The following is a 57,671-nucleotide window of genomic DNA, read 5'->3' on the forward strand; positions in this document are numbered from 1 at the left end:
CTTCAAATTGTTTCCGACTGATGTCACTTGGATAGCTTTTCCTCACCTGTCTTCCCCCCTCATCCCCTCTATTTTATCACTGGACCGGATGGTTGGCTAGATACTAAACAGGTTCTTACACTGGATGATGGAACTGAAATTGTACGTTCAGAAATTCTGCCAGATAACCCATGAGCTAGGCAGATTTCATCGGAGAGCTTTCGTAACTTTGTGAGCGTAGTCGGCCCTTGACGGAGCATATAGCCGCTCTCATAGCACACCGCATTGACCACAAAGTGTGAGTGGATATGCTCCCTATCCACGTGGATTGCCACCAGAATCTAGCTGTCGGGCCCAGCCTTTTCCGCAAACTCTTTCGCCAATTCATGAGCCTGTTCCCCGTTAATAGGCTCCTCCGGCGAGAATGATTGCGTGTAGAGGTAGAACCACACAGGACTGTCCTTGTGATAAGTGGCGCGGGTCGCCCTGAACTCCCGCGCCCACTGCTTTCCCTTCCAGAATAACATTGACCCTGCCGGCCACTGCACGGAGGTAGTTGTTGGGTGACATCATGGCTCGCTCAGCCTGTTCTGCGATGTGATGAAATTGTTCTTCCGTGAACCGAACCGTGAAGGCCTTGTCCTTTTTCTTGCTCATGTGATCCCTCCAATCAGCGGTCTTTCATCAAAGTGGGTGCGGGCTACTGCCCGCTGAATGGGCCGCCCGACAATGTCGGACGGGCGCTCTGCTTGCCCTCCCCAAAGGGGAGATCTTTTGTAGGACACCGTAAGCTGGGCGGTTGCCTTTAACTTGCTGGCTTAGGTAGAGAAAAAGATACCTGACGGTTGCCTGCGCCTGTCTGCGCAAAAGCGGCCTTGTGCGGCCCAACACAGGGCTTGGGGCTGCGCTTCCCACTCCACCTGGCCCCTAAAAGCGCCACACGGGGCCGACACAGGCGAAACAGCGGGCGGTCGCCGCTTGACTTTGACTGCGTCTGAACCTAAGGGTGCAAGGGTGCAGAGAATCTCGAAAGAATTTTGCAGACTCACACACTACATAGAGCTCGCTACACACCGCTAACACAAGATAGAAGAGTGCCGTCAAAAGTTTTTGCACCCTTGCACCCTTCAACATGACAGTCTCCAATCCCATCTCTCCCCCTTCTTTACTGAATCAACTCCGAGGTTTTCTTTGGCAATTTTCCGTGTCCGCTTGGAGATACCAGCCAGCTTTGCCATCTGAAACATCTCGCTGGCAGGAGCCGAAACCCCTCTGCTCAGCTTGTCCCTTATCAGTCTTTCGGCCATGCTGACCTTGGAACCTGTCGGTCCGCCGTTCAACAAATCTTCGGCGGTAATCTTTTCGTAGCTTTCCACCCAGCGCGGACTGCCGTCCTCAATGCTGAACGCCACCGACTTTCCCTCCAGAGCAAGAGAGGATTTGTCGTGGACGATAACACGAACGCATGGCTCTTTTTTCATTCTGCCCGCCAGCAGGGCCGCACGGAAATCTATGGAGCCCAGGCCGCGGTAGGCGCTGTTTGCTCCAACAGCTTTGTTGAGGTGGCCAATCAGGACAACAGCGCAGCCTGTTTGGCCGGCCATGATGGTGAGCCGCTTGAGGATATCGCGGACCTCATTGGCGCGGTTCATGTCAATGTCGCGGCCAAGATAGCCTTGGAGGGGGTCAAGGATCATCAGCTTGGCGTCAGTGGCCTTGACCGCTTTCTCGATGCGCTCGTCCAGCAGGGAGAGGATACGCCCGGCTTCGTCGATGCAGATGATGCGGTTGAGATCAGCACCAGCGGTCATGAGACGTGGCTTGATGGTGTCGCCTAGGCCATCTTCGGCGGTCTGGTAAAGGATGTTGATGGGTTCACCTCGCTCCATTCCGAGGAGCGCCTGTCCACGGCTGCACATGGCGGTGAGCCAGAGCGCAAGGGTGGTCTTGCCTTGGATGATGGTCAGCTTACCCTGCGGGATGTAGGAATACCACAGCCATCGCACTTCTTGGAGTTCGATTTCGGACATTCGGATCAGGCGTAGTTCGGGCTGATTTTGGGCCATTAAAGCCCTACTTTCTATTGGCTGCTCCGCAAAAGGTGGGAGCATACCTTGCTTTGATGCTGCCCCGGCCAAAGTATATGAACAGGAATGGTTGGTTGAATGCATTAGGGAGGCAATGGAGGAATTATCTCCGAGGGAACGGAATTTGATTCAGTATCATCTTGGGGTGAATGTCCCGGATGGAGTAGGTATGACCTTTCAGGAGCTGGCGGCGTTGCTGAATTTTAATGGGCATAGCGCGGCAGAGAAAGCGTACCTCAGAGCAGTCCAGTCATTGAGACAAGCGCTCTATGCTGGTAGGCATGGAGCGTATATGCGGGCAAAGAAGTCAATTGCAAGTGCCAAGCACAAAATATAGGGAAATAATTGATATCCTTGCTGGAATGTGGTATAATTTAGCGAATCTACTGCAAAGTCTACATTTGCAGAGCATTCTGATGGGAGGACAAAACGTCTTTGAAAAAGAAGAAATGGCTTATTGTGTTAGCAGTAATGGCTATCGTATTGGTGTTAGTGATTGGCATCCCCTTGATCATCAACAAGCTATACAAAATGGGTCCCGGATTCGTCACTGTATGGGATGGGGCGGATATGCTTTCCTACTACGGAACTCTTTTGGGCGATTGCGGAGCGGTTATTGGTGTATTGGTCTATCCATTCTGCTCAAAAGAATTACCGGGAAGACGTTCGTGCCAGAGTATTACCATTTATTGCGGTCATTCCTCTGGAAAGAAGTGGACGAATTAATTTGGTGGAATCATTTAATAATGCAAGTTCTGGCAAGTATAACGAGAAAAGCAATACGAGTTTTTATGAAGAACGCAGACTTGACAAGTTGTATTTTGTGATAGAATCAACTGGGATTAAAGTTAAGGATAAGCTAAAAAAATGGCAACAGTTTCTGGTATTTTTTAGTAAGGGCGAAAATAATCAAGAATGGCAAAGCATTGACCTAGTTGGAAAACAAGAACGTGTGAGGAAAGGGGAAACACCATGCCCACCCTTGAATGGATCGGAAAAGAAAAAGTAATCAACCACCACCAGGAGGTTCCTTTCCGAGTGCTGGAGCGCCAATACAGCTTTGACGAAAACGGCCAGACTGCCGCCGACAACGGCAGCGGGAACATGATTATCCGGGGCGACAACCTGGAGGCGCTCAAGGCCCTGCTGCCTCGCTATGAGGGCCGGGTGAAGTGCATTTACATCGACCCGCCCTACAATACGGGCAACGAGGGATGGGTGTACAACGACAACGTGAACGACCCCAGGATCCGGAAGTGGCTGGGCGAGGTAGTGGGCAAAGAGGGCGAGGACCTGACCCGGCACGACAAGTGGCTGTGTATGATGTATCCCCGGCTCAAGCTGCTGCAAAAGCTGCTGGCGGAGGATGGGGTTATTTTTATTAGTGTTGATGATAACGCTCAAACACTTTTGCGAATGATTTGTGATGAGATTTTTGGAGTTAGAAATTTTTTAGCGCAAATAGTATGGCAGAAACGCACATCTCCTGATGCCAGAAGAAAAGTGAGTGCAGGACATGAGTATGTCTGTGCATACTTTAAGAATGTGGATTGTGCTGATAGTTCGATTAATCTTTTGAACTTTAGCGAATCAGATAAGTCAAAATATAAGAATCCTGATAACGACCCTAGAGGCCCGTGGGTGTCTACCGACTGCACCGCACAGGCGGGGCATGGAACCAAAGAGCAATTCTATACCATGATAACTCCCAGTGGTCGTGTAATAGAACTTCCAGATAATTTGTGTTGGAGATTCACAAAGCCGCGTATGGATGAAGAAATTGCGGCAGGCCGCATTTGGTTTGGTTCTGATGGAAAGGGTGTTCCCAGAAAGAAAACATATCTTTCGGAAAGAGAAGGCCGCAATTTGTGGACGTGGTGGCCTAATAGCGAGGTGGGACATACTCAAGAGGCTACAAAAGAGATTACTACTATTTTCGAGAAGACTGCAACTTTTGATTACCCAAAACCCGTGCGTTTAATTCAGCGCATCATCCAAATTGCCACAAAAAAAGACTCCATCATCCTCGACAGCTTCGCTGGTTCCGGCACCACCGCCCACGCCGTTCTGAACATGAACAAGGCCGACGGTGGACACCGCAAATTCATTTTGGTGGAGATGATGGACTACGCCGAAACCATCACCGCCGAGCGGGTTCGGCGGGTCATCAAGGGCTACGGCCAGGGCAAAAACGCGGTAGAGGGCACCGGCGGCAGTTTCAGCTTTTATGATCTGGGCGAGCCGCTGCTGATTGGTGAAAATCTGAATGAATCGGTAGGCGCGGAAAAGATACGGGAGTATGTCTGGTTCACCGAGACCAAGCTGCCCTACAAGCCTGCTGCTAACGAGGAGCCGTATTACCTGGGTATGAACAAGAACGCCGCCTACTATTTCTATTATGAGCCCCAGCGTATCACGGTGCTGGATCACCAGTTCCTGTCCGGCATTCATCAACGTGGAGAAACCACCGTCATCTATGCCGACCGCTGCGCCATCAGCTCGGAAAAGCTGGCAGAGCTGGGCATTGTGTTCAAGAAGATACCCCGGGATATTTCCCGGCTGTAAGGAGGGTTTGCTGTGGAGATGAAGTCCTACCAGCGGCAGGCGATCGACGACCTGTCCCGCTATATGGAGCTGCTGAACCAGACCCAGGACTATGCGGCGGCGTTTTCTCAGTTTTGGCAGGAGAAAAGCGCGCCCGCCCTGGGGCATTACCAGGATATTCTGCCCGGCGTGCCCAACCTCTGTTTTAAGGTGCCCACCGGCGGCGGGAAGACCTTCCTGGCCTGCAACGCCATCCGCCCGGTTTTTGACGCGCTGCCCATGACGAAGATGAAGGCCGTGGTCTGGCTGGTCCCCTCGGACGCCATCCTCAGCCAGACCCTTAAGAACCTACAGGACGCCGGCCACCCCTACCGGCAGGCCATTGACGTGGCCTTTGGCGGGCGGGTGACGGTCTACTCCAAGCAGGAGCTTTTGAGCGGCCAGAATTTCAACATCACCGCCGTTACCGAACAGCTTTCCATTATGGTGCTGTCCTATGATTCTTTCCGGGGCCGCAGCAACGAGGCCTTGAAAGCCTACCGGGAGAACAGCAGCCTGGCGCCCATGGCAAAGGCTCTGGGCAAGCCCCAGCAGCCCATCGAAAAGGCGGACGACACTGCTCTTTTCCAGGTGATCAACCAGCTTTCGCCTCTGGTGATCGTGGACGAGAGCCACCACGCCCGCTCAGAGCTAAGCCTGGATATGCTCAAGGACTTCAACCCCTGCTTCGTGCTGGAACTGACCGTCACGCCCAAAAAGAACAGCAATATTCTGTCCTATGTGGACGCGGCGCAGTTGAAGGCTGCCAACATGGTCAAGCTGCCGGTGATTGTCTACAACCGAGACAGCCAGCAGGAGGTTATCACGGACGCCATCGACCTGCGGCGAAACCTGGAACGGCTGGCGGAGGCGGAGCGGAGCAATTCTGGCAAATATATCCGCCCTATCGTGCTGTTCCAGGCCCAGCCCAAGGGGAAAGAGAATAGTACCACCTTTGAGAAACTACGGGACAAGCTGGTGGACGCGGGGATTCCCCAAGAGGAGATTGCTATCCGTACTGCGGACATCAACGAGCTGAAAAATGTTGATTTGCTGTGGGAGAGCTGCCCCATTCGCTATATCATTACCATCAATGCGCTGAAAGAGGGCTGGGACTGCCCCTTTGCCTACATTCTCGCCTCCATCGCCAACAAGACCAGCCCGGTGGACGTGGAGCAGATTTTGGGGCGCGTGTTGCGCCTGCCACATACCTGCCAGCACAGCCAGCCGTCCTTAAATATGTCCTATGTGCTCACGTCCTCCAGTGACTTTGACCAGACGGTGAAACAAATTGTCCGGGGGCTGAACCATGCCGGTTTTACAGATAGGGATTACCGCATGGCAGAGCCACCCAAGCCTGCCGCACCGCCGCCCGTTCAGGAGGAACTTCCCCAGCCCCCATTGCCGGAGAGCTGCCCTCCTGCCGAGGATGATTTTTTAGCCTTTGACGGCAATCAGATAGCGGCAGAGCTGGCTCATCGGACGAATTACGTGCCGGATTCCCCGGCCCCGACACACGCCATGCTGGAAGAAGCGGAAAAAGTCGGCGAGACGTATAATCGGGCTATAGAAGAGAACGCCGGAGATTCGTTTACCCATCATTTCGCGTGGGAGGTGCAGGAAAAAGTGAACACTTTCCCGGTCAAGCCAGAATTTGCGGAGGATATCAAAAAGCTGCGGATTCCCCAGTTTTTCCAGGTGGTTCCCCAATCGCTGTTCCATGAGGGAACGCTGGAACTGCTGGAAAAGGAGCAGCTTGCCAGCGGCTTCACGCTGAAAGGGAAAGCCTATGATATCGACTTCGGCTCGGCAGATGACGAATTGGTGCAGGTAGATGTGCGCACAAAAGAGGGCAGCATTCCCAAGGTTTTCAAGATGTCGGACGCCGACCAACGCTATTTTAAGGAATATTTCAACTCGAAACCCGAGGAGAGCCGGGTCAAACTGTGCAAGGACATCATGTTCCGTCAGCTGAACAAGCTGGATATGGTGGACGCCGGGGAACTGCGGGAGTATTTGGAGCGGATCGTTAACAATATGGATAAGCCACAGTTGGCCGCCATGGAAAAGTCCCCATTAGGGTATGCGGCGAAAATTCGGAATAAGATTGATACCCTTTTAACTCAGCATTATAAGGACACATTCCACCAATGGATCGAAACGGAGAAAGTTATTTGCAGTCCATCCTACCAGCTGCCCTCGGTTATCCATCCTGCCAACAGCACCAGCTTTCTCGGCGGCTCCCTGTACCAGGCTGAAGAGGATATGAACGAGTTGGAGCAGGATTTGGTTATGGAACTGACCGCGCTGCCAAATGTCCGCTGGTGGCACAGGAACATCTCCCGGCAGGGGTTCTGCATCAATGGCTTTATTCACCATTATCCGGATATTATGGTTATGACTGAGAGTGGGAAAGTGATTCTTGTAGAGACAAAGGGTGGGCATCTGAAAAATGATGACAGCCGGGATAAGCTTGAGTTGGGGAAGGCTTGGCAGCATGCGGCTGGGAGTATGTACCGGTACTACATGGTTTTCCGAGATGAGGAGGGACTGCTGCCTGGGGCGGTTAATATGAAACAGTTTGTAAAGTTAGTGAAGGAATTATAGGCGGGGCAGTACTATCGTACTGCGTTGTATAAAATTGCACGGCGTAGAATAATAGGAACCGATTTTCCCCATTGGTCTACCACTGAGCAAAAATGTTGCAGGCAAACCACAAAGTGTTATCCCTGCTGTAAGAAAAATGGAAGGAGGTCCAAAATGGATGATTTAAATTTGCCACAAGCAGATAATGACGAAAAGCGGAAGGCCGCATGACATGCAGAAATTATCACCGCTATAACAGGAAATTCGTTTGAAAAAGTACAAGCCACAGATGAAGTCGGATATTACTATCAGTGCTGTGCTCCAGTTTATCTTTATAAATACTACACGCCAACTTCCATCCATATTGAGACTATTAAAGGCAACAGTATGTGGTACTCAGCACCATGCAATTTTAAATGATTGATGTGTTTGGTTGTGATATTTATGTCGATGAGGACTCCGCATTTGAAAGCATATTGCATATGATTCCCAGTAACAGGCAGGTACGCAAAGGGAGTCAGATGCGGCGTGAGCTCAAGGGAAATTTGCATCAAGGACTTCGCAAAATTCGGTCTAATTTTGCATCACTGAAAGAGAGAATTGGTGTCTCCTGTTTGTGCGAATCGGAGAATTCCCTATTGATGTGGGCCCATTATGCGGACAATCATCGTGGAATATGTGTAGAGTATAATTTGTTAGAAACGAATCAACAACTAAATTTTACTCCTGTATCCGTTATTTATTCGAATACAAAAGCTCACTTTAATTCACTGAATCCAGAAACTAGCGAACAAGATGCATATGAACTTTTCATTCAAAGTGTTACTTCAAAATCGCCCGAATGGAGCTATGAAAAGGAGTGGAGGATCATACAAGATACACTGCAAGGGCCGGCGGTTCAGCGCACAGATGATTATTGGGTCAGCTTATGGTTTACTACACTTACCGAAATTTCCCATAAATGGAGGTGAAATATGATGCCCGATAAGATTCTGACAACCGAGGAGATTTGCCAGACGATTCTTCCTCTGCTCAAAAAATACCGGGCTGAAAAAGCTGCCCACGGTCAGGAGCTTGCAGGCCGAATATGCCGCGCTGCTGACGGAGAAAAAAGCGGCCTATACCGATTACCGCAAGGCGCGGGAAGATATGAAGGAGCTGCTGACCGTCCGGGCCAACGTGCAGAAGCTCATGGGCTATGAGGCCCAAGGGCAGGAAAAGGAAGCGGACCGCCGGGAGGAGGAACACTGATTTTTCCACCGTTCCAGAGGGCCGCAGGCCCGACAAAAAGCGCGCAGCCAGCCCCGCCAAGGGCTGTTCAAAGGGGCTTGGGGGCGCTGCCACCAACAAGCAGATTGGACCTCCGCCGTGGGCAGAAGGTCCAATTTCGCATCGTGGGCCCCACGATGCCCTGCTTGCCCGGTTCTCCGTCCACGTTTTCCTTTGTTTCCCCGTCTCCTATTCCAACGGGACGTTTTAGGCGTATTTTTCGTCAAAAATATCCACTCTCGCTCGAAACACTCCAATATTTCTACCGAAGCCATAAAATATGCCGATGCTATCCTTGTGCAACCTGAGGAGACAGACTATAATAATAGAAATCTACTAATTCTCAAAGATTGCCTTGACGGAATTTTGACTTTCTCCCCATATAATGAAAAAGACTGGAGGTGTTCCCATGGCATACAGAATTTTGATTGTGGATGATGAACCTATCCTGACCGAATTGCTTTCCGCCCATTTGCAGGATCACGGGTACACGGTTTCCGTAGCCAACAGCAGCGATGAAGCTTTGGCAAAGCTGAATACAAAGCCAAATCTCATTCTGCTGGACATCAATATGCCGGGGATGGATGGGCTGGAGCTGTGCAAGGTCATTCGGAATCATATCGTCTGCCCCATCCTGTTCCTGACGGCGCGGATCACAGAGCAGGATAAGGTCAACGGCCTGCGGGCTGGAGGGGACGACTATATCACCAAGCCTTTCGGCTTGCAGGAATTGCTTGCCCGCATAGAGGCCCATCTGCGCCGGGACCAGCGAAATAACCGCCCGCCGGAGGTCGTGACCTCCCAGGGACTGATTGTCAATCTCTCTGGCAGAAAGGTATTTTGGAATGAGCAGGAGCTTTCCTTTTCCAAGAGGGAATTTGACATCATCGAATTTTTGTCCTCTAACCCCAACCAGGTCTTTGACAAGGAGCGCATCTATGAGGCGGTATGGGGCTATGACGCGGAGGGCGACAGCAACGTGATTAAAGAGCATATCCGCAAAATTCGAGCAAAGCTCATGCAGGCCAGCGGAAGTGAGTACATCGAAACAGTTTGGGGGATGGGCTACCGATGGAAAAAATAAAAAGGCAGTCCTTGAAACGCTCTTTTATGAAAGCTGTGGCGGTGGCAATGCTGATCGTGTTCCTGTGCAGTAGCCTTGCGATTTTCGGCTGTTATCGTTTCCAAAAACATATTCTTCCCGATTCCAATGAGGTCTGGCTGACGCAGCAGACAACCGCCCCGGATGGAACGGTCACAGAGGCAAAGATGAGATATGTCCTTGATGGCTCGCCAGAGCCATTCGGTCAGCTGGTAACGGACAGCCAGGAACACAACGAGAGCCAGGGGCAGACGAGCTACATGATAGAGCGTATTGAATCCAGCTACTCCATGCTTTCCTCAAAAGCGAGAACCGCCTACCGTACTTCACAGATTTGTATGGTGCTGTTGCCGTTCCTGTTTGCTGTGATTGGAATTACTTTGTGCGCGTGGTGGTTTTATCACAAGGTACTGGAGCCGCCGATCACTATCCTGACGGACGCCACCGCCCATATTCAAGACCGGGATTTGAACTTTCAGATCACCTTTGGCGGGCAGGATGAATTGGGCCAGCTCTGTACCGCCTTTGAGAAAATGCGGCAGACCTTATATGAGAATAACCGTCAGATGTGGAGTATGCTGGAGGAACGCCGGGCGTTGCAGGCATCTGTGGCCCACGACCTGCGTAACCCCATCGCCATTATGACCGGCTATGTGGAATATTTGCAGGAGAACAGCCAGGGCGGAACCTTAACGGAGGAAAAACTGGAAAAGGCGCTTTCCAATCTCGGTATTACCGCGGAGCGCATGGGCCGCTATACTGATACTATGCGCGACCTGGGCGCGATTGAAGAAACAGAAGTTCACCGCAGAGAGGTGGAGCTTCCTGATTTTTTACAGCATATGGCGGATTCCTTATCCATCCTGTTTCAGAATACCCAGGTGCGTTTTTCCTGTGACCTCCATGTGCCGAAGGGCAGGGCCGTCCTTGACGGAGAGCTGCTGTACCGTGTTCTGGAAAATCTGATCTCCAATGCCCTCCGTTTTGCGGAGCGGGAAATTGGGCTGGCTTTTTGTCTGGAGCATGGAATCCTGTCGGCCACCGTGACCGACGACGGGCCGGGTTTTTCGGACAAGCTGCTGAAAAAGAAAACTGCCCTGTTCTACTCCGAAGATACCTCCGGCCAGCACTTGGGCCTGGGGCTGGCGGTAAGCCGGGTGCTGTGCCAGAAGCATGGGGGAACCATAGAGCTGGCAAACCAACCGCCCCATGGGGCCTGTGTGAAAGCCTCCATTGCGGTCCAATAATCCCTATTACGGCGGCGCAGGTAAGGAATTGACTTTTGGGGAAAACAGATATAAGGCAATACCGCACAATTCTAAGTACCGTATTGCGCGGTGTTGCCATATAATTAAAGCAACAGCAAATTCTGCTTATTGTAGGGGGGCAAAATGAAAGAGACATTGGAGTTCAATCATAAAAAGCAATGTGGTTTATGGCTGATCCTTATTGGAATTGTACTTATCATAGCTGTTATTTTTGGCGGGAAATTCCTTGTGAACCCGTTTGTGTTTCTAATAGGCTATTATGCTTGTTTTTTTAGCGTTAACGCGAACAAAAAAGTCAGGGAAAGGCTCTCCCAGGGGGCTATTTCCCAAAAGCAGATAAAGATGATCTATTTTTCAATTGCTGCTTTGTTCCTGTTGATGTTTTGCATTGCTGGCCCATTTATCCCCGGGTGGCATTGGAGGCAAATATGGTTGGGTGTACTGATGGCGACCTCAATACATTTCTTCTTGTGGTTCTTTATACATGGTTGGAGCATGGTTGTGCTGGGGATTGTATGTATCATTATCGCAGCAATAGGCTATGTATTCCCCGCTATATCGCTTTCCCTTATTTGCATTGCTGATGCAGCAGCTAAATTGATATGCGGGATATATTTGCTTTTCTTCTCAAGACCATCAAAATTTACTCCCAGCGCAACGAAGTAACATTGGGGCTGGGGCTGGGGCTTGCGGTGAGCCGGGTACTGTGCCAGAAGCATGGAGGAACCATAGAGCTTTCAAACCAACCGCCCCATGGGGCTTGTGCAAAAGCCTCTATCAAGATCGAACAATCTCCGTTACTGTAATGCAGATGCGGCTATAATACAAATTCCAGTTTGACATATTGGAAAATCAAAATATGATACCTTTGCCTTAATCCTTAATAAGGTGTACTGAGATTATTTATTTTATGGAGGAAACGTAGATGGAACGAAAAAATAAAATTTTGAAAATAGTTTCAGTTGTTCTATTGTTATGCAGTTTTGCTATACCAATGTATAATATTTTTCCTAATGGGCTGATAATCAATCGGGATTCATGGTTTTTTACTGAAACTTTTAAAATACTTTTTCAAGAGGGTGCAGGAGCATTTAATTATCTTGGTGTTGTATTTCATCTGGCTGTATGGATTCCCGCTATCATACTGTGTATCGGCTCTTTTGCACAGATGGACAAGATTGTTCGCTTTTCGGCAGGTACCGGTATTGTCCTTCTTTTGATAGGCCTTCTGCTTGCTGTTGTTTTGACGAATGAAATAAAATTGATACATCCGATTGTTGGGTACATTTGTATTGGATACTGGATTGACTTAATTTTGCTTGTAGTTTGCGCCGCTGTTTCTTCAAAAAAGCACTGAAAATATTTAGAAATTATCGTTTATCAGGCAGTGGGCTATTCGGCTCACTGCCTATTCTGTCATTTTGACGATTGTAGATTCTAATTTTACGGGGGATTTCACTTGAAAACCATCCCCCGGATGCCGCCTAAAAAAGTTGGGCGGCATTTCGCTTTTCTTGACCGAATTTTGACCTTTGCCCGCTATGCTTAGTCCATCAAAGCAAAGGAGGCCATGTATGCGAAAACGATTGATTACTGTTCCCCTGATCTGCGGCGCTCTTTTATCCCTCGCCGCCTGCGGGAACTACTCCGTTCCAGACAGTTCGCCCCTGCCGTCACAGGCTGTTGCCGCAAACCCGTTTGAGGCGGCAGAGGAGGATGCCGGATTGCTGGCAGTGCTCACCCACGAAGCTGCTTCGGCGGATTTTTCCGAGAGCGGGGAGCGTCTGCCATTCGTCTATGACGGCGGCGAGTTTCGGCTGGAGTACCAGTTTTCTCTCACCGGCAAAATGGATAGCGTTGGATTTCTCCTGTTTCTGGACGGCCAGCCCCAGCCCTACAAGGTGAACGATACCACAGCGGAGTATGAGTATTGCCACAGCTTCCCCGCAGAGGAGGATCAGAGATTTTCCTTCCTCTTTGAGCCTGTGACCGGCAGCACCGGCGATACGCTGGCCCTGACTGTGGTGAGCATCACCAACCCGGATTTTCAGCCGGATATGGAATCTACCTCCAGCTATGGCTGGTATCATAAGACGCTGGATTCCCGTGTTGAATTGCAGTTCAACGCGGACGCGCCCGCCGCCCCTTCAGACCTTCCGCCTGTCCGGGAAATCTTTTCACAAAGCGAAGCGCGGGAGGAAAAGGTCACAGCGCAGTATGTGGAAAACGAGCTTCCCAAATATGGCTGGGGTGGTGTGAGCATGGACACGCTGGACAGTGGAATCTATTATACGTTCTCCTGTGACGGCGACATCCCCTATGACAACCTGCGGGTCTCCGCTCCCGCTCCCCTGCGGTTTACCATGTGCGGCACAGCCGGAACAAGTTACAGCATCGCTTTCTTCCTGGATCATCAGCCGGTGAAACTTGACGAGAGCACCGCCCGCTCCGTTACCTTGAGCAAGGGGGGAGTCATAGAGCTTGAGGCCGTGATCGACCCAGCCAAGCTGGGGCAGTTTCACACCTTCTACTGTGTGGCCGTCCCCCAGGGCAGAGCCTCTGGCCCGTTCTTTAAGACCAATTCTATTTTATTGTATAAGGAGAGCTGAACATGAAAAAGACATTCTGCATCACATTGGCGCTGCTTTTCACACTGGCATTGTCCGCCTGCGGCAAGACGCATTCCCCGGCTCCCGCGGCTTCGGGAAACGGCCCCTCCGGCACTCCCGTGGTTTCTGTTCCGCCCCCTGGCGGACAGCCGGGACAGTCCCCTTCCTCCTGCGCCTTCGACCCCGCCCTGTTTGGCGGCAAGCTCCAGGGCTGCGCCTATGCCGGGAACGGAACGCTTTTCGTGCTGGCGGACAAGCTGTACCTCTACGACACCGAGACTTCCTCGGTGCTGGCCACCGCAGAAGCGCCCCTGCGCGACTTTGAAGCCCAGGCCATTGACGGGGGCTACGTCCTGTCCGGCATGGGCGACAGCGGCATGATGGCGTACATCTATGACAGCTCACTTTCTCTGAACAAGGAGATCGCGGTGAATGAGCTTTTGCAGGGGGATGTTGTTGTCAGCGAAACCGGAGGCGTAGCGGCCTCCACAGACGGAAAGAAGCTGGCGTTCGCCGCCATGGGCGGGCTGTATCTGTATGACCTGGAAAGCGGGAGCCTGACTACCCTCCTGGACATGGCCGAAAACGCCGGAACAGCCAGCATTAGTGTTTCGATGCTGAATGGTGCTGCCTTTGCCCAGGATAACAGCCAGATCGTGTTCTTTGGCAGCGGCAACGCGGTTCCCGCGGCAGATGGCGAGGATGGATTTTCCATCCACGGGAGCATCGCCGTGGATGGCAGTGGTTTGAAGCTCACAAAACTGTCCGACTATGAAATGGAAGAAATGCAGAGCAGCGTCAGCCGGTTGTTTTTCCCGCAAACCTTTACCCAGGCCGGTGGAACGCTGCTTTGGGTGGACCGGGCAACGGGCAGCGCCAATAGGCTTTCCCTCTCTGCCAGCGGTGAGGGCAAAGACGGCGTGTACGGCTCGGAGCAGGGAAACTATGTCGCTACCGCCGTTCTGGACAGCGCTCTGACCGTTCGTGTCTATGACGTGGCCTCCGGCGAATTGGTTGGCACCGAAGTGATTGAGAATTCCGACTCCACATATTTTGCCCGCATCCCCAGGATTTACCTTTTGGACAGGGCCAAGACCGCCGTGGTGCTTCTCGGAGGCAGTATCGATGAACTTGATACGCTGGTATATACATTTGAGTTTGGAGAATAACATGGAAATCACATTTGAAAGCGTATCGAAGCAATACAAAAGCAAGTATGCGCTGAAAAACTTTACCGCTGTCTTGAGCGAGGGCGTGTACGGCCTGCTGGGCGAAAACGGGGCCGGAAAGACCACGCTCATCAATACCTTTGTGGGCATCCTGCGCGGCGACAGCGGCACGATCCGGGTGGACGGCCAGGATGTGAGGACGCTGGGCAAAGCGTTCCTGTCCCAAATCGGCTATATGCCGCAGTATCCTATCTTCTACCGGGATTTTACCGTCAAGGATTTTCTGTTCTATATGTGTGCGCTGAAAGACATTCCCGCCCACGAAGGGCAGGACCGGGTTTCGGAGCTGCTTGCCACGGTAAACCTGACGGACGCACAGGACAAGAAAATCGGCGCGCTCTCCGGCGGTATGCGCCAGCGCGTCGGTATCGTACAGGCCATGCTGTCCGACCCTAAAATTCTGATTCTGGACGAGCCTACCGCCGGTCTTGACCCCAGCGAACGGATACGGTTTCGGAACCTGATCTCCCGGTTTGCCCAGGGCCGGACGATCCTGCTGGCAACCCACATTGTTTCAGATGTTGAGTGCATCGCGCGGGAGATCCTGCTGCTGAAACAGGGGACGCTTCTCATGCAGGGAACACCCGCCGCGCTGGAGCAGAACATTGAGGGCAAGGTATGGAATGTAACCGCCGGGGCCGAGGATGCCGTGCTGCTGACCGATATGTACTGCGTCAGCAACATGAAGCAGGAGGGCGGACAGTTTGCCCTTCGCATTGTTGAGGATGGATGTCCAATTAAGAGCGCACAACCTGTTCAGCCCAACCTGGAGGATGTGTTCTTGTACTATTGCAGGGGGGAGCGCCATGATACGTCTGATACGGTATGAGTTTATCAAGCAGTTCTGTAAACGTTCCATTTTGGCGCTCTTTGTGGTGTTCAGCCTTGCCAACCTGTTCAAAATCTATGGCGAATACAAATCCTATTCCTATCTGACGGATGGGAACGGAGAGGGTCGCTGGCACACGCTTCATTGGCAGCTCTATGAGGAATACCAGGGGGAAATCACCCCGGAGAAGATCGAACGCCTGCTTGCGGTTTATCAGCCTCTTGTGGAGGCCACATCGGATATGACCGCAAGCACAGCCACCGATGACCCCAACACCATGACCGGGAACCTGTATAGCGACAGGAACCTGCTGGACAAGTATTTTGTGCAGCCGATGCAGTATTTCTATGAGTACAGAGGCCGGTCGGATCAAGTGGCAAATAGAGCGCGGCAAAGCGCCGCGCTCTATGGGGAACGAGGAGCGGTCTATCAGCAGAGGGAGAGCGGCGCGATCTATAACCTTTATGCTGGCCGCACCATCCCCGATTTTGCCTACCGGGAAATGTGCAATTACTATCTGAACTATGATTTTTCCATTGTCTTGACCCTTCTGCTCTGTCTCTATGGGATCATCGGAACCTTTGTAAGCGAGCGGGAAACGCAGATGGATATGCTGCTGCTGGTAAGTCCGGGCGGCGGCAGAAAAACAGCCCTGGCGAAAATCCTTGCGGCCACCCTGTTTCTGCTCTTGACTTCGCTGTGGTTTTCTCTCCTTGACCTGATTGGCTTTGCGGCCTCTTTTCAGACTTTGGAAGGGCTGGCCCTGCCGGTATTCGCAATTCCAAACTTTGCGGAGGCATCCGTCAATCTCAGTATTTTTCAATATGTCCTCCTGTCTGCGGCGCTCAAATGCGCCGGCGCATGGGTGATGGGGATGCTCTGGCTGTTGGTTTCAATGTTCTGGAAAAATGCCCTGCTCCCCTTTGTCATCAATTTTGCCCTCTGTATGGCGCTGATTGTCAGCGGAGCTGCCTGCGCCTATTCCAATTTTTTCTGGACAAAGGTGCTGAACCCGTATTCTCTGCTGACAAACCGTATTCTTCTGGGCAAAACGGAGTTTATAAACCTGGGCGGATTCCCCGTCCTGACTTGGCAGGCCGCAATATGGTTTGCTCTGATCGCGGGCCTTGTGCTTGTAGCTGCAATCTATTTTCTGTCAGCGGAAAACGGTCACCGCTGTGTTCGGAGGGCAAAATGAGTGTTTTCTTTTATGAATGGAAAAAACTGATGATTTACCAGCGGGGCCTGTGCTATATCTTGGTCGCGCTCCTGGTCAGTACAGTTTGGCTGGCCGCAGCCGACAGGCCGCAGAATCGCGCGATGGAAGAATACCGTGAGGAATACGAGTGGTATCTGGAACGGCTGGACGGGGCCTGCACAGAGGAAAAAGCCGCTTGGCTGGAGCAGGAGGCCCAGGCCATTACAGAGGCCCGCTATGCCCGCTCCGGGTCCCAGGAAAGCTATTACAGCGGTCAGATCACAGCGGAACAGTATGAGCGGCAGACTGCGGAGGCGGGCACGGTCTTGGCCCATGAGCATGGTTTTGAAGCGGTGTATCAGCAATATTTATATATCTGCGAGAACACCGGCAATCGTTACTTTTTGAACACAAACGGCTGGGCGGGGCTGTTTTCCGCCCAAACGCTGGATTTTCCGCTGTTCCTGGTTATTTTGATTTTGGCAGTTACGGTTTTTTGCTCGGAGTATAGCTGCCAGATGGACGCGCTTTTGCGGACGGCGACCCAGAGCCGCAAGAGCGCCAGAAGCAAAGTTGTGATGACCCTCTGCGCCGTGTTCGCTCTCTGCGGAGGGCTGGCCCTGATTCGCTTTGCTTTCTTCGGAATAAAATATGGCCTGCCCCACGGGGAGTACCCTGTTCAGAGTATCGCCAGTTTCGGGGGCAGTACAAAAAATATCTCTTTGCTGGCGGCGTATCTAATTCTGACCGTTCTGCGCTGTTTTGGCTCGGTATATCTTGCCGCCCTGCTGCTCTTTACCTCCGTTTTGGTGAAGAAATATGCTTTGACGGTGGTGATCGGAGTGGCGTCCACCTTGATACCGTACATCGGACTGTCCCGGCAGATTTGCTACCGCTTGCCGCTGCCCCTGCCGTTCCTGCTGGCAACCGGCTTTCTGGAGGGGGCTTCCTCCGTAGAGGATTCGCTGACAGGAGAAGCCATCGTGACTTTTTCGGAGCGCTCCCCCCAGGAGCTTCTGGCCTTGCTGGGCCTGTCCGCGGTGTGCTGCGTCTTTATGGTATGGTGGGTCCTGCGGCAAAACACAAACTGCTGGCAGTCTGGAAGAAAGCCCGTCAGAGGCTGCGGGATTGCCGCGCTCTGCCTGCTGGTGCTGCTCTCGCTGTCCGGCTGCTCTGACAAAGAATCCGCAAACGGGATATTCAATACATCTTCGCAAAGTGTGACTTACAGCGTGATCTATGATGACCAGACACGGACCTACGCGCTGGAAAACCGGGCAACCGGCGCTTTGACGGATTTGGCTCTTTCTCCGCTGTTCGGGGCCTTTTCAGATGAGGAATCTGTCAAAGCCGTCTATATGGATGCCCCGTACATTTATTATATGGCCTCCCGCACAGAACAGTATGTGGATCGGGTCGGCAGCTATAACAGCACAGCCACCCAGGTGTCCATTGTCCAGCTTGATACAGAAACCTTTGAGGAACAGGTTATTTTTGAGAAAATAACGGACAGCGGGCGCTCTCTGCTGGGAATTGACTATACCGTGGGGGATACCTGGATGTTTCTGCAATACTGCTATGGCTTTTTCTTAAACAACGACAGTCTTTTTTTCATTACGAACGATGGGATTACGGAAGTGAGCAGGACGATCCAGCGAACGCAAGTGCTGGACATCCCCACCAGGGGGAATATAGCGTTTGATGGGCGGACGATCTACTTCATCAACGAAAATTCTTTGTTGACAGCGTATGACACCAAGACCCACAAGACACGACCGTTTCGGAATGTTGTTGCTTACGACTTTTGCCTGACCGAGCAGGGGCTGTACTTTATCAACCGCATGGATTCCGACTGCGTTTATCTATGCGGCAGAGATGGCGCCCGCAGTCTGAAGATTTCAAATGACCCGGCCCTGTCTGTTGGTTATGACGGTGAGAAAGTTGCCGTGATTCTAAAATCGGACGGAAAGGAGGTGGTTTTTGAACCGTGACGGTACGGGAGCGCCAAGCATCCGTCAGAGCAAGGCAAAAAACGCGGCAGAAGGCTGATGATCGCCTATGCTTTGCGCGGTGTGATCTTCCTTCTGCTGGCTCTGATGATCGTCCTTATGGTATGCGGGGCGCTTTATAATAGGGATCATTTGGCTCCTGCTCCTGACAGTAAATTGCCTGATGGGAATATGGAGCCAGATGATCCTGCTTTTTCAGAACCGCCTATTGTTCCAATAGAGCCTGCCATCTTCTCTCCTACGGCACGGCCCCCAAGGATGTGCAGGAGCTGTTGGGACACTCGGATGTCAACACGACTATGAACCATCTACGTCCACGCCACCAGGGAGGCAAATCGGTCTCTTAATTGTCGCTATAACAGTTGAATAAGCGGCGGGTTCATGCTACACTACGTTTAGTGAAATTTTCTGTTCGCTTGAAATGGATGCAAGCGGGCCTGACGCACAGACACAAAGAAAATCAAGGAGGAATATCGAGATGGAGTCCAAATTTTTTAGAGCGGAAAAAATTTATGACAATGTAACACGGATTGCCGGCCTGGGCGGAGAGCAATGCTACTTAGTGGAGGGGAGCGAGAAAGCCCTGCTCATTGACGGGCTGGCCGGTGTAGGCAGTCTGAAAGCTTTTGTGCGAGAGTTGACTGACCTGCCTGTAACGCTGGTGAATACCCATGGTCATGTGGACCATATTGGTGCGGACTTTGAGTATGGAGAGGTCTATATTGACCCAGCGGATATTCTCCTGCTGTATGAGCACTCTGACCGTGAAATGCGCCTGGGATTTGCCAAAAACGGAGCCATGTTTGCGCCGCTGCCGACAGAACCCCGCCTGGATGATGTGACGGTACCCGGGCCAATCAAAACTTTACCATTGAAGGATGGCGGCATGTTTGACCTAGGCGGCGTTCAGATAGAGACAATTTCTGTTCCTGGCCATACCAGGGGAACAGTGGTTTTTCTTGACCGTGGAAGGGGTGTTGTGTATTCCGGCGATGCCTGCAACCGGAACACGTTGCTGTTCACGAAGTTTTCTACTTCTATTGAGCGCTACAAGGAGAGTTTACTGCATTTCCAAAGTTTTCAGAATCATTTCGAGCTGCTGTGGGGCGGCCACGGCAGTCAACCGGAAAAGAAAACCATTATCGAAGACGCCATTCGCCTCTGTGACGAGATAATGGCTGGAACAGATGACGCAATTGAGGCGGTGGGCGTTGGAAACCGCCCCTGCTGGTATGCCAAAGGTAAGAATGAACGTTTTGAACGGCTGGATGGCGGCGTGGCAAATATCGCATATGCCAAGAACCGTATTTGGAAAAAGGACTTGCTATAAAAGTTGATCCGCTGCTACACTACCACTGTCTGAGTAAAAAAGTTGGGTTCTGGCGGCGGATAAGGATGCGCGATTAGGAAAACCTTTAGGGAAGGGAAAGGGAGTGGATGGTGAAGGCAAATTGCGGCGGAATGGTGCGGGGAGAATGTGGAGATAAAAATAATCGATGAATGCTTACTGGTGCTGGTTCAGGCCCACATATGTGGCTTCCTAAAAGCGCTATATCCCAGAGGCGCTCCAAGCGGCCCTCGGCGTCTTTTGGGCACAGTAAGGCGGCAAAAGGTACCCTTCCAAGCGAGAGATTGCGGAAGGGGCCTTTTTGTTTTTCTTTTAAAAAAGGAGGATAACAAACGGCAAGCGCCAAACCTCCCTTTTGCTTCAAGGGTATGAAAACAATTGGCGGACCGAAACAGTATTAGGGCTCGCAAAAAATCAAAGCGCCGTCTTATTGCCCAAAAGAGGCTGCTTTCCACATGGAAAATCAGCTACAACTTCTGGCTTTCTCCCTGAAATTCGCCATTTCTGGGCAATAAGGCCTGATTTCCGAAATTTTTGAACAAGTCCTGGAGAAGATGGCCACAGGCCTCCCCAAAGAGGAGATGGGTTTTGAGGGTGCAAATTAGCGAAAATAATTTAAAAAAGATCTCCGTCATTTTAAACAATAATTTAACAAAAAAGTCATGCAAAAAGAAAAAAGCAAAAATATGTTGACAAACAACCCGTATATGTATATTATTTAGGAAAGAAATAATTTAATAAAATTAATTAATTGAACTCCGGCGGGCCCCCAGCAGGCCGACAGGTGGTGTGCTTTTTAGAACAGAACAGGAGAGTGACTATGAAACTTTGCGTAAAACATATAGAAAGCTATTTGACAGAGCAGGAGTATTTGGCCAGCGCCCAGCGGCACCGGCAGGCCCTGGAAACCGTGGATAAAAACACGTTTGGCAGCGAGATGCTGGGCTGGATTCATACCGAGGACTGGGCTGGGCCAGCCATCCGGCAGCAGGTGAAAGCGCTGGCGAAAGAGATCCGTGAAAACGCCCAGGTGTTTGTAGTGGTGGGATTGGGCGGCTCCAATCAGGGGGCCCGGGCGGTTATTGAGGCCCTTTGTCCTCAGGATGTGGCTTCCCCCGGCGGGCCGGAAATTCTCTATGCGGCCCTGAATCTCTCCGCCGCTTACTATGAAAACCTGATCCGGCGTATTGGGAACCGGTCCGTGTACATAAACGTGATTGCCAAAAATTTCAAGACCCTAGAGCCTGGGCTAAGCTTCCGGATGCTGCGCCACTATATGGAAAGCAGGTATTCGCCAGAGGAGGCGGCCCGGCGGATTATCACCACCCCCACCGTGGAGGACGGCGAGCTGCACCGGCTTAGTCAAGAGAAGGGATACCGGTTTCTGCCTTTTCCCCAGGATGTGGGGGGGCGGTACTCGGTATTTACCCCAGTGGGGCTGCTGCCTGCGGCAGTGGCGGGAATTGACGTGGACCAGCTCGTTGAGGGAGCGGCCCAAGCCCAGCGGGATTACCTTTCCGGCGGGCCTTTGAGGGAGGACGCCAAGCGCTATGCTTTGGCCCGGAACGCACTGATGGAAAAGGGCCTGGGCATTGAGGTGCTCTCCTTCTTCGAGCCCCAGCTGGAGGCCTTGGGCAGGTGGTGGAGACAGCTTTTTGCCGAAAGCGAGGGAAAAAAGGGCACAGGGCTTTTTCCAGCAGTATGCTCTTTTACAGAGGACCTGCATTCTGTAGGACAATATTTACAGCAGGGCCGGCGGCAGATGCTGGAGACCTTTCTCCACATAAAAAACCCGCCGGCGGACCGGGAGGTGGACAGAGAGCCTGAGCTCTGGGACGGCTTTGATTACTTAGACGGAAAGACGTTTCATGAGATCAACGAGTGCGCCTACCAGGCCACGCTGAAGGCCCACAGCCAGGGCGGGGTGCCCTGCATGGTGCTGGAAGTAGAAAGGCTGGACGCTTTCCACCTGGGAGAGCTGCTGTACTTTTTCCTGCTGGCCTGTTATTATTCCTCGGTGATTCTGGGGGTAGACCCTTTTGACCAGCCGGGGGTGGAGAACTATAAGACAGAGATGCATCGGCTTTTAGGGAATACACAGCCTGTGCTGATAAAATAAAAATTTTTAAATAAAGACCGATGGAGGGTAAATCATGGAGAAGATCAAGGTTGGAATTGCCGGTACCGGCTACACGGTGGGAATTGCCAATAGCCATGTCAACGGCTACCGCTCCTGCGGGGAGGACTGCCAGCTGGTGGCACTGTACGACATCGTCCCCGGCCGGGCGGATCAGTGGGCAAAGGAGAGGGACCTGGACGTGACGACCTGCGGCACCTTTGACGAGCTTTTGGACCAGGTGGACGCAGTGAGCATCTGTGTGCCCAACTATGCCCACGTGCCCCTGGTGGTTCGGGCGCTGGAAAAGGGCAAGCACGTTTTGTGCGAGAAGCCCCTTAGTACCGACGCCGGGACCTGCGCCCAGGCGGTGCGCTATGGTAAATGCACAGACCGGGTGAAGATGATTGGCTTTAGCTACCGGGGCATTCCGGCAGTACGCTGGATGAAGGAGCAGATTGACGCGGGCCGGCTGGGAAAGATCCACACCTGGCGGGAGACCCTGGGGGGCTGCCGCATAGCCAACCCCGCGGTGAAGCTGGAGTGGCGGATGCAGAAGGACCTTTCTGGCACAGGGGCCCTGGCGGACTTTGGCTGCCACATGATTGACCTGTGCGACTGGGTCCTGGGCGGAGCCAGCGGAAAGGTGCGGGCAGTGCAGGGCTTTCTCAGCTGTACCATCCCCCAGCGGGAGCAAATTTTCGGAGCGGGCATGGGTCCGGTGACCAACGACGACAGCGCGGCCTTTAACCTGCGGTTTGAAAGCGGCGCCTTAGCGTCCTTTGTGGCCAGCCGCTTAGGGGTATGCAGGCACACCATCGAGGTGTACGGAGAGGGCGGCATGATGCTGTTCCGGGACGACCAGCCCAGCCAGGTAGAGGTGTGGTTTAAAGACCAGGAGGGCGGCTACGCAGGGGGTACAGAGACCGTGCCGGTGCCAGAAGAGCTGGTGACGAAGCCCTGGTTTAACGCCGAGATTAAGGAATTTATAGAGTGCGTGAAAACCGGCCGCCAGCCGGACCGCAACTTTGAACGGGCGCTGTATATCCAAGAGATTCTGGACAAAATTCTGGAGGCCAGCGAAACGGGCCGCACGGTGGAACTGTAATTCTTTTCCGGGGGGTTCTGAGGCAATTGAGGCAAAAAGTACGCGCGTACTTTTTGAGAAGCAGGTTCCCCTGCTTCTCAAATCAAACACTGAATCACCACCCTATAAATAGGAGGATTATACGATGAAAATGAGTCTATTGACCAACAGTCTAACCGATGTTGGGGTAAAGCAGTTAGAGGTCATTGCGGACTGGGCGGCGGAAAACAGCATCCGCGAGCTGGACGTGGGCCCCGCCATTCCCATGGACCAGGCTGTGTTTGAGAAGGTTTTGGGCCAGGGCAAGGTGGAGATCCACACCATGATCTACTGCCGGAACTTCCTTAGTGAAAACGAAGAGGAGGCAAAGCTGCACCAGGACGCCCTAAAGGAGCGCATTCGCTTTGCCGGGGCCCTGGGCATTGAGAAGATCGTCTGTTCCACGGGCGTGACCAAAGCCGCCTTTGTGGGCATGGGCTTTCGGCCGGAGAACAGCGTGGATGCCTGTGTGGAGCTGGCCAAAGAATTTTTAGAGGAGGCGGAAAAGCACAATGTCCGTCTCTGCTGGGAAAACTGCCCCATGATGGGCAATATCGCCACCAGCCCCGACCTGTGGGAAATGCTCTTTGACCGGCTGAATAGCGACCACATCGGCCTGTGCTACGACCCCTCCCACCTGGTGTGGCAGATGATCGACCCCTATGAAAATATCTTTAAGTTTAAAGACAAGATTTTCCACTTCCACGCCAAGGACACCTATGTGGATTGGAACCAGCTGCGGACCCGGGGCGCCCTGCAAAACAGCAAGTGGTGGATGCACCGGCTGCCGGGCCTGGGAGACCTGGACTGGAACCGTATTGTGGACAGCCTGTACCAAACCGGCTACCTGGGCTCCATCTGTATTGAGCATGAGGACCCGGTGTGGAGCGGCACCGAGGACAAGGTGAAGCGTGGCATCCTAAAGACCCGAGACCATGTGTCTCAATTCTTTATGTAAGGGTGCGGGAACTATCAAACGGGAGGCATTCTGATGGCTAAGACGGGAATCATCCAAAACAATATCCGGCTGATGAGGCGTTCTGGCCGGAAGTATTGGCAGCTGTATCTGTGCCTGCTGCCAGTGCTGGCATATTTCATTGTGTTCCACTATCTGCCCATGTATGGCGTATAGATCGCCTTTCGGGACTTTAACCCCCTGGATGGCGTGACGGGAAGTAACTGGGTGGGGCTTAAGCATTTCCAGCGCTTTTTCAATTCCTATTATTTCCAGCGGCTGCTGGTAAACACCCTGGTGCTTAGCCTGTACCAGCTGGTGGTATCCTTTCCCATGCCAATTCTTTTGGCAATTATGCTCAACGAGCTGAATTCCAACAAATTTCGAAAAACCATGCAAATGGTGACCTATGCGCCCCACTTCCTTTCCGTAGTAGTAGTAGTAGTAGTAGTAGTAGTAGTAGTAGTAGTGGGCATGATGACCAACATGCTCTCGCCCCGCACAGGCATTGTAAACCATATGCTTAGTTCCCTGGGGGTAGAGCCCATCTTCTTTATGTCCGAGCCCGGGTGGTTCCGGCACCTGTACGTGTGGTCCGGGGTGTGGCAGAGCACGGGGTGGAGCTCTATCATCTACATAGCGGCTATTGCGGGCATTGATGCCAGCCTATATGAGGCGGCCATTGTGGACGGGGCCTCCCGGCTGAAGCGGATATGGCACATCACCCTGCCGGGGCTGCTGCCCACAGCCATTATTCTGCTGATTATGCAGTGCGGCAGCATTATGAGCATTGGCTTTGAAAAGGTGTACCTGATGCAGAATGACATGAACCTATCTACCTCTCAAATTATCTCTACCTATGTGTACGAGGCCGGCCTGGTAGACGCCCAGTTCTCCTTTGCGGCGGCCATTGACCTGTTCAATTCCGTCATCAACTGCGTGCTTCTGGTGATTGTGAACACGATCTCCAAAAAGGCAAGCGAAACCAGCCTATTCTAAGGAAAAGGGGGAGACAACATGATGAATAAGATCAAAAAGACCGGCAGCGACCGGGTGTTTGACACAGTGAATCTGGTGCTCTGCTCCATCCTTTTTTGTACTGGTGGCGTACCCGCTCATCTACGTGGTCAGCGCCTCCTTCTCAGACCCCTTCGCGGTTTTACAGGGGCAGATGAAGCTGATCCCTGTGGGGTTCACCCTGAATTCCTACGCCAAAATACTGGAGCACCAGGACATTCTGATTGGGTATAAAAATTCCATCATTCTGGTGGTGCTGGGCACGGGAATCAACTTTATCCTCACATTTTTCGGGGCATATACCCTATCCAAAAAGGACCTGTACGGGCGCACGGTGATTACCATGTTTTTCGCGTTCACCATGTTCTTTAACGGCGGCATGATCCCCCGGTACCTGGTGGTAAAAAGCTGCGGCCTGCTGGACACTGTGTGGGCCATGATCATCCCCGGGGCCATCTCCATGTACAACCTGGTGGTTATGCGCACCTTTTTCCAAAACAGTATCCCCGAGTCCCTCATTGAGGCAGCGGAAATAGACGGGGCCAGCAACTGGCAGATTATGTTTCGGGTGGTGCTGCCCCTGTCCAAATCCATTATCGCGGTGATCTGCCTGTTTTATGGGGTGGCCCACTGGAACCAGTATTTTCAGGCGCTGCTATATCTATCCACCCGGGAAAAGTTTCCGCTTCAGATATTCCTTCGGGAAATTCTCCTGCTCTCTCAGGTGCAGGACCTGGTGGACACCCAGGGATTCACAGAACAGGTGATGCAGGGCGAGGGAATTGAGTACTCCCTCATTATTGTGGCCAGCGTCCCGGTTCTGATGGTATATCCATTTATACAAAAGCATTTTGTCAAAGGCGTTATGTTGGGCGCAATCAAAGGTTAAGGAGGGATAAAAACAAGAAAGGCTTTTGGACGAAAACCAAAGCGGCGCCCATCTCTTTGGGCACGGGAAAACCTGTGAATCCATCACATTTTGAAAGGAATTGTCATTATGAAAAAAGTAAAAGTTCTGGCAGCTCTGCTTGCCGCTCTCTTGACATTGAGCGCCTGTACTTCCACAAACTCGGGCTCCTCTTCCGCTTCCACCAATTCCTCCACAGAGAGCAGCGGCGCCAAAAGCTCGGCGGTAAGCTCATAGGCCCAGGCGGAGGATAGCAATTTTAACGAGACGGGCTACCCCATTGTCAATGAGAAAATCACCATTACCGGTTTTGGCAACCAGAACGTCACCCACAAAGATTGGCAGGACGTATATTGCTTTACCAAGTATGAAGAGCTCTCCAACATCCACATTGAGTGGACAACCGCCCCCAACCAGGGCTATGCCGAAAAGAAAAACGTGCTGCTGGCTGGCGGCGAATACCCGGACATTTTCTACCGGGCGGGCCTTTCTGTGGGCGACCAGGTGAACTATGGCTCCAAAGGCCTGCTGGTGCCCATGAACGACTTGATCGACCAGTACGCCCCCAACCTGACCGCCCGTTTTGAAGAGGTGCCGGACATGAAGAAGTGCGTTACCATGCCGGACGGGAATATCTACACCCTGCCCTCTCGTTCTCTTTGCGAAGAGGGTACCGGAGAGTACAACTGGATCAACACCCGCTGGCTGGAAAATGTGAACATGGAAATGCCCACCACTTTGGCAGAGCTGGAGGCCGTGCTGGTGGCCTTTAAAGAGCAGGACGCCAACGGGAACGGCGACCCCAATGATGAGATTCCTTACTCTGACCGGGCCAGCGGAAACAGCATTCTCCACTCTACCAACGGCTCCTTTGGCATTGGCAGCTTGGGCCGGAACGTGCTTAGCTCTTACCTGGATCTGGACGAGTCCGGGAAGATCCGGATGTTTGCTGTTTCCGACAATTTCAAGGCCCAGCTTCAGTGGGTGAACGGCCTGTACAGCAAGGGCCTTATTGACCCCGAGATGTTCACCCAGGATATTCCTACCTTTACATCAAAGGGCGAACAGGACTTGATTGGCGCTGTGTTCCACAACAATAACCCCGAGATCATTGGCGCCCAGCACATGGACGAGTTCAAGGCAGCCCCACCCCTGGCCAATGAAGATGGCGCCCGGGTGTTTAATAATTTGGGCACCACCTTTGGCTCAGGCGCTTTCGCCATCTCCAGCACCAACCTCTACCCCAAGGAGAGTATGCGGTGGATTGACTACTACTACGGCGAAGAGGGCGCTAAGCTGCTGTGGCTGGGAGAGGAAGGCGTTACCTATATTGACAACGGCGACGGAACCTATGCCATGACCGAGTACGTGACCAACAACCCGGACGGCCTGAACCGTCCCCAGGCCATTGGCCAGTACGCCATTGGGTTTGCCGGCGGCGGCTGCCCGGTGTTCACCACCGAGGCTTTTGAGCGGGCCCGCCTGACAGACGCCTGCTTCGAGGCTTGGGACACGGTTATGCCCTATTATCAGGTAGAGGGCTTGGCCAGCTTCTCTTACACCACGGAAGAGCAGGACCGGCTGAACGCCCTGAGCGCCGACATTGTTACCTATGTGGACGAGACAAAGGTGCAGTTCATCACCGGCAAGCAGAGCTTTGACCAGTGGGACAGCTATGTGAAGAACATTGAGAACATGGGTCTGGAAGAATACGTCCAGATTCAGCAGGCCGCCTACGAGCGCTGGGCAAACTCCTAAACCGATTGGTGAAAGAACCTCCAGGGCGCGGCATTTGTAGTAAACCTACTTAAATATTGGTATTTACCGGTTTTTAAGCTGGGCGGCCAAGCCGCGTGGCGCGGGGGCGTTCCGCTCTCTTCCTTGGCTCGACAAGGGCGTTGTGGCAGCAAAGGCCCCCGCATACCTGCGAGAGTACCTGGTATGCGGGGACCTTATGCTGCTTCTACCGGGAGGGTCCACAACGAGTATTTTATGACGATATTTTGGCCTCCGGCGGCTTAGGGGCTTTGCCCCTAAGAACCCTACCACTTTTGAAAAAGTGGACAAAACTTTTATTGTGTCCGCTGCCAGAACATCGTGCGTATAACAGCGCGTTTGGACACTCCCCTTCTACCTGCCTTCTTGCAATACAAATTTTTGAATGGCCAGGGCCGCCGCGCCCTTGGCCGCGCGGAACTTATCGAAGGGGACAAATTCAATGTCCACTTCCTCCTCGTTTAACGAGAACAGGTTTTTCCTGGTCACGTCTATAAGCATCTGCCGGTTTTCCTGGCTCTGCATAATGCGGCCGTCCACAATCACCAGGGGCGGGTTGATAAGGTTAATCACATTGGCCAGCGTAATGCCCAGGTAGGTAACCGCGTCCTCCATAATCGAGCACACCACCCGGTCCCGGCTTTGCTGTACCTGCAAAATTTCTTCCATACTGGGGTTTAAGGGATCTTTGCACACAGTGCGCAGCAGGGTGGGAATGTCCGCCTGAATGGTTTGGATGCACCGGTTTCGAATGGCCAGCTCGCTGGAGACCCCCTCCAGGCACCCCCGGTTTCCACAGGTGGGGCAGGTGAACCCAAAGCGGTCCACCACCATGTGGCCCACCTCGCCGGCGCCGGCCATTTCCCCGGAATACAGCCGGTTCCTGATGACCAGAGGGCAGGCCACGCCCCGGGAGACGAGAAAATAGGCAAAGGTCTCGGGCCGCAGCTTGCCGCTGAACAGCTCTTCGCCCAGGGCGCAGCAGCGGGCGTTATTTTCCACCCGGCAGGGCAGGCCGGTTCGGGCGTTCAGGTCCTTTGCAACGGTTTTGTCCGCCCATTTATGAATGGCTCCATACCGCAAAACCCCATGGTGTCCATCCACAAAGCCCGGCAGGCCAATGCCCAGGCCCGCGATTTTTTCTTTTGGGGTTTGGGTTTTGTCCAGCAGATCCTCTACGTACTGGGACACCGCGTCCATGGCTTGTCCGTAGTCCTCTATCTCGTCCCGATACTGCTCCGCGTGCACCACCTGTCCCCGAAGATCCGTTAAACACAGCTGGGTGCCAAAGTACCCCCGCTCTACCCCTACTGCGTAGCGGGCGTCTGGAATAAAGTCCACCAGTACCCGCTTTCGGCCCAGAGTATGCTTAGAAGGCCGCTCCTCTTTTACCGAACCGGCCCGGCACTCCCGCACCAGGCCCTGCTGAAGCAGGCTGGCCACATTGGTGGAAATAGTGGGCGGGGTCAGCTGCAGCATCTCCGCGATCTCCGCCCGGCTGATGGGGCCGTACTTATAGATCGCCTCTTTAATGGACTCTGTGTTTCGCAGCTTCAGCTGTTCCAGATTGTTCCCTGCGTACGCCATGTTGATCTCTCCAATTTTGCAGCAATTTTTCTTTGCCCAGAGGCAAGGCGGCGTCTACATGCGTTTGAGTATGGAGATTTTTTGGAGCTGTTAGAAACATTGCGGGCGCGCTTTTTATACTCCAAGGTTTTTTGACAGGGAAAAAAGGAGAAAAAATCCCCTGCGAACCCCCGTGTAGACACTGCCTATGGCTGTTTGAATCAGCCTATCTCTTTCATTGTACACAAAATTTGGGGGTTATGCAATCAAATTTTTCCTCTTAGCCCCCGCAGGGGAAGGCCGGCGCGGCGTCCCGGCTGTGGCTGTTCTGGGTTGGGTCCTTCATGCACAGGTGCACTGCCGCTGTGGTGAAGGTTTTAGGCAGGGCCAGAATATTAGGGCTGGGCCCCACGTACTTTTTCATGGCGTCTGAGAGGGCCTCCTCAAAGGTGGCCCGGGTCTTTAGACCCATGCCCCGGGCAATGCCGGGCTCTCTGGCCCCCACAATATAGATGGCGCTGGTGTGCTCTTCGGCCAAGTGCCCGCAGCTCATCATGGAAAAGCCGTGGAAGGGGTGGAAGGCGTTGGCAAAGCGGTATTTGCGGATATACTCCTGGTTGGTGGCAAAATACTCCCCATAGCGGTTCATATCTGGCAGAATGTTCATGGAGTCGTGCTGGAACATCTTGTACAGCTCCCGCAAATAGGGCCAGCGCTCCTCGTGGAACCAGCCGTCGCAGATGCTGGACACAATAAACACGCAGCGGTCCGCCAGTACCCGTTTGTGGCGGATGACCTGGGCGCTGAGGGCCTGCATCATCTGGATGGGGTTGGTGCCCATGCCGTCTCCATAGTGGAAGTTGGTGGGCATCCCGAACACCACCACGTCGTACTTTTTCTCCGCCCAGTGGACATAGGTGCGCCGGTCCGCCATCTTCCAGCTGACGGGCTGCATCTCTTTCGCCCAGCCGGAGTGAATCTCAATCTGCCGGCTTTTGGTGTCCAGCACCGCGTCGCAGCAGAAGAATTTTTTCCCCATCTTCTCCTCCATCCACAGGCCCTGCTGGTCAAACTTCCGGCGCATCTCGCTGGCGGTGGATACGGGCACAAAGTCCGGCTGGTGCATCACCTGGGGCACATGATGGGCGGAGATGCTCCGCCAGTGGGTAATGCCCGTGGCGCAGTGCTTGTATCCCCCGGAATACCCGCCGTATGGGTTGCCCTGGGTGTGGCCGAGGAGAATGGCCACATCGGCGTCATACACATATTTGTTGAGAATCACGTGGTCTCCTTGGGGCGTAAAGCCCAGGTCCACCAAGTGGTCGTAGTCCTCGCTGTCGTGGCTGGTGATCTGCCCGCTGCCGTAAAACTCCCCAAAGAGCTCTTCCCCCAGGATGGCCCGCATCTCTGGCACCGTGGCCCTGGGGTGCAGGCCGTTGGAGAACAGCAGGAGCACGTCCTTTTTCTCCACGCCCGCCTGGTACAGCTCATCCAAGCAGGCCCGAATAGCCACCTTCCGGTGGCTGGTGGGCTGGCAGCCGCCCTTGACAATGTCCGGAATGACGAACACCACCCGGCTGCCCTTGTGGGCCAGCCGGTCCAGAGTCTCCATGCCAATGGGGTGCCGCAGGCTCTCCAGGGTGGCGGCGTACAGGCTGTCAAAGTCCTGGGGCAGGCAGGGCGGGTCCGGCACGGTCTCGCCGGGAATGAAAACATCGGTGTAGTCCGGCAGCTCCGCCTCCAAAAATCCGTGGCCGTATTCAAATGGCAGCTTCATGCTTTTTCTCCTTCCCCGCCCAGATACAGGCGGATGATTTCTAAGTATTCCTCTGGATAAAACCCGATTTCTCCAGAAAACCGGGTCAAGGCAATCAGCCCTCCGTCCACCTCTGGGATAGAGGCCAGCATGGCGGCGTTTTCGGCTTTCAGTCCGCCGCCGTAAACCAGCTCCAGGCCAGGGGCGTGGGACTTGACAAACCGGGCGATTTTTTGGATATAGTCCCGGTCCGCGGGTTTTTTCCCTGGGCCAATGCTCCACACCGGCTCATAGGCGACTACCACCCGGCTTTTGTCCACCCCGTCCAGGCCCAGGTCCAGCTGGGCGGCCAGGGTTTCCTGCCAGTGGCCCTGCTCTTCGCTCTTCTCGCCAATGCAGTACAGCACCGAGAGCCCAGCCCTTTGGGCCGCCCGGATCTCCCGGTTCAGCAGCCCGCACACCGCCCGGCTCGCCTGGGGCCCCGCGACCCCTGCTTCGGCCAAGATCTCCGCCTTGCCGCCGCGCTCTTCGCAGTGGCCGATGAGTACGCTCTCACACCCCAGCTCCAGGGCGGCGTGGGCAGTGCGGAAGGTGGTAAAGGCCCCAAAGTTCCCACCCGGCTGGGTGTCCGCCCAGTGCACGCCCTGGCACCCCAGGCGAATGGGGCTGTTCGCCATTTGGGCCCTGGCCGCCCCCAGTAGATGGGCCTCAGGAAGGTACATCACAAATTCGGCTTGCTTCGGGGAATAGGCCCGCAGCGCCTCCTGGGTTCGGGCCACAATAGTCCCGCCCCATTCCTCCATAGGCGCCAGCCGGTTGACCCCGCCATGGGCAGGACGAATGTCAAATCGTTTTAAATTGAGATAAATATGTTTCATATTCTGCCTCCTTCTGATCGAAAACTGACAAACCGGGGCAGTGGGCCCACCAGGGGCCGGACCCAGTCCTTAAAGGCCTGGGTGACCCCGTTGCCCGCTGCATTAATGAATTCCTCCGGCAGGGTCCGCTCGGTAAGCATTACCTGTTCCAGGGGAATTAGCACAGTCCGTACCCCGTATTCTGGGCCTGAAAGCCGCTCCAGCCCCAGCATCACCCCGGTTTTTCCAGCCACCGCCGCCTTTACCGCCTCCCGTCCGACCAGAACCGCTTCCTCCCGGTCTATATCACTCTGCCAAGCCATTGAGGCCCGGCTAAGCAGGCCGGGTTTTTCCGAGCGGGCCTTATACCCCAGATTTTTGATGATCAGGTTGGCCAGGTGGGCGCTGACATCCCCAAAGTAAGTGGCCCGGCCCACAGTCATCACCGGCTTCACCACAGGCTGGCCGTCCAGGCCTAGCAGGCCCTCGCTGGCCACCACCACGCCGCTGCCCTTTTGGGCAATGAGCCTGCCCACATCTTTTAAAAAGCGCCCCTCGTCAAAAGGCCTCTCTGGCATATAGATGAGGTCCGGCCCGCCCAGGCCGCTCTCTTCCGCCAGGGCGCTGGCCGCAGCCAGCCAGCCCGCGCCGCGGCCCATGGACTCCACCACCACCACGTGGATGGGCAGTCCCTGTACGTCGCAGCAGACCTCCGCCACGCTGGCCGCCATATACCGGGCCGCGCTGGCGTAGCCGGGGGCGTGGTCCGTAACAGCCAGGTCATTGTCCATGGTTTTGGGAATGCCCACCACCCGTACCTCTGTCCCCAGCTCCTGGCAGGCGGCGTATAGCTTGCCGCAGGCGTCCATACTGCCGTTGCCCCCGTTAAAGCATACCATGCCAATTTGGTGCTCCGCCAGGCTTTTTGCCAGGGACCGGTAGTCCTCTGGCGCCAAATGGTCCCGGCTGGTGCCAATGGCAGAGGACGGGCTGCGGGGCAGGGCTTCCAGCCGCCCTGCCTCCACCGCGCCCAGATCGATATAATTCCCCCGGGCCGCCGCCAGGCTGCCCCCCCGGGCGCCATAGATGCGGCCAATCTCCCGGTGGGTTTTGGCCTCGGTCACAGCCCCATACAGCGAAGCGTTCATCACCGCTGTAGGCGCGCCGCCGTGAATAATCAGCAAATTATTTCCCCGCATGTTCTTCATCCTCTCATTAGATGCCTTCTTTTCGGTAGCGCTCCGCCATCTGGTCCAGAGAAACCTGCTCCACTAGCGGGGCCCGGCCCACACTGCCGAACTCCACAATCAAGGTGCCCACCGCCTCTTGAACGCCCTGCGCCACGCAGCGGCAGACAGCGGCCACCTCCTGGTCCGGCACATTCCCGTACATCACTGTATCCATAATCGGGGTCAAAAAGGCCCGGGGGTCAAACTGTTCCGGCTTCTGCTCCAGCAGACGGTAAATTTCACCGATACGGGCACTGTCCCGCAGCTGGGGGCGCTGGACAAAGAGCTCCCGCAAATTTCTGGTCACTGCCAGCCGGATGTCTGTATCCACATTGATTTTGCCAATTCCGCAGGGGATGGTGGCCTTTAGCTCCCTTAAAGCAATGCCCCCGGTCTCTTCCAGCCTGCCGCCTAAACGGTTGATCTCCTCCACGATGTACCTGGGAACTGTGGAGGAGCCGTGGCTTACCAGCACACCGAAAATGCCCTCGTGCATCAGGCACTCCCGAATGGCGGTGGGAATCTCCCGGCGCAGCTTTACGTCCTTGCCCTTGGCCGCGCCGTGCTTGGTGCCGTAGCTGATGGCCAGGCAGTCTACCCGGGTTTTTTTAAAAAATTCCACCGCGTCCAGGGGATTAGTGTAGGTAGAAGCCGCGCTGAACACATGGTCTTCCACCCCGGCCAGCACCCCCAGCTCTCCTTCCACCGTAACGCCCCGCTGGTGGGCGTACTTGACTACCTCCCGGGTAAGCTCTACGTTTTGGTCAAAGGGTAGAGAGGAGCCGTCGATCATCACGGAAGTGTAGCCCCCGGCAATGGCCGCCTTTACGCTTTCCAGGTCCCGGCCGTGGTCCAGGTGAAGCACAACGGGCACTGGGGAAGGCGCCCCATATGCCTGTACCGCCCGGCCGATGTTTTTGGCCCTCGCGATTTTGTCTTCCACTGTGCCGTTTTGGAAGTCCGTCCTGCCGCCCATAAAGGCGTTGGCCAAGTCCGCGCCCTGAAGAATGGCCGGGCTGCGGAACATCTCGTGTACCTGGATCACAGCCTGGGCCTGGGCTACGGCGTTCACGTTAAAGGTGCCCTGGGCATAGCCATACCGTTGGGTGGCCTCCAATATGGGCCGAAGTGGCAATAACATGGTTTATCCGTCCCTTCCGTTTGTGGAAGCGCGCAAGGGATGGCTTCCCAGAATCACATTAATTAATAAATTTAATTATATATCTTTTTCCCTGGAAATGCAATACATAAAAACCATAAATCTTTCTCCCGTTCTCTATGCCTCCTGCACAAATTCCTATGGATGCGTTACATGGTAAAAGTTGTGCGCGGTGTGGAAGCTTGTCATGGTTTTTCCCTCGACCCTGTTTAAAAACGCCGAGATACAGTATGCTCTGACCAGAAACGGTGCTTTCGGCGTCAAAAATCCTGCGTTTCTCTGGTTTTCAAACAGACTCTAGCGTCAATGTTAAAAATGATTTTAGTGGGGCAAACTCCTATTATATATGGTTACGGAGTCAGGGCTTGCTGGAAAAATCCGGAAGGCCGTCTTTTGCCCATAAGAGGCTGTTTTCCCTATAAAAAATCCTTGTTAACCACAGAAATGGCAGAGCCGGAGTCTGTCTCCAAATTCGTCATTTTTTCTATATAAATAGATATTATTCTTTGTGTATTTGATGGAGTGTGTGCGAGCAAAAGGCGAATTTGAAGAATATGACAAATTCACTTGGGAAAACCGGGTGAATCTTATGCGGCTTTATAGAGAGATCCCTATGCCAGCCCCTTAAGTTCTGCCATAAAATGCCGATTTTGATAATAAAATGTAGTGCACTGTTTTAAGGGGATATACCTATTGGCTTTTCTGCTTTCCGGCAGGAAATCTCGGACCCGTTTGAAAAATCGCAAGCGCCGTCATTAGCGGTCCCTTCCAGCGCCGAAAATCCTCGCTGTACGGCGGTACAGCTTATGGTTTTCTCCTAATGTTTTCAAACAAGCCTTGGGTGAATAGACTTCTTGGGAAATAGAATCTGTCAAGAAATATGGCGCGGTCAACGGACGGCGACTGTTTCTTTGCTCCCGGAGGCTTTCTATGACTCAAAAATTGTTTTCACAAGAGGTCTAAATATAGAAACTTTAAGAAAAAGGAGGTCGTTCTATGACGATCAGACAATTGGCGCGAAGCCGGCAGCAGGAGCGTGCCGGACAGCTTGCCCAGGGCGGGCAGGGCAAACCCCATGTCAACCCCTATGGCACGCCGGGCATGAGCTTAAACCAGGCGGGCAATTATCGGAAAATAGTGCCAGTGGACAAAACGGTGGCGCGGCAGGTGAAGCGGATTGCCTTTGACCACATGAAAAATGGCTATGGGGTTAGCAACGGAGAGGACATCAGCGGCCTTATTCAGGGCTATGTCCTGTCCCTGGCCCCGGAAGAGCGGCTAAGCGCGTCTTGGACACTGAATGAGATGTTCCACACCGAGGCCACCCGGCTGGCGGGATTTGTCCGCCAGCACAATCCAGGCTGGGACTGGGGCGCGCCTTTTGATACCAGTATTTTAGAGGACTACCGGCAGGGCGTGGATATTACCGCGTAAATGGAGAAGGGGGAGGATTGCCATGGGTCCGGCACGAAGCAGGTCCTTTGGAAGCATGCTGCGCACCACGGTACTCTGTATGGTGCTGCCTTTGGCCGTGCTTCTTATTGTCAATTCCCTTTATTCCATCCAGGCGTTTAACCACCGGCTGGCCGAGTCGAACCAGCGCACAGTGGACGCCTGTGTCTGGCAGATTGAGGACCAGCTGGCGGCCATTGACGACGCCCTCATCGCCATTGTAGCCAGTAACTTGGACTTTCGCACCCTCTCCGGGGGCGCCTCCCAGCTACAGGCCCACCTGGCGTCTTATGCTCTTTACCAGCAGCTCAAGCCTCTGGCGGCCTCTTATACAGTAGCAAGGGCGTTTTTTATTTACAGCCACACCAGCGGCGCCGAGCGGGATATTTTTACCGAGGACTTCACATACCAGCACAAGCGGCAGATTCGCGGCTTTGTTCGGGAGGCCGTGGCACGGGACCAGTATGCCATGGGAATGGGATGGAACTGGGTAAAAATTGAGGACGAGGTGTATTTGCTGCGGTTTTATGGGAGCAATGGAACCTATTTGGTGGCTCTGGCCCCCCTGGACCAGCTGGTGGGCATTACAGAGTGGGAGCAGGAGCGGGAGGCCGTGGTCTCCTTTACCACCATGGAAAACCAGCCCCTGACCCAGCAGGCCTTTTTAGAGGAACAGAACATCCGCCTGCCCAAAGACTATGACTACCAGGGCTATTTTCTCTCTGGCTTTCCCCGGCGGTACATGATCATTGGCCGGCAGCTAACAGGCACCAACTGTAATCTGGTGTTTTTGGTAAGCGGGGCAGGATACCTGGAAGTTTTGGACCCTGTACAGATGATTCTTTTGGGGCTTTCTCTGCTCACGGTGCTCTGCGTGCCCGTGCTTCTGGTAGGGCTTAACCGGGAGATTGTCACCCCGGTGGAAAAGCTGAAACAGACCATGATCCGCATTCGGGAGGGAAACCTGGAGGCACAAGCGGATACCGGGGACCAGGTTTTAGAGTTTCAACAGATGTCTGAAACGTTTAATACCATGATCCAACAGATCAAGGAACTGAAAATTACCTCCTATGAAACAGAGATCCAGTGCCAAAAAGCCCAGCTGCAATATTTACAGTTGCAAATTCGGCCCCATTTCTTTTTAAATGGACTTAAAAATCTATATGCCCTGGCCCAGCAGCAGGACTGCGAGAAGATCCAGCGGATGATTCTGGCTTTTTCCAGGCATATCCGCGCCATGTTTCAGGACAGCATGGATTTTGTGCCCTTGGAGAAGGAGCTGGAGCATATTAAAACCTATATCGAGCTTCAGGCCCTCAGCTCTACCAGCACCCCCATCTGCCGCATCAGCGCGGAGCCCCGGCTGCTGGGGTTTTCCCTGCCGCCCCTCTCTTTGCAGACCCTGGTGGAAAACTCTGTGAAGCACCGGGCGGACACGGACCAGCCGCTGGAAATTGACGTAAAAGCCTTTGTGCTGAAAAGCGGAGGGGAGACCTACATTGACTTGTCTGTCAGCGACAACGGCCCCGGCTTTTCAGACGATGTGCTGCGAGAGATTAACGCGCCCTTTCAGGGCGAGTACACCCAGCACCATGTGGGGCTGAACAACATCAAAAAGCGCATAGAGCTGGCGTACGGCAGCCAGGTGGTGTACGCTTTTTATAACACCAATCCCGGCTGCGTGGCCGAGATTATGATTCCCATACAAAACCAGCTGAAAGAGGGGGAAAGCAATGAATGTCCTAGTGATTGACGACCAGCCAGAGGTGGTGCGGGGCCTGTTAAGCGGCGTAAACTGGCAGCGCGCCTGGGTGGAAAAGGCCTTTCCCGCCTACAGCCTAAAAGAAGCGCAAAACGTCTTTTTGCAAGAGCGGGTGGACATGCTGCTGTGCGACGTTGAGCTGCCGCCCCATAACGGCTTTGAGCTGCTGCGCTGGGCGCGCCAGCGCAAACCAGAGGTGGGCTGCATTTTTCTTACAGCCCACGCGGAGTTTGGCTATGCCCAAGAGGCCGTAAAGCTGGGATCTTTTGACTATATCTTGCAGCCCGCGCCTTATGAGGAGATCGAAGAAGCCCTAATTCGTGCGGCGGGCAAGCTGCAAGAAAGCGCCAAGCTGCGCCGCTACTACGCCTATGAGGAGTACCGCAGCAGCCAGGCCGCGGCCAGCCAGCCGCCGGAAGAGAGCCTGGGGCCTGTGCGCAAGGCGATGGAGTACATCCGCCGGAACCTGGACAAGGAGCTGAACCGGACCCAAATTGCCGAGATGGTGTATCTAAGCCCAGAGCATCTCTCCCGGCTTTTTAAGCGGGAGACCGGCGGCTCTTTAAGCGAGTATATACTGACCGAAAAAATGCGGGTGGCCCAGTCTTTGCTGGCGGATACGGACGTGCCGGTCAGCCTGGTGGCATCCCGGGTGGGGTACTGCAATTTTTCTTATTTTTCTCAGGTGTTCAAAAAATTCTGCGGCTGCTCGCCGGTGGAATACCGCGCCCGGCGCCATAAGCCCCGAGAGGAAATGGGAAAATCTGAATAACCAGACAGGCGTTCTTGCAAAGCACCCGCTGTTCCAGGCACCAGGCGGAGCAAATTTTCTCATGGTATTGAATATTATTTCATGGAATGATATTTATGGATTTGGGCTGGCCTCCCCATGGAAAGGGTGGCGGCGCTTTGAAATCTACAAGGAATTCAAAGGGACTTTGTGGGTGTGGTATAGAGTTGCAGACGCGTTGGTTGTCATTCTTTTCAGCAATGTATGGAATGGCAACTTTTTTTATGTCTATGCATCGGCCTTAAAGGCCTCTTTATGCAATATCTAAGAGGGAGAATTGCAACTTGGACATAAATTGGTCACAAATTTGACATTGGAAATCACAATTTTTGCAGAAAAACCCTGGCAAATGGGTTATACTTTATTTATTAGTGAAATAGGGGCAAACGGGTAAAAACAGAGCGGCCCCGCACTCACTAAAAATTGGTAAATTCAGAAAGGATGGTTTTACTTATGACAGGAAAAAGAATCCTGGCGGCTCTTTTGGCGCTGTGCATGGTGCTTAGCCTGGCGGCGTGCGGCGGCGAAAGCGGCGGCAGCTCTCAGCAGAGCGGCACAACAGAAAGCCAGAGCAGCCAGAGCAGCCAAAGCAGCCAGGGCGGCGAAAGCAGCGAGAGCTCCAGCGAAGTAAGCCAGACGGCGGGCGAAGACCTGAAAGAGCCCGAGCTGGTTACCCTGAACCTGATCACCATGGCTTCCGGCAAAGAGGAGACCGGCGTAGCCCATGTGGAAGAGGCTATGAACCAGCTTTTGGAGGACAAGTTCAACGTAAACGTGAAGCTGACCTTCTATCCCTTTGGCAGCTATGCGGAGCAGACCACCCTGGCCCTTTCCGCCGGCGTGGACGTGGACCTGATCGCGGTGTACATGATCCCCTACGCTTCCTGTGCTACCAGCGGCCAGATTATGCCCATGGACGACCTGATTGAAAAATATGGCCAGGGCATCATTGAGCAGCTGGGCTGGGACCTGATCAACTGCGGCCGGGTAGACGGCGAGCTGTTCGGCCTGACCCAAGGCCGGGATATGGCCCAGGCCCAGGGCTTTGAGTACCGGCTGGACCTGGCCGAGAAGTATGAGCTGGATATGGAAAACGCCACCACCCTGGAGGCCCTGTATGAGCAGCTGAAGGTCATTAAGGAGAAAGAGCCCAATGTGTGGCCCGTGGTGGTCTCCGCTGGTGAGAACATCCGTAACTGGGGCTGGGACGCTTTGGGCGACGAAATGGTGAACCTGGGCGTGCTGCCGAACATGGCCGCGGATACCAAAGTGACCAACCTGTATGAGACCGACCAGTACAAGGACCTGGTTACCACCATGTACAACTGGATGCAGGAAGGCCTGATTCAGACCGACGCTGTAAACACCACAGAGACCGGCGCCACCCTGATGGACGCGGGCACTGCCTTTGGCACCTTCTCCAACCTGAAGCCCTATTACGCGGAGGAGAACAACCCCAATCGGGTTAACAAGATTGGCACAGTAGAGATTATCCCCGCTCTGTCCACCACGGGCTTTGCCACCATGGCGCTGTGGTCCATTGCCGGCTCCTGTGAGCACCCCGAGGCTGCCATGAAGGTGCTTAACGAGCTGTATGTCAATCCCGAGCTGAATAACCTGTATATGTATGGTATTGAGGGCGAGCACTACCAGGTTATTGGAGAGGGCGTGGTTACCAACGGCCAGGACCGCATTGACTATGTAGAGGGCCTGGACGCCAACAGTACAACCTACCGGAAGAGCGGCGCGTGGATGCTGCCCAACCAGTTCATTGGCGCCATCTGGGGCCCGGACCTGCCGGTGGATTACTGGGACGCCACCAAAGAGTTCAACCAGACTGCCGCAAAGTCCGCTGCCTTTGGCTTCTCCTTTGACGCTACCAAGACCCCCAACGAGATTGCGGCCTGCACCAATGTGGTGAATAAGTACCACAAGGCCCTGGTCTGCGGTGCGCTGAACCCTGAGGAGACCCTGCCCAAGTTCAACCAGGAACTGAAAGACGCGGGCATTGACGCGATTATCGCTGAAAAGCAGAGCCAGCTGGACGCTTGGCTGGCTGAGCAGAGCAAGTGATTTTGTAAGGTAAAGGATTCGTGATATAACCGTGCCCTCCCTAAAAGGGAGGGCGTGGGAATGGGCGGCAGAACCGCCGTCTATTCCCACGCTCTTCTGCCTTGGGCCCGTCTGCCGGGGTTAGAGTATGAACACTGGAAAAGGAGCTGACCGCTATGTCTAGCAAGTCCATGGCGCTGGAACAAGAAGCCAAACGGCGTTCCTCGCCCCAAAAGGCCAACCGCTTTTTGCGCTATCTGCCGCTGTACATCATGTTCCTGCCGGGGGCCCTCTATTTGTTTATGAACAATTATGTGCCCATGTCCGGCCTGATCATTGCTTTTAAGCGGGTAAACTGGCGCAAGGGTATTTTAGGAAGCGACTGGGTGGGCCTGAACAACTTTACCTACCTGTTCAAAACCAAGGACGCCTTTAATATTACCCGCAATACCTTGCTGTATAATATCACCTTTATTATTTTGGGCACCATAATCGCCATTACCATTGCCATTTTACTCAACGAGATCCGGCATAAGCTGATGAAGCAGGTGTACCAGACCATCATCCTTTTGCCCTATCTGATCTCCATTGTGGTGGTCAGCTACCTGGTGTTTGCCCTGCTCAGTTCCGAGACAGGGTTTGTGAACAACACCATTCTAAAGGCCCTGGGCAAAGAGCCTATCTCTTGGTACACAGAGCCCAAATACTGGCCCTACATACTGGTAATTGTCCACGTCTGGAAAACCTTTGGGTATGACTGCATCCTCTACTATGCCACCCTGGTGGGCATTGACCACAGCTATTATGAGGCGGCGGTGATTGACGGGGCCAACCGCTGGAACCAGATCCTCCATGTGACCCTGCCCAGCCTGCTGCCCACCATTATCACCCTGACCCTTATGGCTATTGGAAAAATTTTCTATTCAGACTTCGGCCTGTTCTACCAGGTGCCCATGGACTCGGGCCCCCTGCTGGATGTGACCAGCACCATTGATACCTATGTGTACCGGGGGCTGATTCGTCTGAACGACATTGGAATGTCCTCCGCCGCAGGCTTTTACCAGAGCGTGGTGGGCTTTATACTGGTACTGCTGGCCAACTGGGCGGTGAAGAAGGTCGGCGGCGAAGAAAACGCGCTGTTCTAAGGGAGGTAGCACAATGGTAGAAAAAAATAAAAACTTTCAGGTTGTGGCCCACGCGGTGATGATCATTCTGGTGCTGTGCTGCATCTTTCCCTTCGCGCTGCTGATCATGTCCTCTATCACAGAGGAAAACGAGCTGATTCGCAACGGCTATACGCTGTTCCCCTCTAAGCTCAGTATGGACGCTTATCTGTATATGTTCAAAAGCGGAACCAAGATTGCCAAGGCCTATTTAATGACCATTTTCTCCACCGCAGTGGGAACCAGCCTGGGCCTTTCCATGACGGTCCTCATGGCCTATGCTTTGTCCCGCCGGGACCTGCCTGGACGCAATGCCATGGCTTTCTACGTGTTCTTCACCATGCTTTTTAACGGAGGCCTGGTGCCCACTTACATTATGTACACCCGGTATATCCCGGTGAGCAACACCCCCTGGGCGCTGATTATCCCCTCTCTGCTGGTGAACGCGTTTTATGTTATTATGATGCGGACCTATTTCAGTACAAACATTCCCGACGCGGTCATTGAAGCCGCGCGCATTGACGGTGCGGGAGAGTTCCGGGTGCTTCTCACCATTGTGCTGCCCATGAGCGTACCCATGATCGCCACCATGACCCTGCTGATTGGTCTGGCCTATTGGAACGACTGGAAAAACGGCCTGTATTATTTGCAGCAGAGTAAGAGCCTGTACAGCATCCAGGTGCTGCTAAACGATATGCTTCGGGATGTACAGGCGCTGAAAAGCGGCATGGACGCTGCTTCCGCGGCGGAAATTTCCGCCACCATGCCCAGCATTGGCATTAAGATGGCTATCGCGGTGGTGGGCGTACTGCCTATTTTGGTGGTGTACCCTTTCTTCCAGAAGTATTTTGTAAAGGGAATCACCATTGGCGCGGTAAAGGGCTAACGATCAGCTCGTCATACATACAGATCCAGAAAAGCGAGGGCTTCCCTGCACAGGGGAGGCCCCCGCTTTTAATACTTCCAGACTTCTGACCCCAAACAGGCTGGGGGGACTTTCTGAAAGGAGGTACAGGGCCTAGCGCAAATGGAGAGCCCAAGGGATTTTGATACGTACAAAACAGACGCGCCCAAGGGTGGAAGATACCCGGAGACCGTCCGGCCTTTTGTGGCGGTCCGATGCTTGCCGGGGCCTGGCCCCTTGAAAGCTATCTTAAAAAGTGCTAAAATGAAACTGGAAAACAAGGTAAATTGGAGGACTGATCCTAATATGAAAAAGAGACGAATTCCGATCATACTGCTGGCCGGGGTTCTGGCCCTGTTGGCTGCCTGTAGCAGCCAGCAATCTCCAAGCAGCCAGCCGGTGGACGAGACTGTGGCGCTGACTGTATGGGGTGCGGAAGAGGATGAGGCGCTGCTGCGGGAGATGATTGACTCCTTTCAAACCCAGTATGCCGGCCAGGCAGACTTTCAGATTACTTATCAGCCCCAAAGCGAGTCCCACTGTAAAGACGCGCTGCTGGGAGATTTGGAAAAGGGCGCGGATGTGTTTGCCTTTGCGGACGACCAGGTGGCGGCGCTGGCTGCCGCCGGGGCCCTGGACCCCATTGCGGACGAGAGCGCGGTCCGGGGCGCCTCGCTTCCGGCGGCTCTGGATGCGGCCAGCGTGGGGGGCACGCTCTACGCGTACCCATTGACTGCGGACAACGGATATTTTCTTTATTATAATAAGGCTTATTTTTCAGAAGCGGACGTTGAAAGCTTAGACCGCATTCTGGAAGTTGCGGCTGAGGCGGGCAAGCAGATGGTCATGGACTGGTCTTCCGCCTGGTATGTTTACGCGTTCTTTGGAAACACCGGTATGGAGGTGGGGCTAAACGAGGACGGCCTTACCAATTTCTGCACCTGGAACAGTACCGAAGGGGATATACAGGGCGTGGATGTGGCCCAGGCCATGCTGGATATCGCGGCCAGTCCGGGCTTTGCCAGCCACACGGACGAGGAATTTCTCCAGGGGGTTCAGGATGGCTCTGTAATCGCCGGGGTCAGCGGCGTGTGGAATGCCGTGGCCGTGGAAGAGGCGTGGGGAAAAGAGAATGTGGGGGCTGCCAAGCTGCCTACCTATACTTGTGGGGGACAGCAGGTGCAAATGGCCTCTTTCTCCGGCTGCAAGCTGATTGGGGTAAACGCCTACTCCCAGCACCCGGAATGGGCCGCGCGCCTGGCAGAGTGGATCACCAATGAGTCCAACCAGCGGCTGCGTTTTCAGCTAAGAGGACAGGGACCCGCCAATGCCATTGCGGCCAATTCTTCCGAGGTTCAGGCATCGCCAGCCATTGCGGCCCTGCTGGCCCAGTCAAATTATTCCCAGCTCCAGCGGGTGGGGGGGAAGTTCTGGGACCCTGTGGCCGAGTTTGCGGGCAGCATGGCGGAGGGAAATCCTTCCGGAGCCGCTCTTCAGGCCCAGCTGGACCGGCTGGTAGAAGGCGTAACCGCGCGATAGGCGGAAGAATACCATCAGGAGGAAAGCATTTATGAAAGGCAATCTGAAATTACAGCAACGTTTAATTATGCCTATTGTCTTGCTGGGGCTGGTAACGCTGCTCTCCAATATTCTGGCGGTTTTCAGTGTAAACAATGTCCATAGCAACGCGGGAACTATTGTGGATAAATATATGGTTTGCGAGGGGCAGCTGGAGGGAATCCGGCGCTCGATGATGGACATTCATCGTTTGGCTTTGTCCCATATTGTGGCAGCGGACCACGTCACCATGATTCGCCTGGTCCAGGAGATTAAGGAAGAGGAGGCCGCCCTGGACGAAAAGCTGAGGCTTTATGAGGAGATGATTCCCCTTGAGGATCAAGAGTCCTACCGCGCCCTATTGAGCGACTACGAGGCCTTTAAGCATGCCCTGGTGCGTTTGGTCTGTGCCAGCGCGGACAGTAAAACCCAAGAAGCCTATGCAATGGCTAACGGGGATGTGGCTCATTGGAGCCAGGCGGCGGAGACAGATATGGACAGCCTTTCCGCGTCTATCGGCACCCTGGCAGATGAAGCGAAGGACCGCCTGCTTTTGGTCTATGTGGTTTCTCTGGTGGGCAGCTGTGCTACCCTGGTGATTGGCATATTATTGGTAGCCGCCGCGTTTCGCATTGTCCGGCGATATGTAATGGCCCCCATTCGGGGCGCTATGGGGATGCTTCAGGACAGCTCGGAGCGTATCACCGGGGTGGTGGAAGAGGTCCGCCGCCGGGTGGGTACCTCCAGCGGTAATGTCCGCAGCCTTTCCACCCTAACAGACCGTCTTTCCGCCGCGCTGGAGGGAACGGCGGGCAGCTCGGCGGCCATTAGTGTCAGCGCTTCCGAGATGCGCGGCGACGCCAAAAGCATGGCGGAGGAATGTGCGGCAATTACCGCCTACTCGGCAGAAATGCGGGGCCGGGCCGAGGAGATGGAGCGGTCTGCCCGGGATGAGATGGAGGTTGTTCGGGCCAAAACAGAGGAAATTATGTCCACCCTGGACCAAGCCATTGAGAAGAGCAGGAGCGTGGGGGAAATTAGCACGCTGACAAAAGACATTCTCTCCATCTCTACATCCACAGACTTGATCGCCGTTAACGCGTCGATCGAGGCCTCCCGGGCCGGGGAGGCGGGCAAGGGGTTTGCTATTGTGGCCCGAGAAATCCGGCAGTTGGCGGACGCTTGTGCGGAAACCGCAAACCATATTCAAGAGGTCAGCATGGTGGTAACCGGGGCTGTGAACTATCTTTCCAGCAGTGCCCAGGAGCTGGCCGGTTACTTAGGTAAGACGCTTCTGGCTCAGCTGGAGCTGTCTGTCCATGCGGGGCAGCAGTACCGGGTGGACTCGGACTATATTCAAGAGGCTATGGAGGCTTTTAACCAGCGCACGGTACGGCTGCGGACAGCCATGGACGAGATTGCCAGCTCCATTTCGGAGATTTCCGGAGCCATTGACAGCGCGGTTTCCGGGGTAAACGGCGCGGCGGGCAGCACCCGGGGCCTGGTGGAGGATATGGCGGGCATCACAGACCGCATGAACGCAAACCAAGAGATTGTTGGGGAGCTGAAGCGGCAGATGGACGTGTTTGCCAACTTATAGGTTTGGGTTTATAAAAAAAGCCGGACGTTTGTTCATAGCAAACGCCCGGCTTTCCTCTTTGTCTAGCATCTAGTTTAAAACTCTGAAATGATAGTCTGTTTGGACCAGAAGCGGTGGTTTCGGGATCCCAAATCCTCAAACGGCGGCAAGCTTTTCTCGCGGTTTTTGCCTTGGCCCCCTGGTTTCTGGTAAAAATCCAGCGTTTCTCCGGCTTTCAGATAGTCTTTCGTTTGGCTCAAGTCTACCTAATTTGATAATAGGAAAGGATGTCCGCCGGCCCCGCAGAGCCTGGCAGGACCTGCCGATGGCCTGGATATGGCCGCGCAATCGTTTTTGGCAAGGGAGCATCATAGGACTTTGGAGGATACAGTTCCAACAAGGTTTTCGACACTGGACAGCCGAGTGAAGTTTTACCCCTTAGAACAGGAAGTTCCTGGGGTTTACCCGAGAGCCGTTCTGCCATACCTCAAAATGCAGGTGGGGGCCTGTGCTGTCCCCTGTACTGCCCTCATAGCCGATAATTGTTCCCTGCTCTACATACTGGCCTTGAGACACCGCCACGGAGCTCATATGGGCATACAGCGTGCTGTAGGTACCGTTGTGGTAAATAAATACATGATAACCCCAGCCCATGCCCCAGGTGTCTGCGGTCCAGGCCCGTTCTACCCTGCCGGACTCTGCCGCCACAATGGGCGTGCCGAAATCTCCGGCAATGTCCATACCCTGGTGTCCCCGGTATCCGCCATACTCGTCCGAGATATAGGTAACCCCCGGCATGGGCCAGCAGGGCCGGAAGCCGTCAGAGCCGCCGCCGTTAAAGATCACGTCTCCCTGCCCGCCCGGGCTGGTTGGGTTGGAAGAGGCCCCGTTATTGGCCGCAGCCTCTTCCTGGCGCTTGCGCTCTTCCTCTTCCCGGCGCTTCTGCTCTTCAATGATCTCCTTAATTTCCTGGTCCCGGGCCTCTATCTCCGCCTGGGTGGTTTGCAGGGCCTCGCTGGTGGCACTTTGGGCCCCCTGCAAGGCGGCGATGGCCTCCGCGTTTTCCGCGTAAAGGGCGTCCAGTTCCTTTTGGTTCTGCTCCAGGTTCTTTTTCTGCTCCGCCACTAGGGCCTTTTGTTTTTCCCGCTCTGTGCGGTCGGCCTCTGTGGCTTTCATGTAAGCGTCAATTTTGTCCATTAGTTCCTGATCGTGGCGGCTCATGTTACTAAGCATCTCGGACCGCATGGAAAAATCGCTGAAGCTGCTGGAATTCAGCAGGATCTCCAGAGTACTGACAGACCCCGCCTGATAGATGGCGGAAACGCGCTTCTTAAACTGGTTCAAGGTGTCCGCGGACTCCTCCTCCGCCTTTTTCAGCTTCTCATTGAGCAGGGTAATGTTGGCATTCAGCTCATCAATGTCCCGGCGGGCATTGGTAATCTGTTCCTGTACCACGTTGATCTGCTGCTGAAGGGTTTCCTGGTATTCCTGCTTTTGGGCCTCGTCCTGGCGAAGCTCCTCCAGTTTTGCCTCCAGCTGATCGCGTTCCTGCTCCAGCTCCCGCTGTTCGGCCTCCACCTCTTCGGTGGTGCGGGCCAGAACAGAGACCGGGGCCAGATGGAGAAGGCAAAGGGCCATTAGGAAGGAGAGCAGACGTTTAGCAAAGGAAGGGTGGTATTGCAACTTCATAGAATTTCAGCGTCCTTTCTGTAGAGAGGATAGAAAAAGAGAACAGATGTAGGTTTCAAGGAGGGACACAGTGCGCGGTCCAGCGTACGCGGGGTTTGGGGGGGAGCGAGCGCCAGTGGCCCTTATGTGCGGACCGACCGAAGCGGCAGCCGTGAAACAGAGCCCCAAGGGTCTTGTCCTTTACAAAGCAGAGCAGAGACGAAAAAGAAAGCGCTAGATATAAGAAATCTAAGTAAAGCCCGCAAGCGGTTGATCATCCCTGCACCGCCCAACCAACCAGCGCCTTTCGCCATTGCGCAGCAATGCCGAACCAGCGGATCGACAAAAGCCCCCCAAAGAGAGCAGCAAGCCCAATAAGAGCGGACCCTGATAGCCCCAAAGCGCTATGGCAAAGCAAGCTAAACCAGCGGACAGCCAGGCACCCAGAAGGGGCCTGCATCAACGAACACGAAAGAAGCTCCGGACCCTTCCAATTAGTGGAAAAGGCCGGAAAACAAGGGCAAAAAGCTCCTATATATCATAAATATTATACCGCAACCACCCGAACTCTTTTTTCTGAAAAGGAAAAATAAATGTAAAAATAGTATGAAGCCAACCCCTTGGGGTGGCCAAAAGTATAGCGCCCCTCCCTTGCGGTAGCAGAAGGGCGCACAAAAAGGCCCGCGGCCTGGGACAGGCCACTGGACCTTTGATTGAATGGCTATCTTCTGCGCTGAACCGAGGTGTACTGCCGGCGGTGGGGCGGGGGAATATACTGGGCGGAATGCTCGATTTTCTCCGGAGCCTGGCCCGCCACCTGAGCCCGCACAAGTATCCGCTGCCTGCGGGGGCGGGCGCTCCACCACATCGTAACCGCCACGCTGAAGAACCCAGCGGCTACCAGAACCCACCCGATAATGCCGGTTAGCCGCCAGATAGAGGTGTGGGCAGTTTTCATGCCAATAAGGACAAGCAGGAAAAAAGCTCCGGCAAAAAGCGCGGCCGGCCATTTAGAACAGCGGGTCATGCGCCACCTCCCTGCTGGGGAAAGGGCTGGCGGGGGATGCAGTTAAAGTCGCAAAAGAAGTCCCAGGCTTCGTCCAGGCCGGTCACGTCCCAGCTGCGCTCTGTGCCAAAGGCTTTTACAGTCAGCTGGGACCGCCCCTCCTGGCGCTCTACCCGGGCCAGAGGGGTACTGTCGCCAAAGCTCATTTTCCGCCCCTGATAGTCCACAGTGAGCAGGCCCCCCGCAAGGATGAATACGAACAGCCCCAGCCCCAGGCCCAGCCCAAAGGCCCGCCAATTTCTTTTCATGGTAGTTTCCTCCTAGAGGTAATATGTAGACAGAGGGGGTATGCGCGAAAGGCCTTTGGAATGCTCCTCGCGTCTAAAAAACTTTGCCGGGGAAGCGGTTTAGCGCAGCCGTGGTTTTTGGTATTCTGTTTTTCCTGCTATTTCTTCTTTCATTATTCGCCGCTTTTCTTACTTTATGCGCAGTCTAGCAGCGCTTCGCCGATGATTTCGCCCAAAAGACTGCCTGTATACTTGGCCTCTGCGGCGGTGTTTACCTCGGTGCCCACTTCAATGAGCATAGAGCCTGTGGTGGCGTTCATGTTATATTTACTGTTGGAAAAGTTCAAAGGCCGCATCAGGCCTGGGTACAGTTCCTGGGCCTTTTGCTGCACCCGCAGAATCATCCGTAAATTCATCAGCCAATCAGGGAAATCCCCCCAGCTGCCGTCCGCGTCGCACCCGGCCAGCAGCATGGCCTGGGCCGCTTTGCGCCCGCCCACCTGCACCGTGGGCTTATATTTCAGGCCTTCGTCTGTGGTCATGGAGTCTCTATGCACGTCAATGGTCACCTGAATGCCTGGGTACTGGCTTAGGTTGGCCTGAATCACCTCCCACGAGCGGGCGTAAGAGCCATTAAAGGCCAGGTCGTTTACCGTCTTGTCGTGGACTACACCAATCCCCTTTGCCTCCAGAGACTGTGCCAGGGCCTCGCCCGCGGCCACCACGCTCATCTCTTGGTTTTGGGTGCGGGTATCCATGTCGGTATAGTAGAAGCCCGGGGCGTCTTTCGAGTAGGATTCGGAGGTATGCGTGTGGTAGATCAGCACCTCCACGCTGCCGTCGGCCTTAATGTGTACGTCAGGCTCCTCCAGCAGTTGGGCGGCCAGGTCGGTGCCGGACTCCGTAGAGTCTCGGACAAAGAAATTGTCCACCTGGGCCCCTCCGTCAATCTGGATCTCCTCCACAGGGCCAGTGGCGCGGTTTGGGTCCGGAGTGGCAGAGAGGCCGGGGAGCAGGTCGCTGTGAAAGGGAACAATGCCGTCGTCTGGGAGAAAGCCATCTTGAGAGATGGCGGCGGAGTCCGGGGCGGCCGAGGGGGCGGGGGTTTCCGGCGCTGTGCTGGGAGAGGTACTGGAGGATGAATGGTCGGAGAAGAGCAGGGCCTGTTCCTGGGCCCAGCGCTGGAGGTTTTCGGCAGCACACCAGACGCAGACAGCGGAGCAGGCCAGAATGACGAGATTTTTCAGAAGATTCCGGAATTTGTTCATAGACAGTACCTCTTTCATAGAAGATAAAGAAACGCCCCAACATAGGGGAGCAAAATAAAGAAAAAAGCGCAAAAGCTCTGGGGAACGCGGGACGCCGGCAGGGAAGAGCGGCGTATGGCCCGTGGTCCCCTGGAGAAAGAGCGGGCGCTGCCAGAACCCGTACAGGCATTTAGCGGATTCACAAAATATCTCTTGCATCTGCGCTGTCTTTTTAGTATAATAAAAGCTAAATTTATTTTTATAGTCATTTAACTTGAAAAACATCATTTTCCAGGTTATAGGGTCGCTTTGGGGGCAGAGTTGCTTTGGGCGGGCCGGCAGAACATATCTCCATCGAACAATTTGTGAATTTGATACTTTTGAAATGGTTTGACTATAAGCGTTTAACATAGGAAAAAGGAGGAACTTACATTTATGTCTATCTACTCGGAGATAAAACCAGAGATTCTGGGCTTGGCGCAAAAATGTGTGGACAACAGCCGTATTGACCCGGAACTCTATACCAAATTTGACGTAAAACGCGGCCTGCGGGACCTGAACGGCAAGGGCGTGCTGACCGGCCTGACCAACATTTCGGAGATTGTTTCCACCCAGACCGTGGACGGGAAAAGCGTGCCCTGCGAGGGCAAGCTCTATTACCGGGGCTATGATGTGGAAGAGCTGGTGCGCCGCCAGGCCGGGATAGATAACTTCGGTTTCGAGCGTACCGCGTTTTTGCTGCTTTTTGGCGACCTGCCAGAGGAGGGGCAGCTAAAGGATTTTTGCCAGCTGCTCTCGTTCTACCGCACCCTGCCCACCAGCTTTGTCCGGGATATTATTATGAAAGCCCCCAGTGACAATATGATGAACACCCTGGCGCGCAGCGTGCTTACTCTTTATTCATATGATGAGGAAGCCGAAGATATTTCTGTGCCCAATGTTTTGCGTCAGTGTTTGCAGCTGATTGCCCTGTTTCCCCTGCTCTCTGTGTATGGCTACCAGGCCTACCGCCATTATCACGACGGGCAAAGTCTGTTTATCCACCAGCCGGACCCAGCCCTTTCCACAGCGGAGAATATTTTACGCATCCTGCGGCCAGACTGCCAGTATACCCAGCTGGAGGCCCGGGTGCTGGATATTGCCCTGATCCTCCACGCGGACCACGGAGGCGGAAACAACTCCACCTTTACCACCCACTTGGTTACCTCCAGCGGAACGGACACCTATTCGGCCATGGCGGCGGCCCTGGGCTCTTTAAAGGGGCCCAAGCACGGCGGGGCCAATATCAAGGTGGTGCAGATGTTTGAGGACATCAAGGCAAATATCAAGGACTGGAACGATGACCAGGAGATTACCGCTTACCTGAAAAAGCTTTTGCACAAGGAGGCATTTGACCGCTCCGGGCTCATTTACGGCATGGGGCACGCGGTGTACTCCATCTCGGACCCCCGTGCCAAGACCATGGCCTCTTTTGTGGCCGGACTCTCCCAGGAAAAGGGCCGTATGGCGGAATACCAGCTATATGCCAACGTAGAGCGGCTGGCGGTGGAGCTGATTGCCAAAGAGCGAAAGATTTATAAGGGCGTTTCTGCCAACGTGGACTTTTACAGCGGGTTCATTTACAGTATGCTGGACCTGCCCATGGAGCTGTACACGCCCATTTTTGCCATCTCCCGCATTGCGGGCTGGAGCGCCCACCGCATTGAGGAGCTGGTGGGCGGCGGAAAGATCATCCGGCCCTCCTATAAGAGCGTGCAGGCCCATAGGGACTTTCCCCAAAGCTAGAGTCTGTTTGAAACCTCCGAAATACCGTCTGTTTTGACCAGAGAGGAGCCTTCGGCGTTAAAAATTCCCTGGCTCTGGGCATGTCCAGAAGGAAGCGTTAAAAGGCGAGGCTCCATTCCTTCGTCATAAACTCTTCTTTTGGACACTCCCCCAAAAACCACCCTCTTGCCTTTTTAGAAGATTTGTGCTATAGTATGATCAATAGAAAACATAACTTCCCACCCGAAGTTTGGAGCCACACATCTTGAAAGGAGGCACCCTTTATGCCACCACGTATGGTAGAACTACACGACATAGACGTACCGGCCTTTTTGCAGGTGCTGGATAACTGCGAGGGCGAGGTTTACCTGATGACCCGGGACGGCGACCGGCTGAACCTGAAGAGCAAGCTGTGCCAGCTGGTGGGGCTGACCGCCCTGATTGAGGGCGGAAAAATTGCCGAGGCGTTCGTTATGTGCGAAAAGCAGGCGGATGAAAACAAGCTCTTCCGTTTTAACCTGTACAAAAAGGGCGCGGGGGACGACGAATAAGAAGAGCTGGGAGAAAACAAAAAAGGTTACGCCAAACCTCGGCGTAACCTTTTTTTGTATTATTTTCAGGACATGCAGTCCTTGGGCTGTTATAGTAAACACACTTAAAAATCGGTACATACCGATTTTTAAGCTGGGCGACTACCTCGCCTAGGGCTTGTTTAAAAAATCGAAAACGCCGTCTTTTTACCCAGAAGCAACCATCTTCTGCGTCGAAAATCCTCGTAATACGCAAGTATTACTTGCGGTTTTCTCCTTGAAACTGACCGTTTCTGGTCAAAAATCCGTCATTTCCTCTATTTTCAAACAAGCCCTAGTTCAAAAGAGCTTGAATACCTCTTTTGAACTGTGTTAACTATTAACCCTTGGCCCGCTCTTGAATGATGGCCGCCATCTCGCCCACATTCTTCATGGAGGAAATCTCCCCCATCTTGAACTTCATGCGGAACTCCCGCTCCACAGCGGAAATAAGGGTGATGTGCTCCAGGCTGTCCCAGTCCTCAATGTCGTCCGCCGTGGTCTGGGGGTTCACTCGAATGGTGCGGTCGTCAAAGACCTCCTGAAAGACGCGATTTAGGCGGGTAAAGATTTCTCTGATGTCCATAGTGATCGTCCTTTCTATATAATAATTTTCAATAGCCGCAAAAGAAGGAAACTAGGCTCGGGGCGCAAGCCCTGAGCGCGGACTGGGGTGGGGTGGTGAAAGCACTTGGCTTTTTGCGCGCCGCTTTTTAAGGGATTAAGGTCGCCTCCGGCGGCAAGGGGCGCTGCCCCCTTGACCCCCGCTAGGGAACCAGTTCCCTGGACCCTTTCTCCCTTCGCGTATGTCCGCTTTTAGGGATTGCCGCTTACCTCGATTACTTTGCATTTGGGCTGGTACCCGGCCACCTTTAGCTCCCAGGTAGTGTTGCCCGCCTGGTCCTCCGCGGTTTTCTCAAAGCCAAAGCCAGCGTACAGTTCCCGCACCATGTTGTTCTTGGCTGTGGGGTAATAGTGCCCCCGGATGGTCTCTATACCCTGCTCTCCGCAGCGCTGTACCAGCCGGTCCAGCATGGCCAGCTCCATGTCCCGCTTCAGCACCCGGCAGCTCATCAGCCACAACTCTACATCCAGCACAGAGCCGCTCTTTTTGCCAATGACCACCGAGACCACCCCGTTGTCTCCAAACTTGTCCACCAGCTTGCCGTATAGCCGGATGTACCCCGGGTCGGCGAACACCTGCTCCATTTCCTCCACCGTGTAGCGCCGGGTGGTCAGGTTGAACTGGTTGCTCTTGTTGCTTAGCTGGGTGATACGCCCCAGGTACACGGGCAGAAAATCGTCGATGACCGCCCGCATATCCAGGCTTTTCAGGTATTCCTGGTAGTCGCCAAAGCTGGCCTGCTGGGCGGCCCGCTGAACATTAGCCTTATACATATCGTTGCGCTTCAAGTCGTCCTCGCTAAATGTAGTGGCCTCAAAGTACCCGCCCCGGTCAATGGCGGCAATGTAGTTCTCTACCCCTTCCATCTCCGGCACGGCCGCACCCTTTACCTGGGCCCGCACGATCTCCCGCTCGGCGGGGTTGTCGTCCGCAAAGACAATGGCGTCTGGTAAAATGTTCAGCTCCTGGGCAATCTCTAGCATGTTCCGGTCTTTATTTTCCCAGTTGGCCTTGATGACAATAAAGTCCCCAGGGCGCAGCAGCCCTTCGGGGTGTTCCAGGCCGGCAATGGCGTTTTCCAGGTCGTTTTTGGAACAGACCGTCAGCAGTACGCCGGTGCTTTGCAGCTGCTTCAGGTAGCCCTGGAACTCATAGTAAGACTGGGCTACGCCGTTTTCCTGGCCAATGTCAATGCCGTCCACCCCGTCGTCGCCCACCACGCCGCCCCATAGGGTGTTGTCCAGGTCCAGGGCCAGGGCCTTTTTGTTTTTGCCAAATAGAGACTTCACGATGTTCGCCAGGTTAAAGGCAAAGGCGGGAATGGCCTCAAAACAAAGGGCGTACTTATACAGGTTCCAAAAAGCCGGGTCCGCCCAGCGGCGCAGGCCAAAGTCCGCGGAGAGATAGTCAATGTCGTTTAGGTAAAACCCCTGGTGCGTTTCTGCCCAGGCGGCAAAGGCCTGGTTCAGCCGGGCGGTAAAGTGGACCCGGCCCCGGTGGTCCCAGGCATCCCGGTTGCCCAGCAGGCGGTAAAAGGGCTTTTCAAAATTGTTTTGGATAACAGGGCAGTGAAAGCGCTCTTCCAGGCTTTTCCACACGGCCCGAAACTTTTCCAGCTCTTCTTCCAAACAGCGGTCCGCGTCCTCTGGGCTGTCGGTAATCTGGGGCCAGTGGGTAATGTTTCGGCTGGTGGTGTGCACAAAGATCAGGTCTGGGGCAAAATCCAGCAGCTCTTGAGGCGGAAACATGGCGTCCTGAAAATACTGGGCGTACTCCGACTCATAGAACTCTGGCTGAATGCCCGCGTCTAGGAGGAAAAGCTCTAGAGTTTTTACAATGTCGCTGGTGGTGGAGCCGCCCAAAACCGCGATTTTTTTGGTCAGGCGGGGCTCGTCCAGGGCCAGCAGTTCCTTTCGCAGGGCTTTGCGGCGGCGAATGATCTGGGCAGGGTCAAAGGGGTATTGCAGTTCCATCATGATATCACGTCCTAAAGGAGATTCATAGAGCAAGGGGGGAAGCGTTGGGGGGAGTAGGCGTCCGATTACTCCTCCCCGCCGCCTCCCGGCGTATAGTCGTCCGTCACGGTCTCGCCCACGTTCTGGTTCATCAGGGTTTCCAGGTTGTTCGCCGCGTCCCCTACCAGCGAATAGGAGGACATGGTAAAGAGCACGTCCGTAATGCCCATATCTTTGATAAAGCTAACGAGGTTTCGCTCCATATAGCGCATGTCCGCCACATAAATCTGTTCAAAGGAGCCCACCAAAAACGGCGGAATGGTGTTGCCATAGCTGTCCTTTACCACCAGCAGCTTTCGACCGTTCTTGGTGGGGGTGTCGGCCTTAACAATATACTGGTCGCCGCCCAGGTAGATCATATAGGAATCCGATCCCTCGGCCCCTTCCTGGAAGAAGTCGTCCTCATCCCACAGGTAGTTGAAGCTGGTATCATAGTACACGGTTTGGTAGTCTTTACCAGGCATGTAATAGACAAATTCCTCTGGGTCGTTGAGAAGCTCCGCCGCGTCCCCCGCAAAGGAGTACAGGCTGCCCACAAAGCCCTCTCGGGTCATCTTTTTATAGGTACTGATGTCGTCAAAGGATACCCCCGCCGCCTGGGCAAAGGCTTGGGCCGCGTAGTAGGCCCCCAAAGGCTGCCAGTGGTGGTCTGTGCGGCAGTAGATAGGCTCTTCCACATGCTGGGAAAGCACAGGGCACACGTTGATAGAATGGATGCCGGGGTTCAGCTTGGCGGCTATGGCGTCAAAACAGTCGGAATGGTTGGCGGTGTAGTTCTCATAATTTTTGGGCGTATAGAATTCACAGGCCAGGGGCGCGGGCATGGACCAAATAGACACGCCGTCTCCCAGGGTGCTGTGCAGGGTATTCAGGTTTTGGGCATAGCTTTCCCCGCTGCCGCCCCCGAACAGCTCTAGGCCCCGGTAGTGGCCGTCCTGCTTTACAATGATAATACCGTTCTTTTCGCTGTACTCGGCGTCCTGGTTGGTAAAGGGGTTGTCCGCTGGGGCAGGGGTGGCGCCGTCCATGTGCCGGCCGGCGGCGCCCTCCAGGCCCGCGTTCCCATTATTGCCCACGGGTGTAACAGGGGGCTGTTCCCCGCCAGATGGGGTAGTGCCGCTTTCAGGGGGCTGGGCGCTAGGCTGGCCGGGGGAGGGGCTGGGGGCCGGGTTATTCTGGTCCAGCTTGTTTACGTTGCCCACAAATTTTACGCCGCCCTCGCTTTTTGGCAGGCCGAACACGCTTTTGATCTGGCTGCCGATTCGTTTCAGGTCGTCCCGCATGGGCACGGTGTCAGTATAGTAGTGGGCCACTCCCGCAGTGAAATCTCCGGAAAAGTAGGTTTCAAAAGAAAATTCCGGCAGCTTGTCCAGCTCGCGCTTTTCAATCATTGACTCCGTGGATCTGGGCAGCAGCCACATGGCCGCGGCCATACCGGAAAAGCATAAGATCAATAAAGCTATGACCACCACCGAGGCCCGGCGTTCCAGCAGGGCCCGGCGGTCAAACTTTTTTTTCCGGGACCGGGGCGGCTGCTTCAGGTCCTGTTGGGGGGACAGGACCCCGCTAAAATCGTCCTGGGGATAAAAGCTCTCATAGTCCTCGGGCGGGTTTTCCGCCGGCTGGTATAAGCCGGTAGCCTCTTGGGCAGGTTCTAGGCCCTCTTGGTATAGAACTTGCGGGTTCAGAACCTGCTGCTCTGGATAAAAGTACTGCTCAGCAGGGGACGAAGGGGCTTCCTCCTGGGGGATGAAACCAGCGGCCGTAAAATCCGCCTGCCGGTAGCGGTTAAAAGAGCGCTCTGTGGTTTTCGGCGAATAAACGCCGCCAAAGCGCTCGGGTACGTGCAGGTTCAGCCGCCGAGGCGGGGAGGCTGCGGCGTCTCTTTGAAGGGCCGCCGGCCGCCGGGGATCATTAATATGGTTGTCACGGTCCATTACCGCGCCTCCTTGTAAGTGTTTAAAAGTTTTGTTGGGCTGTGCGCAAGTAGAGTCAGCGATGCCAACTCTTGTGTTCCTCTAACGAAAAGTCCGCGGCTGGAACCCGCATACGTCCAGATACGAAACAGGCGCTAAAAAGAGCGTGGGGCGCTTTTTTAAAAGTTCCAGTACAGGAACACGTTATTGGTGGAGTCCACCAATAGGATACTGACTACCGTCAGTATCCCTAAGCAAACCACTGCCGACCCCACCCGGCCGGCCAGGTACAGGCCGTCGCTTTTGCTCTCCAAAAAGAACCGCTTCACTTTTGGCAGCAAGGGCAGGCTGAAAGCCGCTGATCCCAGCACCAGGAACAGATTGTCCAGCAAGGAAGCCCAGGTTATGGGGTCGTACAGGGGAGCTCCGCTGGTCAGCATGGCCACCCCAGAAATGTTCAGGAAAAACTGCCCCAGCTGGCCCAGGTCCTCGAAATAGAAGATTCCAAAGCCAATGATGATCACAATCTTGCTGTAGATATGCTTCCACCAAAGGGGCCATTTTTTCATGCGTTTTTTGCCCAGCTTCTGCTCGAAGAAAATAAAGAAGCCAAAATATAGGCCCCAAAGAATGTAGTTCCAGGCAGCGCCGTGCCATACGCCGGTGCAGAACCATACCAAAAACAGACTGACGTACTTGCGGTTTTTGCCAAAGACGGGCACATACAGCAGGTAATCCCGAAAAAAGGAACCCAG

The 57,671-nt window shown here is 54.1% G+C and carries 50 protein-coding genes and 1 pseudogene (1 of these 51 running past the window's edge); 35 read left to right on the plus strand and 16 right to left on the minus strand.

The window, feature by feature from the left end; genetic code table 11:
• Positions 1-68: 68 nt before the first annotated feature.
• The 3 genes and pseudogenes from U8U68_RS22375 to U8U68_RS11245 form a co-directional block, all read right to left on the minus strand.
• A pseudogene (locus U8U68_RS22375) lies at positions 69-434 on the minus strand (relaxase/mobilization nuclease domain-containing protein); the annotation flags it as partial.
• Entirely contained in the window at positions 382-636 is a 255-nt protein-coding gene (locus tag U8U68_RS22640; RefSeq protein ID WP_322200893.1) for a plasmid mobilization protein, read from the minus strand. The pseudogene U8U68_RS22375 and the gene U8U68_RS22640, both read right to left, overlap by 53 nt.
• A 470-nt stretch (positions 637-1,106) precedes the next feature.
• Complete coding sequence (locus tag U8U68_RS11245; RefSeq protein ID WP_322200894.1) at positions 1,107-2,045, minus strand: AAA family ATPase; 939 nt, start codon at positions 2,043-2,045, stop codon at positions 1,107-1,109.
• A 456-nt stretch (positions 2,046-2,501) separates the two neighbouring features.
• Here U8U68_RS11245 and U8U68_RS11250 point away from each other — a divergent pair, with 456 nt between their 5' ends.
• The 25 genes from U8U68_RS11250 to U8U68_RS11360 all read left to right on the plus strand — a co-directional run bounded on the left by U8U68_RS11250 (position 2,502) and on the right by U8U68_RS11360 (position 27,975).
• A complete protein-coding gene (locus U8U68_RS11250; RefSeq protein ID WP_322200895.1) occupies positions 2,502-2,792 on the plus strand; it encodes a hypothetical protein in 291 nt (96 codons plus the stop codon).
• A gap of 1 nt (position 2,793) precedes the next feature.
• Positions 2,794-3,075, plus strand: a complete 282-nt coding sequence (locus U8U68_RS11255; RefSeq protein ID WP_322200896.1) for a hypothetical protein — start codon at positions 2,794-2,796, stop codon at positions 3,073-3,075.
• Positions 3,039-4,631: a site-specific DNA-methyltransferase gene (locus U8U68_RS11260; RefSeq protein WP_322200897.1), complete on the plus strand. Its 1,593-nt coding sequence runs from the start codon at positions 3,039-3,041 to the stop codon at positions 4,629-4,631. The genes U8U68_RS11255 and U8U68_RS11260 overlap by 37 nt, the downstream gene beginning before the upstream one ends.
• Before the next feature lie 12 nt (positions 4,632-4,643).
• On the plus strand, positions 4,644-7,256 hold the full coding sequence (locus U8U68_RS11265; RefSeq protein WP_437124426.1) for a DEAD/DEAH box helicase: 2,613 nt from the start codon (positions 4,644-4,646) through the stop codon (positions 7,254-7,256).
• Positions 7,257-7,876: 620 nt separating this feature from the next.
• Positions 7,877-8,206, plus strand: a complete 330-nt coding sequence (locus U8U68_RS22380; RefSeq protein WP_367575814.1) for a DUF2971 domain-containing protein — start codon at positions 7,877-7,879, stop codon at positions 8,204-8,206.
• A 103-nt stretch (positions 8,207-8,309) separates the two neighbouring features.
• Complete coding sequence (locus U8U68_RS11270; RefSeq protein WP_322200898.1) at positions 8,310-8,486, plus strand: hypothetical protein; 177 nt, start codon at positions 8,310-8,312, stop codon at positions 8,484-8,486.
• Between the two features lie 427 nt (positions 8,487-8,913).
• Entirely contained in the window at positions 8,914-9,588 is a 675-nt protein-coding gene (locus U8U68_RS11275) for a response regulator transcription factor (RefSeq protein WP_322200899.1), read from the plus strand.
• Positions 9,576-10,853 carry a HAMP domain-containing sensor histidine kinase gene (locus U8U68_RS11280; RefSeq protein ID WP_322200900.1) on the plus strand — a complete coding sequence of 426 codons (1,278 nt, stop codon included), beginning with the start codon at positions 9,576-9,578 and terminating at the stop codon, positions 10,851-10,853. The genes U8U68_RS11275 and U8U68_RS11280 overlap by 13 nt, the downstream gene beginning before the upstream one ends.
• A 144-nt stretch (positions 10,854-10,997) precedes the next feature.
• The gene (locus tag U8U68_RS11285; RefSeq protein ID WP_322200901.1) at positions 10,998-11,540 is read left to right on the plus strand and encodes a DUF6609 family protein; all 543 of its coding nucleotides are present in this window, start codon (positions 10,998-11,000) and stop codon (positions 11,538-11,540) included.
• Positions 11,477-11,680 carry an ATP-binding protein gene (locus U8U68_RS22385; protein WP_367575813.1) on the plus strand — a complete coding sequence of 68 codons (204 nt, stop codon included), beginning with the start codon at positions 11,477-11,479 and terminating at the stop codon, positions 11,678-11,680. The genes U8U68_RS11285 and U8U68_RS22385 overlap by 64 nt, the downstream gene beginning before the upstream one ends.
• 119 nt (positions 11,681-11,799) lie before the next feature.
• Complete coding sequence (locus U8U68_RS11290; protein WP_322200902.1) at positions 11,800-12,231, plus strand: hypothetical protein; 432 nt, start codon at positions 11,800-11,802, stop codon at positions 12,229-12,231.
• A 217-nt stretch (positions 12,232-12,448) separates the two neighbouring features.
• Positions 12,449-13,483 carry a hypothetical protein gene (locus U8U68_RS11295; protein WP_322200903.1) on the plus strand — a complete coding sequence of 345 codons (1,035 nt, stop codon included), beginning with the start codon at positions 12,449-12,451 and terminating at the stop codon, positions 13,481-13,483.
• 2 nt (positions 13,484-13,485) lie between these two features.
• Positions 13,486-14,652, plus strand: coding sequence for a WD40 repeat domain-containing protein (locus tag U8U68_RS11300; RefSeq protein WP_322200904.1), 1,167 nt, complete (start codon positions 13,486-13,488; stop codon positions 14,650-14,652).
• 1 nt (position 14,653) lies between these two features.
• A complete protein-coding gene (locus U8U68_RS11305; RefSeq protein WP_322200905.1) occupies positions 14,654-15,541 on the plus strand; it encodes an ABC transporter ATP-binding protein in 888 nt (295 codons plus the stop codon).
• A complete protein-coding gene (locus U8U68_RS11310; protein ID WP_322200906.1) occupies positions 15,519-16,739 on the plus strand; it encodes an ABC transporter permease in 1,221 nt (406 codons plus the stop codon). The genes U8U68_RS11305 and U8U68_RS11310 overlap by 23 nt, the downstream gene beginning before the upstream one ends.
• Positions 16,736-18,730, plus strand: a complete 1,995-nt coding sequence (locus U8U68_RS11315) for an ABC-2 transporter permease (protein ID WP_322200907.1) — start codon at positions 16,736-16,738, stop codon at positions 18,728-18,730. Before U8U68_RS11310 ends, U8U68_RS11315 begins: the two co-directional genes overlap by 4 nt.
• A 496-nt stretch (positions 18,731-19,226) precedes the next feature.
• Positions 19,227-20,078, plus strand: a complete 852-nt coding sequence (locus tag U8U68_RS11320; RefSeq protein ID WP_322200908.1) for an MBL fold metallo-hydrolase — start codon at positions 19,227-19,229, stop codon at positions 20,076-20,078.
• An 838-nt stretch (positions 20,079-20,916) separates the two neighbouring features.
• Complete coding sequence (locus U8U68_RS11325) at positions 20,917-22,215, plus strand: phosphoglucose isomerase-related protein (protein WP_322200909.1); 1,299 nt, start codon at positions 20,917-20,919, stop codon at positions 22,213-22,215.
• Positions 22,216-22,249: 34 nt separating this feature from the next.
• On the plus strand, positions 22,250-23,320 hold the full coding sequence (locus tag U8U68_RS11330) for a Gfo/Idh/MocA family protein (protein ID WP_322200910.1): 1,071 nt from the start codon (positions 22,250-22,252) through the stop codon (positions 23,318-23,320).
• A gap of 124 nt (positions 23,321-23,444) precedes the next feature.
• Positions 23,445-24,296, plus strand: coding sequence for a sugar phosphate isomerase/epimerase family protein (locus U8U68_RS11335; protein WP_322200911.1), 852 nt, complete (start codon positions 23,445-23,447; stop codon positions 24,294-24,296).
• Positions 24,297-24,329: 33 nt separating this feature from the next.
• On the plus strand, positions 24,330-24,470 hold the full coding sequence (locus tag U8U68_RS11340) for a hypothetical protein (RefSeq protein WP_322200912.1): 141 nt from the start codon (positions 24,330-24,332) through the stop codon (positions 24,468-24,470).
• A gap of 51 nt (positions 24,471-24,521) precedes the next feature.
• Positions 24,522-25,292, plus strand: a complete 771-nt coding sequence (locus tag U8U68_RS11345) for an ABC transporter permease (protein WP_322200913.1) — start codon at positions 24,522-24,524, stop codon at positions 25,290-25,292.
• Between the two features lie 172 nt (positions 25,293-25,464).
• Positions 25,465-26,199, plus strand: coding sequence for a carbohydrate ABC transporter permease (locus tag U8U68_RS11350; protein WP_322200914.1), 735 nt, complete (start codon positions 25,465-25,467; stop codon positions 26,197-26,199).
• Between the two features lie 108 nt (positions 26,200-26,307).
• On the plus strand, positions 26,308-26,454 hold the full coding sequence (locus U8U68_RS11355) for a hypothetical protein (RefSeq protein WP_322200915.1): 147 nt from the start codon (positions 26,308-26,310) through the stop codon (positions 26,452-26,454).
• Positions 26,455-26,517: 63 nt separating this feature from the next.
• The gene (locus U8U68_RS11360; protein WP_322200962.1) at positions 26,518-27,975 is read left to right on the plus strand and encodes an extracellular solute-binding protein; all 1,458 of its coding nucleotides are present in this window, start codon (positions 26,518-26,520) and stop codon (positions 27,973-27,975) included.
• Between the two features lie 372 nt (positions 27,976-28,347).
• On the opposite strand, the gene U8U68_RS11365 is transcribed toward U8U68_RS11360, so the two are convergent.
• The 5 genes from U8U68_RS11365 to U8U68_RS11385 all read right to left on the minus strand — a co-directional run bounded on the left by U8U68_RS11365 (position 28,348) and on the right by U8U68_RS11385 (position 34,542).
• Positions 28,348-29,580 (minus strand): ROK family transcriptional regulator, encoded by a 1,233-nt coding sequence (locus U8U68_RS11365; protein WP_322200916.1) that lies wholly within the window; start codon positions 29,578-29,580, stop codon positions 28,348-28,350.
• A 259-nt stretch (positions 29,581-29,839) separates the two neighbouring features.
• Positions 29,840-31,336 (minus strand): lactate racemase domain-containing protein, encoded by a 1,497-nt coding sequence (locus U8U68_RS11370; protein ID WP_322200917.1) that lies wholly within the window; start codon positions 31,334-31,336, stop codon positions 29,840-29,842.
• Complete coding sequence (locus tag U8U68_RS11375; protein ID WP_322200918.1) at positions 31,333-32,193, minus strand: triose-phosphate isomerase family protein; 861 nt, start codon at positions 32,191-32,193, stop codon at positions 31,333-31,335. The genes U8U68_RS11370 and U8U68_RS11375 overlap by 4 nt, the downstream gene beginning before the upstream one ends.
• Complete coding sequence (locus U8U68_RS11380; RefSeq protein ID WP_322200919.1) at positions 32,190-33,371, minus strand: diphosphate--fructose-6-phosphate 1-phosphotransferase; 1,182 nt, start codon at positions 33,369-33,371, stop codon at positions 32,190-32,192. The genes U8U68_RS11375 and U8U68_RS11380 overlap by 4 nt, the downstream gene beginning before the upstream one ends.
• A gap of 16 nt (positions 33,372-33,387) precedes the next feature.
• Positions 33,388-34,542, minus strand: a complete 1,155-nt coding sequence (locus tag U8U68_RS11385; RefSeq protein ID WP_322200920.1) for a class II fructose-bisphosphate aldolase — start codon at positions 34,540-34,542, stop codon at positions 33,388-33,390.
• A gap of 1,014 nt (positions 34,543-35,556) precedes the next feature.
• Here U8U68_RS11385 and U8U68_RS11390 point away from each other — a divergent pair.
• From U8U68_RS11390 to U8U68_RS11425, 8 genes are all read left to right on the plus strand, one after another.
• Positions 35,557-35,994 (plus strand): DUF3879 family protein, encoded by a 438-nt coding sequence (locus U8U68_RS11390; protein WP_322200921.1) that lies wholly within the window; start codon positions 35,557-35,559, stop codon positions 35,992-35,994.
• 22 nt (positions 35,995-36,016) lie between these two features.
• Positions 36,017-37,765: a sensor histidine kinase gene (locus tag U8U68_RS11395; RefSeq protein WP_322200922.1), complete on the plus strand. Its 1,749-nt coding sequence runs from the start codon at positions 36,017-36,019 to the stop codon at positions 37,763-37,765.
• Positions 37,746-38,546 carry a helix-turn-helix domain-containing protein gene (locus U8U68_RS11400; RefSeq protein WP_322200923.1) on the plus strand — a complete coding sequence of 267 codons (801 nt, stop codon included), beginning with the start codon at positions 37,746-37,748 and terminating at the stop codon, positions 38,544-38,546. Before U8U68_RS11395 ends, U8U68_RS11400 begins: the two co-directional genes overlap by 20 nt.
• A gap of 471 nt (positions 38,547-39,017) precedes the next feature.
• Positions 39,018-40,637: an ABC transporter substrate-binding protein gene (locus U8U68_RS11405; protein WP_322200924.1), complete on the plus strand. Its 1,620-nt coding sequence runs from the start codon at positions 39,018-39,020 to the stop codon at positions 40,635-40,637.
• A 155-nt stretch (positions 40,638-40,792) separates the two neighbouring features.
• Positions 40,793-41,761, plus strand: coding sequence for an ABC transporter permease (locus U8U68_RS11410; RefSeq protein ID WP_322200925.1), 969 nt, complete (start codon positions 40,793-40,795; stop codon positions 41,759-41,761).
• Positions 41,762-41,774: 13 nt separating this feature from the next.
• Positions 41,775-42,665, plus strand: a complete 891-nt coding sequence (locus tag U8U68_RS11415; RefSeq protein ID WP_322200927.1) for a carbohydrate ABC transporter permease — start codon at positions 41,775-41,777, stop codon at positions 42,663-42,665.
• Positions 42,666-42,989: 324 nt separating this feature from the next.
• Complete coding sequence (locus U8U68_RS11420) at positions 42,990-44,222, plus strand: extracellular solute-binding protein (RefSeq protein ID WP_322200928.1); 1,233 nt, start codon at positions 42,990-42,992, stop codon at positions 44,220-44,222.
• A gap of 31 nt (positions 44,223-44,253) precedes the next feature.
• Positions 44,254-45,840: a methyl-accepting chemotaxis protein gene (locus U8U68_RS11425; RefSeq protein ID WP_322200929.1), complete on the plus strand. Its 1,587-nt coding sequence runs from the start codon at positions 44,254-44,256 to the stop codon at positions 45,838-45,840.
• A 417-nt stretch (positions 45,841-46,257) separates the two neighbouring features.
• On the opposite strand, the gene U8U68_RS11430 is transcribed toward U8U68_RS11425, so the two are convergent.
• The 4 genes from U8U68_RS11430 to spoIIP all read right to left on the minus strand — a co-directional run bounded on the left by U8U68_RS11430 (position 46,258) and on the right by spoIIP (position 50,048).
• Positions 46,258-47,508, minus strand: coding sequence for a murein hydrolase activator EnvC family protein (locus U8U68_RS11430; RefSeq protein WP_322200930.1), 1,251 nt, complete (start codon positions 47,506-47,508; stop codon positions 46,258-46,260).
• Between the two features lie 700 nt (positions 47,509-48,208).
• Positions 48,209-48,514: a hypothetical protein gene (locus U8U68_RS11435; RefSeq protein WP_322200931.1), complete on the minus strand. Its 306-nt coding sequence runs from the start codon at positions 48,512-48,514 to the stop codon at positions 48,209-48,211.
• On the minus strand, positions 48,511-48,801 hold the full coding sequence (locus U8U68_RS11440; protein ID WP_322200932.1) for a hypothetical protein: 291 nt from the start codon (positions 48,799-48,801) through the stop codon (positions 48,511-48,513). Before U8U68_RS11440 ends, U8U68_RS11435 begins: the two co-directional genes overlap by 4 nt.
• Before the next feature lie 173 nt (positions 48,802-48,974).
• Positions 48,975-50,048, minus strand: a complete 1,074-nt coding sequence (gene spoIIP / locus U8U68_RS11445) for a stage II sporulation protein P (RefSeq protein WP_322200933.1) — start codon at positions 50,046-50,048, stop codon at positions 48,975-48,977.
• Positions 50,049-50,462: 414 nt separating this feature from the next.
• Here spoIIP and U8U68_RS11450 point away from each other — a divergent pair, with 414 nt between their 5' ends.
• A complete protein-coding gene (locus tag U8U68_RS11450) occupies positions 50,463-51,812 on the plus strand; it encodes a citrate/2-methylcitrate synthase (RefSeq protein WP_322200934.1) in 1,350 nt (449 codons plus the stop codon).
• Positions 51,813-52,075: 263 nt separating this feature from the next.
• Complete coding sequence (locus tag U8U68_RS11455; RefSeq protein ID WP_322200935.1) at positions 52,076-52,342, plus strand: hypothetical protein; 267 nt, start codon at positions 52,076-52,078, stop codon at positions 52,340-52,342.
• Positions 52,343-52,700: 358 nt separating this feature from the next.
• Here the strand turns inward: U8U68_RS11455 and U8U68_RS11460 are convergent, their stop codons facing one another.
• From U8U68_RS11460 to U8U68_RS11475, 4 genes are all read right to left on the minus strand, one after another.
• Positions 52,701-52,946, minus strand: coding sequence for an acyl carrier protein (locus U8U68_RS11460; protein ID WP_322200936.1), 246 nt, complete (start codon positions 52,944-52,946; stop codon positions 52,701-52,703).
• Between the two features lie 230 nt (positions 52,947-53,176).
• The gene (locus tag U8U68_RS11465) at positions 53,177-54,961 is read right to left on the minus strand and encodes an HAD-IIIC family phosphatase (RefSeq protein WP_322200937.1); all 1,785 of its coding nucleotides are present in this window, start codon (positions 54,959-54,961) and stop codon (positions 53,177-53,179) included.
• Positions 54,962-55,026: 65 nt separating this feature from the next.
• A complete protein-coding gene (locus tag U8U68_RS11470; protein WP_322200938.1) occupies positions 55,027-56,937 on the minus strand; it encodes a DHHW family protein in 1,911 nt (636 codons plus the stop codon).
• A 158-nt stretch (positions 56,938-57,095) separates the two neighbouring features.
• Positions 57,096-57,671 carry the 3' portion of an MBOAT family O-acyltransferase gene (locus tag U8U68_RS11475; protein ID WP_322200939.1) on the minus strand. The gene runs 846 nt beyond the window's last position, so the window shows 576 of its 1,422 coding nt (coding positions 847-1,422); its start codon lies beyond the right edge, outside the window; its stop codon occupies positions 57,096-57,098.

Source organism: Acutalibacter intestini, assembly GCF_034334985.1.
GTDB classification, from domain to species: Bacteria; Bacillota; Clostridia; order Oscillospirales; family Acutalibacteraceae; genus Acutalibacter; species Acutalibacter intestini.

Coding starts and splice junctions, on each gene's coding strand:
- U8U68_RS11350 (WP_322200914.1), top strand. CDS start 25,465: ATGAAGCTGATCCCTGTGGGGTTCACCCTGAATTCCTACGCCAAAATA.
- U8U68_RS11320 (WP_322200908.1), top strand. CDS start 19,227: ATGGAGTCCAAATTTTTTAGAGCGGAAAAAATTTATGACAATGTAACA.
- U8U68_RS11385 (WP_322200920.1), bottom strand. CDS start 34,542: ATGTTATTGCCACTTCGGCCCATATTGGAGGCCACCCAACGGTATGGC.
- U8U68_RS11395 (WP_322200922.1), top strand. CDS start 36,017: ATGGGTCCGGCACGAAGCAGGTCCTTTGGAAGCATGCTGCGCACCACG.
- U8U68_RS11435 (WP_322200931.1), bottom strand. CDS start 48,514: ATGACCCGCTGTTCTAAATGGCCGGCCGCGCTTTTTGCCGGAGCTTTT.
- U8U68_RS11440 (WP_322200932.1), bottom strand. CDS start 48,801: ATGAAAAGAAATTGGCGGGCCTTTGGGCTGGGCCTGGGGCTGGGGCTG.
- U8U68_RS22640 (WP_322200893.1), bottom strand. CDS start 636: ATGAGCAAGAAAAAGGACAAGGCCTTCACGGTTCGGTTCACGGAAGAA.
- U8U68_RS11370 (WP_322200917.1), bottom strand. CDS start 31,336: ATGAAGCTGCCATTTGAATACGGCCACGGATTTTTGGAGGCGGAGCTG.
- U8U68_RS11305 (WP_322200905.1), top strand. CDS start 14,654: ATGGAAATCACATTTGAAAGCGTATCGAAGCAATACAAAAGCAAGTAT.
- U8U68_RS11300 (WP_322200904.1), top strand. CDS start 13,486: ATGAAAAAGACATTCTGCATCACATTGGCGCTGCTTTTCACACTGGCA.
- U8U68_RS11285 (WP_322200901.1), top strand. CDS start 10,998: ATGAAAGAGACATTGGAGTTCAATCATAAAAAGCAATGTGGTTTATGG.
- U8U68_RS11405 (WP_322200924.1), top strand. CDS start 39,018: ATGACAGGAAAAAGAATCCTGGCGGCTCTTTTGGCGCTGTGCATGGTG.
- U8U68_RS11245 (WP_322200894.1), bottom strand. CDS start 2,045: ATGGCCCAAAATCAGCCCGAACTACGCCTGATCCGAATGTCCGAAATC.
- U8U68_RS11425 (WP_322200929.1), top strand. CDS start 44,254: ATGAAAGGCAATCTGAAATTACAGCAACGTTTAATTATGCCTATTGTC.
- U8U68_RS11390 (WP_322200921.1), top strand. CDS start 35,557: ATGACGATCAGACAATTGGCGCGAAGCCGGCAGCAGGAGCGTGCCGGA.
- U8U68_RS11430 (WP_322200930.1), bottom strand. CDS start 47,508: ATGAAGTTGCAATACCACCCTTCCTTTGCTAAACGTCTGCTCTCCTTC.
- U8U68_RS11400 (WP_322200923.1), top strand. CDS start 37,746: ATGAATGTCCTAGTGATTGACGACCAGCCAGAGGTGGTGCGGGGCCTG.
- U8U68_RS11415 (WP_322200927.1), top strand. CDS start 41,775: ATGGTAGAAAAAAATAAAAACTTTCAGGTTGTGGCCCACGCGGTGATG.
- U8U68_RS11450 (WP_322200934.1), top strand. CDS start 50,463: ATGTCTATCTACTCGGAGATAAAACCAGAGATTCTGGGCTTGGCGCAA.
- U8U68_RS11310 (WP_322200906.1), top strand. CDS start 15,519: ATGATACGTCTGATACGGTATGAGTTTATCAAGCAGTTCTGTAAACGT.
- U8U68_RS11295 (WP_322200903.1), top strand. CDS start 12,449: ATGCGAAAACGATTGATTACTGTTCCCCTGATCTGCGGCGCTCTTTTA.
- U8U68_RS11315 (WP_322200907.1), top strand. CDS start 16,736: ATGAGTGTTTTCTTTTATGAATGGAAAAAACTGATGATTTACCAGCGG.
- U8U68_RS11365 (WP_322200916.1), bottom strand. CDS start 29,580: ATGGCGTACGCAGGGAACAATCTGGAACAGCTGAAGCTGCGAAACACA.
- U8U68_RS11260 (WP_322200897.1), top strand. CDS start 3,039: ATGCCCACCCTTGAATGGATCGGAAAAGAAAAAGTAATCAACCACCAC.
- U8U68_RS11460 (WP_322200936.1), bottom strand. CDS start 52,946: ATGGACATCAGAGAAATCTTTACCCGCCTAAATCGCGTCTTTCAGGAG.
- U8U68_RS11340 (WP_322200912.1), top strand. CDS start 24,330: ATGGCTAAGACGGGAATCATCCAAAACAATATCCGGCTGATGAGGCGT.
- U8U68_RS11455 (WP_322200935.1), top strand. CDS start 52,076: ATGCCACCACGTATGGTAGAACTACACGACATAGACGTACCGGCCTTT.
- U8U68_RS11335 (WP_322200911.1), top strand. CDS start 23,445: ATGAAAATGAGTCTATTGACCAACAGTCTAACCGATGTTGGGGTAAAG.
- U8U68_RS11275 (WP_322200899.1), top strand. CDS start 8,914: ATGGCATACAGAATTTTGATTGTGGATGATGAACCTATCCTGACCGAA.
- U8U68_RS11330 (WP_322200910.1), top strand. CDS start 22,250: ATGGAGAAGATCAAGGTTGGAATTGCCGGTACCGGCTACACGGTGGGA.
- U8U68_RS11380 (WP_322200919.1), bottom strand. CDS start 33,371: ATGCGGGGAAATAATTTGCTGATTATTCACGGCGGCGCGCCTACAGCG.
- U8U68_RS22380 (WP_367575814.1), top strand. CDS start 7,877: ATGTGGGCCCATTATGCGGACAATCATCGTGGAATATGTGTAGAGTAT.
- U8U68_RS11355 (WP_322200915.1), top strand. CDS start 26,308: ATGAAAAAAGTAAAAGTTCTGGCAGCTCTGCTTGCCGCTCTCTTGACA.
- spoIIP (WP_322200933.1), bottom strand. CDS start 50,048: ATGAACAAATTCCGGAATCTTCTGAAAAATCTCGTCATTCTGGCCTGC.
- U8U68_RS11465 (WP_322200937.1), bottom strand. CDS start 54,961: ATGATGGAACTGCAATACCCCTTTGACCCTGCCCAGATCATTCGCCGC.
- U8U68_RS22385 (WP_367575813.1), top strand. CDS start 11,477: ATGCGGGATATATTTGCTTTTCTTCTCAAGACCATCAAAATTTACTCC.
- U8U68_RS11325 (WP_322200909.1), top strand. CDS start 20,917: ATGAAACTTTGCGTAAAACATATAGAAAGCTATTTGACAGAGCAGGAG.
- U8U68_RS11280 (WP_322200900.1), top strand. CDS start 9,576: ATGGAAAAAATAAAAAGGCAGTCCTTGAAACGCTCTTTTATGAAAGCT.
- U8U68_RS11470 (WP_322200938.1), bottom strand. CDS start 56,937: ATGGACCGTGACAACCATATTAATGATCCCCGGCGGCCGGCGGCCCTT.
- U8U68_RS11290 (WP_322200902.1), top strand. CDS start 11,800: ATGGAACGAAAAAATAAAATTTTGAAAATAGTTTCAGTTGTTCTATTG.
- U8U68_RS11410 (WP_322200925.1), top strand. CDS start 40,793: ATGTCTAGCAAGTCCATGGCGCTGGAACAAGAAGCCAAACGGCGTTCC.
- U8U68_RS11375 (WP_322200918.1), bottom strand. CDS start 32,193: ATGAAACATATTTATCTCAATTTAAAACGATTTGACATTCGTCCTGCC.
- U8U68_RS11420 (WP_322200928.1), top strand. CDS start 42,990: ATGAAAAAGAGACGAATTCCGATCATACTGCTGGCCGGGGTTCTGGCC.